Source organism: Streptomyces prunicolor, from assembly GCF_045162825.1.
Lineage (GTDB): Bacteria > Actinomycetota > Actinomycetes > Streptomycetales > Streptomycetaceae > Streptomyces > Streptomyces prunicolor.
In genome coordinates, this window is the sequence record NZ_CP108676.1 from 170,443 (window position 1) to 228,113 (window position 57,671).

The 57,671-nt window shown below is 71.3% G+C and carries 49 protein-coding genes (1 of these 49 running past the window's edge); 24 read left to right on the forward strand and 25 right to left on the reverse strand.

From position 1 onward, the window contains the following. Positions 1–96, reverse strand: the 5' portion of a protein-coding gene (locus tag OG588_RS00745) for a helix-turn-helix domain-containing protein (RefSeq protein ID WP_405945551.1). Its footprint begins 858 nt before the window's first position; the window shows 96 of its 954 coding nt (coding positions 1–96); the start codon lies at positions 94–96; the stop codon falls past the left edge of the window. A 240-nt stretch (positions 97–336) separates the two neighbouring features. Here OG588_RS00745 and OG588_RS00750 point away from each other — a divergent pair, with 240 nt between their 5' ends. Beyond that, on the forward strand, positions 337–1,056 hold the full coding sequence (locus OG588_RS00750; protein WP_405945552.1) for a hypothetical protein: 720 nt from the start codon (positions 337–339) through the stop codon (positions 1,054–1,056). 28 nt (positions 1,057–1,084) lie between these two features. Then, the gene (locus OG588_RS00755) at positions 1,085–1,471 is read left to right on the forward strand and encodes a hypothetical protein (protein ID WP_405945553.1); all 387 of its coding nucleotides are present in this window, start codon (positions 1,085–1,087) and stop codon (positions 1,469–1,471) included. A 97-nt stretch (positions 1,472–1,568) separates the two neighbouring features. On the opposite strand, the gene OG588_RS00760 is transcribed toward OG588_RS00755, so the two are convergent. From OG588_RS00760 to OG588_RS00780, 5 genes are all read right to left on the reverse strand, one after another. Further along, the gene (locus tag OG588_RS00760) at positions 1,569–2,285 is read right to left on the reverse strand and encodes a hypothetical protein (protein WP_405945554.1); all 717 of its coding nucleotides are present in this window, start codon (positions 2,283–2,285) and stop codon (positions 1,569–1,571) included. A gap of 10 nt (positions 2,286–2,295) precedes the next feature. Beyond that, complete coding sequence (locus OG588_RS00765) at positions 2,296–2,673, reverse strand: CATRA system-associated protein (protein WP_405945555.1); 378 nt, start codon at positions 2,671–2,673, stop codon at positions 2,296–2,298. A 32-nt stretch (positions 2,674–2,705) separates the two neighbouring features. Continuing rightward, positions 2,706–6,482, reverse strand: coding sequence for a CHAT domain-containing protein (locus OG588_RS00770; RefSeq protein ID WP_405945556.1), 3,777 nt, complete (start codon positions 6,480–6,482; stop codon positions 2,706–2,708). 153 nt (positions 6,483–6,635) lie between these two features. After that, entirely contained in the window at positions 6,636–9,026 is a 2,391-nt protein-coding gene (locus tag OG588_RS00775) for an ATP-binding cassette domain-containing protein (RefSeq protein WP_405945557.1), read from the reverse strand. Positions 9,027–9,147: 121 nt separating this feature from the next. After that, positions 9,148–9,300: a hypothetical protein gene (locus tag OG588_RS00780; protein ID WP_405945558.1), complete on the reverse strand. Its 153-nt coding sequence runs from the start codon at positions 9,298–9,300 to the stop codon at positions 9,148–9,150. Between OG588_RS00780 and OG588_RS00785 the strand changes: the two genes are divergently transcribed. After that, positions 9,301–10,554: a glutamine synthetase family protein gene (locus tag OG588_RS00785; RefSeq protein WP_405945559.1), complete on the forward strand. Its 1,254-nt coding sequence runs from the start codon at positions 9,301–9,303 to the stop codon at positions 10,552–10,554. Continuing rightward, positions 10,544–11,554 carry a PDR/VanB family oxidoreductase gene (locus tag OG588_RS00790; protein ID WP_405945560.1) on the forward strand — a complete coding sequence of 337 codons (1,011 nt, stop codon included), beginning with the start codon at positions 10,544–10,546 and terminating at the stop codon, positions 11,552–11,554. Before OG588_RS00785 ends, OG588_RS00790 begins: the two co-directional genes overlap by 11 nt. On the opposite strand, the gene OG588_RS00795 is transcribed toward OG588_RS00790, so the two are convergent. After that, the gene (locus OG588_RS00795; protein WP_405945561.1) at positions 11,551–12,027 is read right to left on the reverse strand and encodes an Lrp/AsnC family transcriptional regulator; all 477 of its coding nucleotides are present in this window, start codon (positions 12,025–12,027) and stop codon (positions 11,551–11,553) included. The two genes, OG588_RS00790 and OG588_RS00795, sit on opposite strands and share 4 nt — an antisense overlap. Before the next feature lie 139 nt (positions 12,028–12,166). On the opposite strand from OG588_RS00795, the gene OG588_RS00800 reads away from it, so the two are divergent. Beyond that, on the forward strand, positions 12,167–13,459 hold the full coding sequence (locus OG588_RS00800) for a CynX/NimT family MFS transporter (RefSeq protein ID WP_405945562.1): 1,293 nt from the start codon (positions 12,167–12,169) through the stop codon (positions 13,457–13,459). Here OG588_RS00800 and OG588_RS00805 read toward each other — a convergent pair. Next, entirely contained in the window at positions 13,371–16,241 is a 2,871-nt protein-coding gene (locus tag OG588_RS00805) for a BTAD domain-containing putative transcriptional regulator (RefSeq protein WP_405945563.1), read from the reverse strand. The genes OG588_RS00800 and OG588_RS00805 overlap by 89 nt on opposite strands. A 199-nt stretch (positions 16,242–16,440) precedes the next feature. On the opposite strand from OG588_RS00805, the gene OG588_RS00810 reads away from it, so the two are divergent. Together OG588_RS00810 and pepN are read left to right on the forward strand one after the other, a co-directional pair. Then, entirely contained in the window at positions 16,441–17,190 is a 750-nt protein-coding gene (locus OG588_RS00810) for an IclR family transcriptional regulator (RefSeq protein WP_405945564.1), read from the forward strand. Between the two features lie 278 nt (positions 17,191–17,468). Further along, the gene (gene pepN / locus OG588_RS00815; protein ID WP_405945565.1) at positions 17,469–19,904 is read left to right on the forward strand and encodes an aminopeptidase N; all 2,436 of its coding nucleotides are present in this window, start codon (positions 17,469–17,471) and stop codon (positions 19,902–19,904) included. A gap of 41 nt (positions 19,905–19,945) precedes the next feature. Here the strand turns inward: pepN and OG588_RS00820 are convergent, their stop codons facing one another. Continuing rightward, positions 19,946–22,048, reverse strand: a complete 2,103-nt coding sequence (locus OG588_RS00820) for an MMPL family transporter (RefSeq protein WP_405945566.1) — start codon at positions 22,046–22,048, stop codon at positions 19,946–19,948. Positions 22,049–22,296: 248 nt separating this feature from the next. Here OG588_RS00820 and OG588_RS00825 point away from each other — a divergent pair, with 248 nt between their 5' ends. From OG588_RS00825 to OG588_RS00870, 10 genes are all read left to right on the forward strand, one after another. After that, positions 22,297–22,788: a hypothetical protein gene (locus tag OG588_RS00825; protein WP_405945567.1), complete on the forward strand. Its 492-nt coding sequence runs from the start codon at positions 22,297–22,299 to the stop codon at positions 22,786–22,788. 145 nt (positions 22,789–22,933) lie between these two features. Then, positions 22,934–23,239 (forward strand): MSMEG_0570 family nitrogen starvation response protein, encoded by a 306-nt coding sequence (locus tag OG588_RS00830; protein ID WP_405945568.1) that lies wholly within the window; start codon positions 22,934–22,936, stop codon positions 23,237–23,239. Further along, the gene (locus tag OG588_RS00835) at positions 23,236–24,552 is read left to right on the forward strand and encodes an MSMEG_0569 family flavin-dependent oxidoreductase (protein ID WP_405945569.1); all 1,317 of its coding nucleotides are present in this window, start codon (positions 23,236–23,238) and stop codon (positions 24,550–24,552) included. The genes OG588_RS00830 and OG588_RS00835 overlap by 4 nt, the downstream gene beginning before the upstream one ends. Positions 24,553–24,567: 15 nt before the next feature. After that, on the forward strand, positions 24,568–25,383 hold the full coding sequence (locus OG588_RS00840; protein ID WP_405945570.1) for an amidohydrolase family protein: 816 nt from the start codon (positions 24,568–24,570) through the stop codon (positions 25,381–25,383). Between the two features lie 48 nt (positions 25,384–25,431). Next, positions 25,432–25,953, forward strand: a complete 522-nt coding sequence (locus tag OG588_RS00845) for an MSMEG_0572/Sll0783 family nitrogen starvation response protein (protein ID WP_033279770.1) — start codon at positions 25,432–25,434, stop codon at positions 25,951–25,953. Between the two features lie 10 nt (positions 25,954–25,963). Next, positions 25,964–27,055 carry an MSMEG_0568 family radical SAM protein gene (locus tag OG588_RS00850; RefSeq protein WP_405945571.1) on the forward strand — a complete coding sequence of 364 codons (1,092 nt, stop codon included), beginning with the start codon at positions 25,964–25,966 and terminating at the stop codon, positions 27,053–27,055. Continuing rightward, entirely contained in the window at positions 27,025–28,491 is a 1,467-nt protein-coding gene (locus OG588_RS00855; protein ID WP_405945572.1) for an MSMEG_0567/sll0787 family protein, read from the forward strand. Before OG588_RS00850 ends, OG588_RS00855 begins: the two co-directional genes overlap by 31 nt. Continuing rightward, a complete protein-coding gene (locus tag OG588_RS00860; protein WP_405945573.1) occupies positions 28,488–29,342 on the forward strand; it encodes a carbon-nitrogen hydrolase family protein in 855 nt (284 codons plus the stop codon). The genes OG588_RS00855 and OG588_RS00860 overlap by 4 nt, the downstream gene beginning before the upstream one ends. Next, positions 29,339–30,175 (forward strand): carbon-nitrogen hydrolase family protein, encoded by an 837-nt coding sequence (locus OG588_RS00865; RefSeq protein ID WP_266879008.1) that lies wholly within the window; start codon positions 29,339–29,341, stop codon positions 30,173–30,175. The genes OG588_RS00860 and OG588_RS00865 overlap by 4 nt, the downstream gene beginning before the upstream one ends. Further along, positions 30,172–31,257 (forward strand): MSMEG_0565 family glycosyltransferase, encoded by a 1,086-nt coding sequence (locus tag OG588_RS00870; RefSeq protein WP_405945574.1) that lies wholly within the window; start codon positions 30,172–30,174, stop codon positions 31,255–31,257. Before OG588_RS00865 ends, OG588_RS00870 begins: the two co-directional genes overlap by 4 nt. Here OG588_RS00870 and OG588_RS00875 read toward each other — a convergent pair. Continuing rightward, on the reverse strand, positions 31,250–31,786 hold the full coding sequence (locus OG588_RS00875) for an AAA family ATPase (RefSeq protein WP_405945575.1): 537 nt from the start codon (positions 31,784–31,786) through the stop codon (positions 31,250–31,252). The two genes, OG588_RS00870 and OG588_RS00875, sit on opposite strands and share 8 nt — an antisense overlap. A 56-nt stretch (positions 31,787–31,842) precedes the next feature. Between OG588_RS00875 and OG588_RS00880 the strand changes: the two genes are divergently transcribed. Continuing rightward, positions 31,843–32,769 carry an ADP-ribosylglycohydrolase family protein gene (locus OG588_RS00880; RefSeq protein WP_405945576.1) on the forward strand — a complete coding sequence of 309 codons (927 nt, stop codon included), beginning with the start codon at positions 31,843–31,845 and terminating at the stop codon, positions 32,767–32,769. Here the strand turns inward: OG588_RS00880 and OG588_RS00885 are convergent. The 8 genes from OG588_RS00885 to OG588_RS00920 all read right to left on the reverse strand — a co-directional run bounded on the left by OG588_RS00885 (position 32,753) and on the right by OG588_RS00920 (position 40,046). After that, on the reverse strand, positions 32,753–32,965 hold the full coding sequence (locus tag OG588_RS00885) for a hypothetical protein (RefSeq protein WP_405953032.1): 213 nt from the start codon (positions 32,963–32,965) through the stop codon (positions 32,753–32,755). The genes OG588_RS00880 and OG588_RS00885 overlap by 17 nt on opposite strands. Positions 32,966–33,018: 53 nt before the next feature. Beyond that, entirely contained in the window at positions 33,019–33,711 is a 693-nt protein-coding gene (locus OG588_RS00890) for a DJ-1/PfpI family protein (protein WP_405945577.1), read from the reverse strand. Positions 33,712–33,835: 124 nt separating this feature from the next. Next, positions 33,836–34,456, reverse strand: a complete 621-nt coding sequence (locus OG588_RS00895) for a hypothetical protein (protein ID WP_405945578.1) — start codon at positions 34,454–34,456, stop codon at positions 33,836–33,838. A gap of 4 nt (positions 34,457–34,460) precedes the next feature. Beyond that, positions 34,461–35,369 carry a carbohydrate ABC transporter permease gene (locus OG588_RS00900; protein ID WP_405945579.1) on the reverse strand — a complete coding sequence of 303 codons (909 nt, stop codon included), beginning with the start codon at positions 35,367–35,369 and terminating at the stop codon, positions 34,461–34,463. Beyond that, on the reverse strand, positions 35,369–36,322 hold the full coding sequence (locus tag OG588_RS00905) for a carbohydrate ABC transporter permease (RefSeq protein WP_405945580.1): 954 nt from the start codon (positions 36,320–36,322) through the stop codon (positions 35,369–35,371). Before OG588_RS00905 ends, OG588_RS00900 begins: the two co-directional genes overlap by 1 nt. Further along, entirely contained in the window at positions 36,319–37,638 is a 1,320-nt protein-coding gene (locus OG588_RS00910) for an ABC transporter substrate-binding protein (protein WP_405945581.1), read from the reverse strand. Before OG588_RS00910 ends, OG588_RS00905 begins: the two co-directional genes overlap by 4 nt. A gap of 322 nt (positions 37,639–37,960) precedes the next feature. Continuing rightward, entirely contained in the window at positions 37,961–39,358 is a 1,398-nt protein-coding gene (locus OG588_RS00915) for a condensation domain-containing protein (protein WP_405945582.1), read from the reverse strand. 157 nt (positions 39,359–39,515) lie between these two features. Further along, complete coding sequence (locus tag OG588_RS00920) at positions 39,516–40,046, reverse strand: FABP family protein (protein ID WP_405945583.1); 531 nt, start codon at positions 40,044–40,046, stop codon at positions 39,516–39,518. 378 nt (positions 40,047–40,424) lie between these two features. Here OG588_RS00920 and OG588_RS00925 point away from each other — a divergent pair, with 378 nt between their 5' ends. Next, entirely contained in the window at positions 40,425–41,420 is a 996-nt protein-coding gene (locus OG588_RS00925; protein WP_405945584.1) for a phospholipase D-like domain-containing protein, read from the forward strand. Here OG588_RS00925 and OG588_RS00930 read toward each other — a convergent pair. The 3 genes from OG588_RS00930 to OG588_RS00940 form a co-directional block, all read right to left on the reverse strand. After that, positions 41,417–42,631: a PucR family transcriptional regulator gene (locus tag OG588_RS00930; protein WP_405945585.1), complete on the reverse strand. Its 1,215-nt coding sequence runs from the start codon at positions 42,629–42,631 to the stop codon at positions 41,417–41,419. The genes OG588_RS00925 and OG588_RS00930 overlap by 4 nt on opposite strands. Positions 42,632–42,666: 35 nt before the next feature. Further along, positions 42,667–45,480 carry an AAA family ATPase gene (locus OG588_RS00935; RefSeq protein WP_405945586.1) on the reverse strand — a complete coding sequence of 938 codons (2,814 nt, stop codon included), beginning with the start codon at positions 45,478–45,480 and terminating at the stop codon, positions 42,667–42,669. 327 nt (positions 45,481–45,807) lie between these two features. Next, positions 45,808–46,272: a hypothetical protein gene (locus tag OG588_RS00940; protein WP_405945587.1), complete on the reverse strand. Its 465-nt coding sequence runs from the start codon at positions 46,270–46,272 to the stop codon at positions 45,808–45,810. Between the two features lie 259 nt (positions 46,273–46,531). Between OG588_RS00940 and OG588_RS00945 the strand changes: the two genes are divergently transcribed. Then, the gene (locus OG588_RS00945; RefSeq protein ID WP_405953033.1) at positions 46,532–46,999 is read left to right on the forward strand and encodes a DUF1003 domain-containing protein; all 468 of its coding nucleotides are present in this window, start codon (positions 46,532–46,534) and stop codon (positions 46,997–46,999) included. A gap of 68 nt (positions 47,000–47,067) precedes the next feature. Beyond that, positions 47,068–47,358 carry a WhiB family transcriptional regulator gene (locus OG588_RS00950; protein ID WP_033279753.1) on the forward strand — a complete coding sequence of 97 codons (291 nt, stop codon included), beginning with the start codon at positions 47,068–47,070 and terminating at the stop codon, positions 47,356–47,358. 36 nt (positions 47,359–47,394) lie between these two features. Here the strand turns inward: OG588_RS00950 and OG588_RS00955 are convergent, their stop codons facing one another. Further along, positions 47,395–50,088 carry an AAA family ATPase gene (locus OG588_RS00955; protein WP_405945588.1) on the reverse strand — a complete coding sequence of 898 codons (2,694 nt, stop codon included), beginning with the start codon at positions 50,086–50,088 and terminating at the stop codon, positions 47,395–47,397. A gap of 154 nt (positions 50,089–50,242) precedes the next feature. After that, the gene (locus OG588_RS00960) at positions 50,243–52,735 is read right to left on the reverse strand and encodes a YbhN family protein (protein ID WP_405945589.1); all 2,493 of its coding nucleotides are present in this window, start codon (positions 52,733–52,735) and stop codon (positions 50,243–50,245) included. A gap of 234 nt (positions 52,736–52,969) precedes the next feature. Between OG588_RS00960 and OG588_RS00965 the strand changes: the two genes are divergently transcribed. The 3 genes from OG588_RS00965 to OG588_RS00975 all read left to right on the forward strand — a co-directional run bounded on the left by OG588_RS00965 (position 52,970) and on the right by OG588_RS00975 (position 56,237). Then, complete coding sequence (locus tag OG588_RS00965; RefSeq protein WP_405945590.1) at positions 52,970–53,521, forward strand: HdeD family acid-resistance protein; 552 nt, start codon at positions 52,970–52,972, stop codon at positions 53,519–53,521. Between the two features lie 211 nt (positions 53,522–53,732). Further along, the gene (locus OG588_RS00970) at positions 53,733–54,611 is read left to right on the forward strand and encodes an LLM class F420-dependent oxidoreductase (RefSeq protein WP_405945591.1); all 879 of its coding nucleotides are present in this window, start codon (positions 53,733–53,735) and stop codon (positions 54,609–54,611) included. Positions 54,612–54,695: 84 nt separating this feature from the next. Further along, the gene (locus tag OG588_RS00975) at positions 54,696–56,237 is read left to right on the forward strand and encodes a GMC family oxidoreductase (RefSeq protein WP_405945592.1); all 1,542 of its coding nucleotides are present in this window, start codon (positions 54,696–54,698) and stop codon (positions 56,235–56,237) included. 93 nt (positions 56,238–56,330) lie between these two features. Here the strand turns inward: OG588_RS00975 and OG588_RS00980 are convergent, their stop codons facing one another. After that, the gene (locus OG588_RS00980; RefSeq protein ID WP_033279748.1) at positions 56,331–56,786 is read right to left on the reverse strand and encodes a MarR family winged helix-turn-helix transcriptional regulator; all 456 of its coding nucleotides are present in this window, start codon (positions 56,784–56,786) and stop codon (positions 56,331–56,333) included. 82 nt (positions 56,787–56,868) lie between these two features. Further along, complete coding sequence (locus OG588_RS00985) at positions 56,869–57,660, reverse strand: acetoacetate decarboxylase family protein (protein ID WP_405945593.1); 792 nt, start codon at positions 57,658–57,660, stop codon at positions 56,869–56,871. Positions 57,661–57,671 lie beyond the last annotated feature (11 nt).

The window sequence follows — 57,671 nt, forward strand, 5'->3', positions numbered from 1 at the left end:
GGTGAGGCCGGCCGATCCGCGCAGGTCACGGAGCCAGTGGGCGAAGAGCCGGGCCGGTGACCCGTCCAGCACGATCTCCTTCTGCGGACGCCCCATCGTGTGCAACCCCCCTGCTGCGCAACGCCGTTGCCGCCGCCGACGCGGCCGAGTCTGACACACGGCCGGACCCGTCGTCCCGGTCCTGCGGGGCCGCCCGTCGGCCGTCCCGGTTTTCCGGAGATCGTCCGGTTCGCCGGAGAACCGTTGAGTGCGAACTACCGCCCTTGTTACACAGGTTGCGCCCGGATCCGGTGCGCCCGCATCGGCCGGTTCCCGCTCTTGTGCCAGGAGAGGACCATGGCTTTGTTCCCCAGGACACCCCGCGCCACACGGCTGCCGGGCGACGTGGTGTCACGGATGGAGCGGTTCGGCCGCTTCGAGTTCGACCCCGTCGGTACCGACATCGACGCCTCGGACGTGTGGGCCGAACTCCAGGCGCCCTACCTGCCGTTCGCGCAGTCCGACCCGCAGGGCTTCGCCCGCGCCCTGGCCGACGCGGTGCTGCCGGCCGGCGGCTTCGCCCTCTTCGGCGCCGCGCGCACGGTGTGGAACCTGGTCGGCTCCGACTTCACCAGCCCGGCCTACGACGCCGTACGGATGGCCGCGTTGGAGTTCTTCCGGGCGAACGGGGTGCCGAGCAACCGGCTGTCCGCCGCCGACTGGCAGTTCTGGCAGGAGAACAGCTGCGAGCCCTGGCTCGTGGGCCGGCCCCGGCCGACACCCGAGGAGGTGCGCATCCCGGCCCTCGCGCCGGGGGAACTGCGCCAACTCGCGCGGATCACCGAGGCCTCGGACTCGAACGTCGTCTACGTCACCGCCGCGCCCGAGGGTCGTTTCGTGACGGTCGTGGACGCGCCGACCAGCGACACCGATCCCACCCGGGCCCGCTTCGAGTGGACGTCGGCGGACACCCTGCACGACCTCTACACCCGGATCGGCGAGGTGTTCCAGACACCCGTGCACTGGGTCGCCGACGAACTGCGTCCCTTCATCCCGCTGCCACCGTCCCGGCTGTGAGCCGAACGACTCCCGAGGAGAGAACCACATGGCCAGGACACCGGTCGAGATAACGACCCAGCTGTCGATGGCGGAGGCGGCCGACGTCTTCCGCCACGCGATGCGGGTGAGCTGGTGGAGCGAGCACATCACCGGCGCGGGCACCACCTTCGAGGAGCCCAGGGGCTCGGTCTTCGACACCGTGGCCCAGGACCGGCCCGACTTCACCGTGATGGCGCTGCTCGGCGGCCGGGGAGCGGAGATACAGAAGTCCGCGGTGCACATGCACATGTGGGACCGGGGCGCCCACCGCGAGATCGTGCTGGGCGTCGGCCGCAACCTCGGCGCCTTCGGCATCAAGGCGAACCGCAAGATCCGCCGCTACGTCGACACGCTGACGGAACTCGATCCGTCCATGAAGTACACGGGCATCTGACCGGGCCCAGCAGCCCTCGGTCCCTACGGCCCGACGAGCACCCGGCGCAGGGGACCGGGTGCTCGTGGCCATGAACGCGCCCGCGCGGTGCGGGTGTTCAGCCGACGGTGGCGAACGCCTCCGCGGACACGTCCCGTTCGAGCACCGACCGGTGGAAGGAGTAGACGCCGATGTCGGAGACCTTCACCAGCAGGCAGTACCGGTCCACCGACGCCACCGCCCGCACCACCTGCGCGTACTCGCGTCGCAGGAAGTGGACGGCCGCCTGGTTCGCCACCGAGCTCTGCCCGCACACCAGCACCACCGGCCGGCTCGACTCCGGTGGCGTGAACTTGGCGACCACCGCGTACTCCTGGCGCCCGCGGTCGAAGAAGTAGCGCTCCCCGCCGACCGCGATCGCCACCGAGTCGCGGCGTTCGCTGAACGGAGTGATCGTCACCCCGGGCAGATGGGCCGTCAGATGTCCGCCGGTGCGCGGATTGGACCCGCCGATCGGCCCGCCGACACAGAACTCGGTCCGGTCGCCGTTGGTGCCGCGCAGCTCGCCGGACTCCACACTCACCCGGCAGCCCAACTCGCTGAGCAGTACGGTCAGTTCGACGACCGCCCGCAGGTCGCGCTGCTGGGTGGTGCCCGGCTGTCCGTGTTTGGTGCCGACGACGATCACACAGTTCTCGCCCGGCCGGGTGCCGAAGAAGGCGGCCCTGCGGTACAGCGCCCGGCTCCGCCGTCCGCGTTCCCACAGGGTGCCCAGACCGAGGCCGACGAGGCTGGTCAGCAGACCGATCGCGACATTGGCGAGTACCGACAGCATCGCCCGGCCGTCAGCTCCGCCGGGCGGGCGCGGAGCGCGGTCCGCCGGGCGGGGAGTCGGGGTCGAGCGCGTGCACGAGGGCGACGACGCGCTCACGCTTGTCCTCGGGCAGCGGCACCCGCTCGTCGTCGCCCGACGCCGTCCCGCCCCCGGTGCCCGTGATCCGGGAGACCCTGCTGCCCGACAGCACCTCCAGCTCGCCGGTCAGCGCGTTCACCTCCGCCGCGTCCCCCCGGGCGACGGCCGTCGCCAACTCCTCCAGCAGCGCTGCGATCTCCACCCAGATCTGGGGCGGGAGCCGCCACTCCTTCAGCATCAGCCGCAGCGCCAGACTCGTCGCGCCGGCCGTCTCCCGGTCGATCGCGGACGCCCCCTCGGATGTACTCACGCCGTCGTCCTTCCCTCGCTCGTCGTCATGCGTCAACGCCCCGTGTGGACGTACGGCGCCCATACCTGCGGCGACCGGGCGTACCGCTCCCGCAACCCCCGTACGATCCCGTGCACGACCCGCGCGGTGTCGGTGACGTCGAGGCCGTCGCCGTAGGTCCGCAGGTCGCGGTAGAGACGGTCGGTCAGCCGTACCGACACCAGGTCGGTCGCCTCCCACAGCGCGCCCACCACCTGCGGATATCCGGCCGTCTGGAACGCCGACGTCAGGTGCACCGCCTCGTCGGGGAGGCGGTCGGTGCGGGTGGTGTGGCAGGCCAGCAGTACGGCGAGCTGGGCGTGCGGCAGATGTCCGCGGGCCACGTCCCGCACCGCGAGGTGTCCGTCGGCCAGATCCAGGTAACTCCGGGACGGGTCCTCGGCGTTGCTCATGCCGTGGCACGCGAAGTGCACGACGGCCGTGTAGGACAGCTCAGTGCGCACCCGCTCGACGGTGGCGTCGGCGCCCTGGACGATCCGCAGTCCGCGCAGGGTTCGGGCCATCGCCTGCACCTCCGCCACGGACGCGCCGTCCTTGCCGTCGGCGCCGGTGGGCTGCCGTACCGCCAGGAAGGGCCCGCGGCCCCCGCGCGTCGCCGGGGCCTGCCGGGCGTGCCGCAGCGCCCTGATGCTCGGCGTGTACGAGGAGGCGGCCCGGTCCAACACCGAGCGTCCGTCGCCGAGTTCGGCCGCCCGATGATGGCCGGCCGCGTGCAGCGGAAGGTGGGCCAGCGGTCCGGACGCCGACCACCACAGCCTCGGCACGGCCGCGCGCGGGGCGTCCTCGGGGATCGGCCGGGTCAGGCCCGCCGCGTTCAGCACCGGTTCGGCGATGGTGTCCCAGAGCCATTCGAGGGTGTCGAACACGGTCTCGGCGGCTTCCTTGCGCCGGGCACTGGAGTCGCGGACGTCCACGGAGACCGCCGCGAGGAACTGCCGTGCCTTGAGCGCGAGTTGCCCTTCGGTGACCTTCGGCAGCTCCACGAGCTCGATGCCCTCGGTCGTGACGACGAGGGCGTCCGAGCGCAGCCGGTCGATGTTGATCAGAACGATCGGCCCCTCCTTCGCCTCGCGTCGCATCTGCTCGACGCTCGGCGGCAGCAGGAAGTGCTCGAACCCGTCGAGTCCCCGGATCCGGGCCAGCAGCCGCTGCCACTCCTGGGTCACCGCGTGCTGGTCCCGGATCCGCGCGGCTTCGCCGGGACCGCCCGCCGAACTGCCATGCCCCGGCCGCCCGCCCGGCTCACCGGCGCCCTCCGTCTCCCGCAGTCGGCGGGCGAGAGCGGTGAACTCCCGGGCCACCTGCGGATGAGCCGCGGCCAGGTCGGAGTCGTCGCTGCGGGCCTGGAGATCCTGCCCCATCAGGACCGCCCGCCCCTGTTCCAGCAGGGCAGCCGCCTGTTCGGTGCGGCCCGCGGCGAGCGCCACCGCGCACGCGGTGCGGGCCAGGCTCGTCCCGGCGAGCCGGTCCGGGAGGTCGACGGTGCGGACGGTGCCGCCCGGGCCGGGATAGCGGCGGCCGAGCAGCGCGGTACGCAGGACGGCCTGGCGGTCGTCGCGGTGCAAGGCCTGGGACACCACCAGCGGCAGTGCTTCCAGCGCGGCCTCGGCGGCGTCGGTCGCCCGGACCCAATTACGGCTGTTCATCGCCGAGTTGAGCGCGACCCGCGCGTTCTCGAACCGCATCCGCGGTGGCAGCGCCCGTTCGGTGGCCGGGTCCCAGGAGCTGGGCTCGGGGTCGCCGTAGCGGTACCCGGTGACATCGTCGTGAGCGGTGCGGACCAGCTCGGTGACGGTCGCCAGGAGGGGCCGGAGCTGCTCGCGCAGCGCGGCCAGCTCGGGCGAGTACTCGGGCCGGCCCGGCAGGGCTTCGAGGCACTGCGCCGCCAACTCGACGAGCCGCACCGCCTCCTGGGTGCCGGACACGTCCCGGCGCATCGCGGAGACGCAGCCGAGGGCCTGTGCGTAGGCGATGGCGCAGCCGAGCCAGCTCGCCGACCCCTCGGGCAGTCGGCCGACCGCCCAGGCCAGCCCGTCGCACGCCCGGGCGACGGTCGGCTCGTCCTGGTGCAGCATTCCGTAGTCGGTCCGGCGCATTTCCACCGCGCACAGCAACTCGATGTACCGGGGACTCGTGGGCGGCAGCATGGCCAACTGCTCGTCCCCGCACCGCACGGCCTGCTCCAGGTCCTCCAGCTTGTCGCTGAAGGTGATCTGCGCGACGAGGAATTCCACGAGGGTGGCGGCGAGGAAACCCCGCTGCCCGTCCGGCAGCGGCCCGGCCAGCACGGCCTTCAACTGGTCGACGGCGAGGGCGAGTCGGCGCGGATCGCTGGCACCGGCACCCAGCAGGGCACCCCGCACGGCCGCCACGTCCGGCGGCAGCGCGCCGAGGTCCGCCATGTCCGGCGGCTCCGCGGGCCCGGCGTCCGCCGGTGGTCCGGGTGGCCAGACGAAGCCGCCGGATCGCGTGCGACCCGGTCCGGCGTCCGGCGAGGCGGCCCGAGGTCCACCGGTGAAGGGCTCGAAGACTTCCGGGCCGGGGCCGGGTGAGCGCACTCCGGGGCGGCCCGGCGGGACGTACATCCGGATGGGCGGCAGTTGCACCCCGCTCAGCAAGGGTCCCAGCATCGGGCCCGCGAGCCTGAGCAGGTGGGCTCCCTTGATCGGTGACCGCTTGAGCATCTTCCCCAACTTGGCGGACGCGGCGCGCTTGTCGGCGATGTGCGGCACCAGGGGGTGGTCCGGCGGGAGGTCCCGCTGGAGCGCGGCCCACATCTCGTCCGCGCGCCGGAGGTCGGCGTCCGACCCGGTGAAGATGGCCCGCGCGGCCAGCAGCGTCGGCATGTTCCCGGCGTAGATCCCGTTGTCGTCGGGCGGCGCGCCGGCCCGGAACGCCTCCAGTTGGGCGATGGCCTCGTCGACCACCTCCTCCTCGGGATGGAACGGCAGGGACATGGTGAGGGCGTGGGAGAACGCGAGATGGGCCGAGGCCGCCTCGGCGTCGAGCGGGGCGGTGCCGTGGCGTCGGGCGTGCTCGACCGCTCGCAGCGCCGACCGGCCGCCCCGCAGCGCGAGTTGGACGGGCCGGCTGTCGCTCGGCTTGTCCCGGAGGCGGGCCAGCGCCGCGTGCACGACGGTGGCGCTGACGAGGCCGGCCTCCAGGTGGTCGACGGTGATGCCGGTGAACGCCGCATCGGCCCACCGTCCGGCGTCCCGCAGCGCGTCCGTCTCACCCGACTCGAAGCGGAAGAACGCGGACTGCGCGAGCTGGGCCAGCAGCCAGGGCCGGACCAGATCGTCCGCCGGGAGCCCTTCGGCCAGCCGTACGGCGTGCGGGTGCGAGGGCCGGGGCGGCTCGAAGTGGCGGGGCGGGGCCTCCTCCGGGTACGTCGCCGCGACCGCCACCGGATCGTCCGCCGGGCGGCTCTGGGTCTGGGCGGCGAGCTGGTGGCGGACCTCGTCCGACAGCCGGTGGTCCTCGAAGCGCTGCGACAGCGTGCGCTCGGCCAGCCACAGGTGCAGCACCCAGCGGGGCCGCCGCGCATCCCGCTTGTCCCCCACGTCGAGCGCGTACTCCAGGACTGCCACCGCGGCCACCGCGCAGTCCCGGCCGCCCTCGGTCCAGGAGGCGCGCAGGAGTGCGGCCGCCGCGGGCAGCCAACTGGCCGGATCCTTCCCGGCGTTGGCGACATGCCGCTCGGCATCCGGTGTCCACCCCGCCTCACAGCGCGCCAGCAGGCGGTCCACAGCTGCTCGTATCTCTGACACACCGCCAGTCTCCCCGGCCGCGGCCCACTTTGGTCATCTTCCGGAAATCTCCGACAAACAACCACCGGTGTGCTTAGGGCAGTTCACGGCAGCGGGCGGAACGGCGGTCGCCACGCCTCGCCGACGGCGGCCGCCGCCGGGCCACCGTCTCGCTCAGGCCCCGACGTACGCCGCCAGGTGCTCCCCCGTCAGCGTCGACCGCGCGTCGACCAGGTCGGCCGGTGTCCCCTCGAAGACGACCTTGCCGCCGTCGTGGCCGGCGCCGGGGCCGAGGTCGATGATCCAGTCGGCGTGGGCCATGACCGCCTGGTGGTGTTCCACGACGATGACCGACTTGCCGGAGTCGACCAACCGGTCGAGCAGGCCGAGGAGTTGCTCGACGTCGGCGAGGTGGAGGCCGGCGGTGGGCTCGTCGAGGACGTAGACGCCGCCCTTGTCGGACATGTGGGTGGCCAGCTTGAGGCGTTGGCGTTCGCCGCCGGAGAGGGTGGTGAGCGGCTGGCCGAGGCTGAGGTAGCCGAGGCCGACGTCGGCGAGCCGGGTCAGGATCCGGTGCGCGGCCGGGGTGGCCGCCTCGCCCGCGCCGAAGAACTCCTCGGCCTCGGTCACCGACATGGCGAGCACCTCGCTGATGTCCCGGCCGCCGAAGTGGTACTCCAGCACGGACGCGTCGAACCGTTTCCCCTCGCAGTCCTCGCAGGTGGTGGCCACGCCGGCCATCATCGCCAGGTCGGTGAAGATGACGCCGGCGCCGTTGCAAGTGGGGCAGGCGCCCTCGGAGTTGGCGCTGAACAGGGCCGGCTTCACGCCGTTGGCCTTGGCGAAGGCCTTGCGGATCGGTTCGAGAAGTCCGGTGTACGTCGCCGGGTTGCTCCGGCGCGATCCGCGGATGGCGCCCTGATCGACCGACACCACGTTCTCGCCGGCCGGGATCGACCCGTGCACGAGCGAGCTCTTGCCGGAGCCGGCGACGCCGGTGATGACGGCGAGGACGCCGAGCGGAATGTCGACGTCCACGTCATGGAGGTTGTTGGTCGCGGCGCCGCGGATCTCCAGCGCGCCGGTGGGCTTCCGCGTCGACTCCTTGAGGGACGCCCGGTCGTCGAAGTGCCGGCCGGTGATGGTGCCGCCGGTGCGCAGTCCCTCGACGGTGCCCTCGAAGCAGACGGTGCCGCCCGCCGTACCGGCGCCGGGGCCGAGGTCGACGATGTGGTCGGCGATCGCGATGGTCTCCGGCTTGTGCTCGACGACGAGCACGGTGTTGCCCTTGTCGCGCAGGCGCAGCAGCAGGTCGTTCATGCGCTGGATGTCGTGCGGGTGCAGCCCGATGGTCGGCTCGTCGAAGACATACGTGACGTCGGTGAGCGAGGAGCCGAGGTGGCGGATCATCTTGACGCGCTGTGCCTCGCCGCCCGACAGCGTGCCGGCGGGTCGGTTGAGCGAGAGGTAGCCGAGGCCGATCTCGACGAACGAGTCGAGGGCCTGTTGCAGCGCGGTGAGCAGCGGCGCCACGGACGGCTCGTCGAGGCCGCGCACCCAGTCCGCCAGGTCGCTGATCTGCATCGCGCAGGCGTCGGCGATGCTGATGCCCTTGATCTTCGACGAGCGGGCACCCTCGTTCAGGCGGGTGCCGTCGCAGTCGGGGCAGGTGGTGAAGGTGACCGCGCGGTCCACGAACTCCCGGATGTGCGGCTGCATGCCCTCCCGGTCCTTGGCGAGCATCGACTTCTGGATACGCGGGATCAGACCTTCGTAGGTCATGTTGATGCCCGCGATCTTCATCCGGGTCGGCTCACGGTGGAGGAAGTCCTGCAACTCCTTCTTCGTGAACTTGCTGATCGGCTTGTCCGGGTCGAAGAAGCCGGACTCGCTGTAGAGCCGGGAGTTCCAGCCGCCTCCGGTGTAGCCGGGGACGGTGATGGCGCCCTCCGCAAGGGACTTGGAGTCGTCGTAGAGCTGGGTGAGGTCGAGGTCGGTGACCGAGCCGCGGCCCTCGCAGCGCGGGCACATGCCGCCGGTGATGCTGAAGCTGCGGCGCTCCTTGACCTTCTGTCCGCCGCGTTCCATGGTGACCGCGCCCGCGCCGCTGATCGAGGCGACGTTGAAGGAGAACGCCTTGGGCGAGCCGAGGTGGGGCTTTCCGAGCCGGCTGAAGAGGATGCGCAGCATCGCGTTGGCGTCGGTGGCGGTGCCGACCGTGGAGCGCGGGTCGGCGCCGAGCCGCTGCTGGTCGACGATGATCGCGGTGGTCAGTCCGTCGAGGACGTCGACCTCTGGGCGTGCCAGCGTCGGCATGAAGCCCTGCACGAAGGCGCTGTAGGTCTCGTTGATCAGCCGTTGCGACTCGGCGGCGATCGTGTCGAACACGAGCGAGCTCTTGCCCGAGCCGGAGACACCGGTGAACACCGTCAGCCGGCGCTTCGGGATCTCGATGCTGACGTCCTTGAGGTTGTTCTCGCGCGCCCCGTGCACGCGGATCAGGTCATGGGTGTCGGCAGCCTGCGGCTCGGCCGACCGCGGGTCCGTCCTCGTGGCCTTGCTCATCGTGTCTTCCCTCCGTGTCCACCGGGCCGGCCCGTCGTCGGGTCCGCCGGCTGCCCCCACGCTAGAGGTGAGGTGCGGGTCCGCGCTTCTCGAATCCTGACCGAAGGGACATCTGTCCCGCCTACTGATCGCCGCGCAGATACCGGGTGACCATGTCGACCAGCTCCTGCTCGAACGTCTCGACCGGGACGGTCCGCGGGTCGGCCATGAGCTTGTGGGTGTTGATCTCCACGGTGAACACGATCAGCTCGGCCGCGGTGTCGAGGTGCCGCACATGGACATCGCCTCGTCCCTGCTGGCCAAGGACACCTCGGGGCGGACCGTGTTCCCGCTCTTCACCAACGAGACGCCGCTGGGGCTGCCCGAACCGCGCGGCGCCGCCGACATGGTGATGGTGCCCGACCCGACGACCTTCCGGATGCTGCCGTGGTCACCGGGCACCGGCTGGCTGCTGTGCGACCTGCGCTTCACCACCGGCGCTCCGGTCCCGCTGTGCACGCGTGGGCTGCTGCGCTCGGTCCTCGACCAGGCGGAAGGGCTGACGTACCGCACGGGGCTGGAGGTGGAGTTCCATCTGTTCCGGCTGGACGACCCGCGTCTGGGTCCCGGTGATCAGGGTCAGCCGGGTGCCGCGCCCGAGGTCGGGATGCTCAACCACGGCTACCAGTACCTCAGCGAGCTGCGCTACGACGAGCTCGACCCCATCCTCGACGTCCTGCGCTCGAACATCGAGGGACTGGGCCTGCCGTTGCGCAGCCTGGAGGTGGAATTCGGCCCGAGCCAGGTCGAGTTGACGCTCCAGCCCGCCGACGGTCTCGGTACGGCCGACGCGATGGTGCTGCTGCGCAGCGCGGTCAAGCAGGTCGCCGCCCGCCACGGCCATCACGCCACCTTCATGTGCCGACCCCATCTGCCGGGCGTCTTCTCCAGCGGCTGGCATCTGCACCAGAGCATGCTGCGCGACGGCGTGGGCATCTTCGCACCGGAGACCGGCGAACTCACCGCGTCCGGACCGCCGTTGTCGCCGTACGGAACCGCCTTTCTTGGTGGGCTGCTGCGGCACGCGCGGGCCACGAGTGCGTTCTCGACGCCAACTCTCAATGGTTTCAAACGCTTTCGCTCACTTTCCTTGGCACCGGACCGTGCGGTGTGGGGGCGCGACAACCGTGGGGCGATGGTGCGAGTACTGGGTGACGGACCGTCATCCACCCGGCTGGAGAACCGGATCGGCGAGCCGGCCGCCAACCCCTACCTCTACCTCGCCTCCCAACTCGCCGCCGGACTGGAGGGCGTGGCGGGTGGCCTGGAACCCGGACCGGCCGCCGACGAGCCCTACGCGGCACGCGCCGAACCGCTCCCCCGCTCACTGGGCGAGGCCCTGGACGCGCTGGAGTCCGACCGCATGCTCACGGACCGGCTCGGCAAGGACTTCGTGGCGTACTACACGAGCATCAAGCGGGCCGAGATCACCCGCTTCAGCCAAGAGGTGACCGACTGGGAACAGCGGGAGTACTTCCGTGTCTTCTGACCTCGACCACCCCGGGTCTTCCGACCTGGACCACCTCGGCGGGACCACCCGACGTCTCCTGGTCCGACAGGCCCGCTGGGTCGCCCATGACGTGCTGGAACTCCGTCTGACCCGGCCCACCGGCGGCACCCTGCCGCCCTGGGAGCCGGGCGCACACGTGGAGTTGACCCTGCCCTCGGGACTCCGGCGGCACTACTCGCTGTGCGGGGAGCCGGCGGACAGCGAGGCGTGGACGCTCGCCGTGCACCGCGTGCCCGAGGGGCGTGGCGGCTCCCGGGAGATCCACGAAACCGCCCTGGTGGGCCAGGAGTTGGAGGCGCGCGGGCCGATCAACAGGTTCCCGCTCGTGCCCGCGTCGGGCTACCTCCTGCTGGCCGGCGGTATCGGCGTCACCCCGCTGCTGCCGATGGCCCGCGAACTCACCGCCCGCGGCCTGCCCTGGCGACTCGTCCTGGGCGCCCGCGACCGCTCCCGGCTCGTGTACGCCGAGGAGTTGGCGGCGTTGGGCGGGGACCGGGTGCTGCTCGCACCGCAGGACGAGGTAGGACTGCCGGACCTGGCCGCCGAACTCGCCGCCACCCCGCCCTCGTACGCCGTCTACGCCTGTGGCCCGCGACCGATGCTCGACGCGGTGACGGCCCTGTGCCGGACGGCGGACCCGGTGCGGTCGCCGCACGTCGAACGGTTCACCGCGGCCGACGAGACCGAGCCCGTGCAACTCGACGCGCCGAGCGGGGAGTTCGAGGTGGTGCTGGCCCGTTCGGGTCTGCGGCTGACCGTGCCCGCCGACCGTTCCGTGCTGGACGTCGTACGGGAGAAACTCCCGGATGTGCCCTTCTCCTGCGAGGAGGGCTACTGCGGCACCTGCGAGACGCCGGTGACGGCCGGGCTCCCTGACCACCGCGACACGGTGATCGAACCGTCCGAACGCCCCACCGCCACCACGATGATGATCTGCGTGAGCCGCTGCGACTCCCCGGTGCTGGAGCTGGATCTCTAAGCGCGGCCTTTCGCCAGGCGATGCAGCAGAGCCCGGGGACGGTACGGGATGACCTCGGCCAGGGAGATGGCGGTGCTGGTCCGGTCGACTCCGTCGATGGCGAGGATCGCTTTGGTGATGCGGTGCAGGTCCGAGGTGTCCTTGGCGACGACCTGCGCGAGGAGGTCGGCGTCGCCGGTGGTGTAGTGCACCTCGATGACCTCGGGGAGGTCGAGCAGGCCCTCGTGGACGCTCTCGGGCTCGGCCTGGCTCACGGCGAGCGACATGAACGCGACCAGGCCGTACCCGAGGGCGGCGGGGTCGACGCGTCGGCTGACGGGCTTGAGCACGCCGTCGGCGGCCATCCTCCGCAGCCGGGCGTGCACGGTGTTCCGGGCCACGCCCAGGGTCTGCGCCAGGGCGAGGATCGTCGCGCCCGGGTCGTCGTCGAGGGCCAGGATGATGCGGGCGTCCAAGGGGTCCATCAGCGTCATGATGCGCATTCTGCCATCATGAATCCTTGGCATTGAGCATCTGTCGCACTGACTAGAGCCTGTATTGCGCGGATGCCCTGCGATGTGGTCAAGGTGGTGAGCCGTTCCACGCCTCCGCCCTGATGAAGGACCGCCCGCCATGGCCTTGAGCTCGCACCCCACCGGTACCGGTCGCTCCTGGGTCGTCATCGTCGCCGCCGGAGTCGCCGCCGGGCTACAGGTGTGGAAGGTGCCGCCCGCGGTGCCGTTCCTGCGGCACGATCTGTCGCTGAGTCTGGTCCAGGCCGGGACTCTGCTGGGGGTCGTCCAGCTGGCCGGGATGCTCGGGGGACTTGCCGTCTCGCTCCTGGTCGAGCTGATCGGTGAGCGGCGCTGTCTGAGCGCGGGGCTGGTTCTGCTGTTCGTCGGTTCGGCGGGCGGGGGCTTCGCCTGGTCGGCGGCGCCGCTACTGGCCTCGCGGGCGGTCGAGGGGGCCGGTTTCATCCTGGTGGCGGTGACCGGGCCGGGGCTGATCCGGCGTACCGCACCGCCCGGTCGTTTCACCACGGCCATGGGCTTCTGGGGCGCCTACCAGGGCATCTCCACCTTCGCCGGACTCGTCGTCGGCGCGCTGGTCCTCCAGGTGATGCCGTGGCGGGTGTGGTGGTGGGGCATGGCCGTGGTCGCGCTGCTGCCGTTGCCGTGGGTCCTGGCCCGGGTGCCCCGTGACGACGCGGGTGGTGCGCGGGGCGCGGCGAACGCCCTCGCCCGGATCGGCCGTACCGTCCGGGCGCCCAGCCCGTGGACGGCCGGGCTCGTCTTCGCCTGCTACACCCTGCCGTGGATGGCCGTGGTCGGGTTTCTGCCCACCATCTATCGCGACGGCGGGATGACGGGCAGTTGGCCGGGTGTGCTGAGTGCCCTGGTCGGGGCGGCGAACGCGGTGGGCTCGATCGCCACGGCGGCGCTCATGCGACGCGGCCTGCCCACTCGCGTCCTCCTCGTCCCCGCGTTCGTCGTCATGGCCGTCGCGTCCGTGCTGGCCTTCGCCGTCGACTGGCACCGCCTCCCGGCAGGTACCGCCGCGCAGTTCGCGTGTGTGGCGGTCTTCTCGCTGACCGGAGGTGCGATACCGGCGACCTTGCTGCGCATGATCGGTGAGCTGACGCCGGCCGGGGGCTCCGCTCCCGCGACCATGGGTCTGATCCAGCAACTGTTCAACGCCGGCAGTTTCATCGGCCCGACGCTCGCCGCGTGGCTGGCGACCCGCACCGGCGACTGGTACTCCACCTGGTGGATCACCTGTGCCTGCGCGGCCGTCGGTGTTGTCCTCGGGCTGCGCCTCGGTGACCGATCCGGAACCGCTACGGCACCTTCCCTCCCCCAACCCTCTGTTGGAGTCCGGTGCGGAGGGGATCGTCGTCGGGCAGGCCGAGTTCGGCGGTCAGGGTGAGTGCGCGGGTCCAGACCTCGTGGGCCGCGTCGGACTGGCCGGCGCTGTGATGGCTGTCCCCGAGGCAGATCAGGCAGGCCGCCTCGCTGTGGCGCTCCCCCGTGGCCTGGAACAGCTGGGCCGCTTGCCGGTATCGGTCAACTGCCTGTTGATAGCGGCCCAGTTGATGGTGGATGTAACCCAGGCTGTCGGAGATGTGGGCCTGCCCGTCCACGTCCCCGGCCGCCCGCGCCAGTTCGAGGGCCTGTTCGCAGTGTCCGAGTGCGCGGAGATGGTCGCCCAGGTGCGCCTGCCGCCAGCCGATGTGGTTCAGCACCGCGGCCTGTCCCGCCCGGTCGCCCGCGGCCCGGTAGTGCTCCAGGCTCCGGTAGGCGTGTTCCAGGGCGAGTTCGGCGTCGCCCTGTCCCCCCGACATCCGTGAGAGGTGTTGATGGGTGCGGGCCTGGCCCGCCTCGCTGCCGGCCGCGGCGAAGAGTTCGAGGGCCCGCAGATAGTGTTCCCGGGCCGGTTCCGGGCACTTCAACCGGTCCAGGGCCAGGCCCAGTCCGCGGTGGGCGCCCGCCCGTCCGCCCAGGTCGCCCTCCCGCTCGGCCGCCGCCAGCGCGCGGTGCCCGGCGGTCAGCAGCGCCTGCCAGTAACCGTGCCGGTCCAGGAAGGTGGTCAGTACGGTGACCAGCCGCCACACGTGGGCGTCGAAGCCGGGCTGTGGCTGCCGCACGATCGCCAGCAGCACCGGGTGTTCGTCGAGCAGCCAGGCCTGCGCCCGGCCGTAGTCCTCGAACTCCAGCGGGTTCGCGCCGGATTTGGGTGCGGGCACGTCCACCGGATTGGGCTGCGGGGTCACCAGTACGTCGGCCGCCCGCGCGGAGTGCAGATAGTGGTCCATCATCCGGCGCAGCGCGGACCGCCGTTCCCACTCGTCGTCGTACGCGGTCACGAGTTCCCCGGCGTAGACGCGCAGCAGGTCGTGGAAGGTGTACCGGCCGGGCGCGTGCTCGACCAGCAGGTGGCCGCCGGTCAGTTCGGCCAGCAGCGCGCGGACGCGTTCGGGGGGTGCCCCGGACAGTGCGGCGGCCGCACGTCGGTCGAGATCGGGTCCCGGGTGCAGGGCCAGCAGGCGGAACAGTCGGGCGGCGGCGGGGCTGAGCGCACTGTAGGACCAGGAGAACACCGCCCGTACCTGACTGGACTCCTCGCCGCCGTCCAGCGCGTCCAACCGGCCGCCCGCTTCCCGGAGTTCGTCCGCGAGGGCGCCCAGCGGGCGGCGTGGCTGCGCGGCGGCGCGTGCCGAGACCACGGCCAGCGCGAGGGGCAGTCCCGCGCACCAGGTGACGACGTCCGCGACCGCCGCCGGTTCGGCCGCGACCCGGCCCGCACCGAGCCGTTTCGCCAGTACGTCCCGTGCGCCGGCCGGTGTCAGCGGGTCCACGGCGAGCAGATGGGCGCCCTCGGTCGCGGCCAGCCCGGTCAGCCGGTTGCGGCTGGTCACCAGCGCCATGCAGCCGACCGAGCCCGGCAGCAGCGGGCGGACCTGTTCCTCGTCGCGGGCGTTGTCGAGGACGACCATCATCCGGCGCCCCGTCAACAGGCTTCGGTACAGGCCGACTTGGGCCTCAAGTCCCGGCGGTATCCGCTCCGCCCGGACCCCGAGCGCGTCGAGGAATCCGCGTACCGCCTCGGTCGGCGGCACCACGGACCCCTGCGGGTCGAACCCCCGCAGGTTCACATAGAGCTGCCCGTCGGGGAACGCGCTCTCCACCCGGCGCGCCCAGTGCACGGCGAGCGCGGTCTTCCCCACGCCCGCCATGCCCGACACCGCCGAGATGACCACGGCGGCGGACTCTCCCTCGGCCGAGGCGAGGATCGCGGCGAGCCGGGCCAGTTCTCCGTCCCGGCCGGTGAATCCTCGTACCGCCATGGGGAGTTGGGCGGGAAGCTCGGTCTGTCGTATCGCCGTCGACGGCTCGGTCTGTCGTATGACCGCAGACGGCTCGGGGCGCCGGGGCGACGCGGGGCGGTGGCCGCGCAGGATCGACTGGTGGAGCTGGCGCAGGGCCGGTCCGGTGTCCGTGCCCAGTTCCTCCGCGAGCCGTTTGCGGACGGCCGCGTAGCAGTCCAGGGCCTCCGCGCTGCGGCCGGTCTCGTGCAGGGCCCGCATCAACGCTTCGGCCAGGGGTTCCGCGAGCGGGTACTCGCCGAGCAGGCCGGTCAACGGGCCGATGACGGGGGCGGGATCGCCGTGGCGCAGTTCGGCGCGGGCCCAGCCGACGGCGGCGTCCTGGTGCTGGCGCCGCCAGGCCTCACGCATCCGGGCCGCCCACTCACCGTTCAGACCGGACAGCGGCTCCCCGCGCCACAGGTCGAGTGCCTCGCGCAGCAGCCCCGCCCGCGCGGGGTCGTCAGGGGCCGCCGACCGTGCCTGGTCGACCAGTTGGCGGAAGCGGTACACGTCCACCTGGTCCGGGCGGGCCTCCAGGAGGTATCCGCCGGAACGGCGGACCAGTAATAAGGGTTCCCGCGCGGTCTCGGCGGCCTGCTCGCACATCCGCCGTATCCGGGCGACATGGGCGTGCACCGCACCGCGCGCGCCGTCCGGCGCGTGCGGGCCCCAGACCCGCTCGATGACCGCGTCGACGGCGACGGGCCGGCCGACGTCCACGGCCAACGCGGCCATCACGGTACGGCGTTGGGGCGGGCCCACCTCGACCGCGTGCCCCTCCGCCGACAGTTCCACCGGCCCGAGCAACTGCACGTCCACCATGGTGTGCGCCTCCCCCTGCACAAAGCCTCCTCCTTTTCTTCACGGACGCGTGTGCGGCGCGACAAGACTTCGACAAGGTTTCCCGTCACACACCGGTGCGAATCTGCTGGGGTACGGGCGGGGCGCCGACCGCGTCCCCTCGACGTACGACGGCAGGGCCGTCGCCTGGCGGCTGCGCAACAGGCAAACGGGGGCGAGACGTGTGATCACACGGGGAGTGATGGCACCTGAGACACGGGTGCCGGTACGGCGGCCGGAGACCTTACCGGCGGCCACCGAGAACGCCGGCGGAAGGAGTGTGCTGGAAGGGGCCTTCGCCCTGCTGGAGGCGGTGGAGCGGGCCTTGGAGGCGGGGCCGACGAGACTGGCGTCCGAGTGCGGACTGCCCAAGACGACCGCGTACCGCCTGCTGGAACAACTGGCGGATCTGGGCGCGGTCGAGCGGTGCGGCGGGAGTTACCGGGTGGGCCCGCGGATGTTCCGCCTGGGGCGCGCGTGGCAGCCCCATCCCCGGCTGCGCGCCGCGGCACGGGAACCGATGCGGCGGCTGGCGCAGCTCACGGGTACCACGGTGGGCATCGCCGTCCTGTGGAAGGGCGAGACGCTGATGGTCGAGTGGTGTCCCGAGGACGCCCGCCGACCGGACCCGCTGGAGACCCGGATGACCTGGCCGTGGTTCACCGCGGCGGGCAAGGTCCTGGTGGCCACGGCCGCTCCGGCACCTCTGCTGGGGCCACTGCCCGCGTCCTGGGCGCGGGACGCCGAGGCGATACGGGAGCGCGGTACCGCGTTCGACCGGGAGGAAGTGGTAACCGGCGTGTGCTGCGCGGCAGTTCCCCTGATCGGCGTGCGCGGCACTCCGGTGGCAGCCCTGTGCGTCCTCACCGATCCGGCCCACCACCTGGAACGGCTCGCGGAGACCGCGCGCCGGACGGGGCGGGTGATCAGCGCGGGGTTGCGGAGGCGCTGAGGGACGGTCGGGGGCACTGATACGACGGGGACGGCGACGCGCGGTCCGGCGATCGGGCGGGGACGGCCACCGGGCCGCACCGCCGGCCCCGTCTTCGAACACGCCGGGCGCTCGGTCAGGGGCCGAGCGCCCGGCGTGCTGTTCCACGTGACCAAGCCGCGTCCCGCACGAGACATCGGTTGATCGACCGTTGCCGAGGTCAACACCCCTGAAAACCCCTGCAGTTCCCACCGATCCCCGTCGTACGCTGACGGCCGCTGTCTGCCGAGGGAGGACGCATGGGGATTCGAAGCCTGACCCGCACCGAAGCCGAACGCCGGGCCGCGCTGATCGCGGTCGAGCGGTACGACGTGGACGTCGATCTGACCGCGCTGCCCGACGGGCCGGACGTCCGCTCCGTCTCCACCGTGGCGTTCACCTGTCGTGAACCGGGCGCCGAGACCTTCGTGGACTGTGCGGCACGGGTCCTGAGCGCGACGCTGAACGGCGTGGAGCTCGCCCCCGGCGAGGACGGCCGGATCCCGCTCCACGGTCTCGCCGCGCACAACGTGTTGCGCGTGGAGAGCGTCCAGGCCGACACCACGTCCGGCGAGGGCGTGCACAAGGCGACGGACCCCGCCGACGGCGAGGTGTACATGTGGATGAGCTTCGAACCGGACGAGGCCCACTTCGTGTGGGCGTGCTTCGACCAGCCCGACCTCAAGGCCCCGCACGCCTTCACTGTCACGGCCCCGGCCACGTGGACCGTCACCGGCAACTCCGGCGACGCACGCGTCGAGGAGCTGGACGGAGCCCGCCGCTGGACCTTTCCGGACACCCCGCCCCTGTCGACGTACAACACGGTCGTCAACGCGGGCCCCTTCCACGAGGTGCGCCGCGAGGCCGACGGCCACAACTTGGGCCTGTACGCCCGCCGTTCGCTCGCCGAGGTCCTCGAACGCGACGCCGACGAGATCTTCACCCTCACCCGCCAGGGCCTCGCCTTCTACGGCGAGGCCTTCGCCATGCCGTTCCCGCAGCGCCGCTACGACCAGGTGTTCGTGCCCGAGTTCGGCGGGGCGATGGAGAACTACGGCTGTGTCACCTGGTCGGACACGTTCCTTCAGCGGGCCGCGCCGACCCCGGCCGAACACGCCCTGCTGGCAAAGGTGTTGCTGCATGAGATGGCGCACATGTGGTTCGGCAACATCGTCACCATGCGCTGGTGGGACGACCTCTGGCTGAACGAGGCGTTCGCGGAGTTCGCCTGCCACTGGGCGGCCGAGCGCGCCACCCGGCACACGGACGCGTGGGCGAGCCATCTGATGATCGGCAAGATCCGCGCGTATCTGGCCGATCAGGGCCCCGCCACACACCCGATCCACCAGCCCATCCATGATGTGGCCCAGGCCGCGTCGATCTTCGACAGCATCACCTACCCCAAGGGCGCCTCCGTCCTCCAGCAGCTCAAGACATACGTCGGCGAAGAGCAGTTCCGGGCCGGCATGGCCGGCTACTTCGCCCGGCACGCGTGGGGCAACACCGCGCTCCAGGACCTGATCGACTCCCTGTCCGAGGCCAGTGGCCGCGACCTGGACACCTGGCGCACCGCCTGGCTGGAGACGGCGGGCACCGACCGCTTCACGCTGGAGCGCGACGGCGACTCGGTCACGCTGGTGGCCGCCGCCAGCCCGCGTCCGCAGGTACTGGCGGTGGGCGCATACGCGAGGAACGGCGACGTACTGGAGCGCCGGGCGCTGGTGCGGGTCGAGGTGACGGAGCCGCGTACCGCGATCACCGGTCTCCCGCCCGCCGCCGACGTCCTGCTGATCAACGACGACGACCTGACCTTCGCGACGACCCGCCCGGATCCCACGACCAGGGACGCCCTCTTCCGTACGGCGGCGCAGTTGCCCACGGCCATCTCCCGGGGTGTGGCGGCGGCCACCGTGTGGGACATGCTGACCACCGGCGAGGCCACGGCGGCGGAGGCGGGGCGGTGCCTCACCTCGGTGCTGACGGCCGAGACGTCCGACGCGGTGATCGAGCCGTATCTGACCCTCGCCGCGAACATCGCCGAACTGTGGGCGCCGCCCGCCGACCGCGTCGCGTTGTCGGCGGAGGTCGCGGCGGCCTGTCGAAACCTCGCCGCGGACCCCGGCCGCCGTCAGGTCGCGCTGCGCGGCCTGGCGCGTACCGCGACGACCGCGGACGATCTCGGCTGGCTCCGCCAACAGGCCGGTGACGACGTGGACCTGCACTGGCGCGCGCTCATCCGCGAGGCGGAACTGGGCGGCGACATCGCAGCGGAGTCCGACCTGCTCCTCACCCGGGACCCGGACCCCGACGCCTGGCTCCGCGCCCTCACCGTGCGGGCCGCGCTGCCCGACGCGGCGAGGAAGGCGGAGGTCTGGCAGCAGCTGGTCGGGACCCGCACGATCCCCATCAACTCGGTGGGTCTGGTGGCGGCGGCCTTCTGGCGCCCCGGCCAGGACGAGCTGCTGGCGCCCTATGCCGAGCGCTATCTGGAGGCGGTCCCGAAGCTGCACCAGGGCGGAATGATCCTGGCGATGAGCTACACGCAGCGTCTCTTCCCGTTGCACGCCATCGACGCCACGTACATCGAGCGGGCCCGGCAGGCCTCCCAGGAGGCGGTCCCGGTGGTCCGTACGACCCTCCTGGAGCGCTCGGACGAGGTCAGCCGGATGCTCCGCGCCCGGGGCGGATCGGTCTGACCTGCTCGGAGCTCCGGACGAGGCAATCGCAGGGCGGCCCGTCAGTCCGCCGGTGGGGTCGGCCCGGGCGCGGACCGTTCCGGGTGCGGATGGGACGGCTGTACCCGCAGCGGCCGGGCCGCCCAGCCGGGCAGGTGCCAGTTCCAGCCTCCGAACAGGGAGACGAGGGAGGGAACGAGCAGCATCCGCACGATGGTCGCGTCCAGCAGGATGCCGATGCCGAGGCCGGTCGCCAGCGTCTTGAGATCGGTGCCCGGTCCCGAGGCGAGTGCGGCGAAGGCGAGGAAGAGGATGAGTGCGGCGCTGGTGACGAGTCGGCCGGTGCGGCCGATGCCCTCGATGACCGCGTCGTCGGTCGAGTGGCCTGCGTCGTACTCCTCCCGGATACGGGAAAGGATGAACACCTCGTAGTCCATGGACAGTCCGAACAGAAACGCGAAGATCATGATCGGGATCCAGAACGTGACGGCGCCGGTCGCGGCGATGCCGAAGAGCGTGTTGGAGCCATGGCCGTCCTGCCAGAACAGCACCATCAGGCCCAGCGTCGCCGCCAGCGAGATCAGGTTGAGCAGCACCGCCTTCAGCGGCAGCAGCAGGGAGCGGAAGGCGCGCACGAGCAGGATGTACGTCAGCAGCGCGATGATCGTGAGCATCAGCGGGAAGTTGCCGTAGACGGCGTGCAGGAAGTCGATCTGTGCCGCGCCGACGCCGGCGACACCGACGACCCCGGGCAGGTGCTCGGTGGCGGTCTTGACCCGCCTGACCACGTCGACGCTCTTCGAGTTCACGGTCTCGGTGTCCGGAATGACGACCACGATGCTCTGTCCGCCCTGGTTGCCGACGGGCCCGGTCGGCACGAGCACGCTGGTCACGCCGTCGACCTTGGTCAACTCGGCGGCGACGGGTTTCGCCTGGTCGGTGCTGACCAGGACCTCCATCGGGGTCAGCGCGCCGGTCGGGACGCCGCCGCGCTCCAGGGTCTGCAGGGTGTCGTAGGCCGGGCCGTTCTTGGCCAGCGATTCCGAGGAGGCGAGGCCGATCTTGATGCCGAAAAAGACGCCGACTAGGGCCGCGAGCGCGGCCAGTGCGGCGGCGGCCGCGATCCAGCGGCGCCGTACGACCGCGGCGGTCCAGCGGCTCCAGAACCGGCTCGCCCGGTTCTCGTGCCGGATCTTCGGCCAGTCGACCTTCGGTCCGATGCCGCCGAGGATCGCGGGAGTGAGGGTGAGGGTGGTCAGCACGCTCGCGAGCGGGATGAGCGCGCCGCCGTAACTCATGCTGCGCAGGAACGGGACCGGCAGGACCACCAGCGAGAGCAGGCCGATGGCCACCGTGACGCCGCTGAACACGATCGCGTGCCCGGCGTGCTGCATAGCTACCACGACCGCCTCGTGGTTCTCCCGGCCGCGGTCGCGCTCCTCGCGCCAGCGGGTGACGAACAGCAGCGAGTAGTCGATCGCCACGCCCAGGCCGATCAGGGCGACCAGGAACTGCACGATGAACGACATGTCGGTCAGGTAGGTGAGCGGCAGGAGCATCACGAAGGTCGCGAGGATCGACACCGCGGCGACGAGCAGCGGCAGCAGGGCGAGGAAGGAGGCGAACACGAAGGCGAGGACGGCGAGTGCGCCGACGGCGCCGAGGAGCGTCTCGCCGAGCACACCGGGCCCGCCCCCGTCGTCGCCGCCGGAGGCCAGCGCGTCCTCGCCCGTCACTCCGATCACCGCACCCGCCGGCATGGCCTTCTCCGCCGCCGCCCGGATCGGGTCGGTCAGCAGTTTCTGGCTGGGTGACGGGTTGAACCGGTAGAACACCAGCGCGTAGGCGGTGCGGTCGTCCTTCGTGCGGAAGGCCTTGTCACCGGTGTTCGCCTCATCGATCAGCCGCACACCCGGTACCGCCGTGCCGACGGCCGTGAAGACCCGCCCGACATCCGCCTCGTGACCGGTGATCGTCTGCCCTGCCGGAAGGGTGACCGCCACCAGGTAGGGGTTGGTGTCGCCGCCGCTGCCGAAGGCGTCCTCGATCTGGTGCGCGGTCACGGTGCCGGGCTGTCCCGGCAGGGAGAAGTCGATCGTCAGCCGGTCCGTGGTGCGACCGGCCAGCAGGATGCCGGCGACCAGCACCAGACCCCAGAACGCCACGACCCCTTTGCGATGCCGCAGAACGAATTCGGCCCACCGTCGCATACCGGACCTTCCCCGGATCGTTGGTTGCGCGAGTTTAGCCCGCCGCCCACTTTCTCCGCTATCGGAGCGATCCATCCGTTTTGACGGGATCCGGAAGCATGGAATCCGCACCCACCGCCTCGGGAAGAAACGGCGCCGAAGGGGGCGTTGCCTTGTGAGTAGTGCTGGATCACCACCGGACGTCTGAGAACGGAGCAGTCGAGGTGAGCGACGCGATAGACGCCAACACCCTCAACAGGGCGGAGGCGGCTGCTCCGACGCCCGACGTATTGGAGCGGGTACGGCGCAACCGGCGGCACACCCTGGAGCTGCTCACCGTCTGTGCCGTGGGACTCGTCCCGTGGACGGTCCTGCTGGCGATGACGCTGCCGTCCGGGTACGAGGTCCATCAGTGGCGCCTGACATGGGTCGGTTTCGACATCCTGCTCGTGGTCGCGATGGCGTCCACCGCGCTGCTCGGCTGGCGGCGGAACCGTGCCGTCATATTGGCGGCGCTCACGACGTCGGTACTGCTGATCTGCGACGCGTGGTTCGATGTGTCGCTCGCCTTCGGCACGTCGGAGGTCTGGTGGTCGGCGGCGTTGGCGCTGTTCGTCGAACTGCCGCTGGCCTTCTACCTGATACGCCGGGTGATGGGGATGATCTCGCTCGCCCGGTGGCCGTCCATGGAAGCGGACACCCGGCTCACCGAATAACCCGCTTTGCCTCTGTGGCAACGGTGAGGTTTTCGCAACTCCCCTTTGTTCCCGATGACTTCGTTCGGAAATCCCCGGGGCTGAAGTTGGTCGCCATGGAGAGCGGCGAGGTGGCAAGACCTCGGCGCGCGGCATGGAGGATGTCATGCCCGAGATGTATTTCGATGTGCGCTGGCCCGACGGTCTGGCCCAGCGCTGCTATTCACCCTCCACGATAGTCGAGGACTACTTCACCCCGGGCGCCGCATACGAGCTCGCCGAATTCGTCGAGCGCAGCCGTACGGCTCTCGGTATCGCCGGTGAGCGAGTACGGGAGAAGTTCGGCTTCTTCTGCACCGGCGCCTCCGACCAACTCGCCCGGATAGAACGGACGGCCGCGGCTTACGGCGACATCGCCGGGGCCAAGGTCACGGTTGAATCGCTCACCGGCGCCGACGGGAGCCCGCGATGAGCCCCGCGACACGACTGACCGGCACGCACTGCTCGGTGGCCGTGGTGGGCGGTGGCCAGGCGGGCCTCTCCGTCAGCCACGAACTGCGCGAACGCGGCATTGACCACGTGATCGTCGAGGCCCACCGGGTCGGACACGAGTGGCGCGAGCGCCGCTGGGACTCCTTCTGCCTGGTGACCCCCAACTGGCAGTGCAGGCTGCCCGGTTACCCCTACCAGGGTGACGATCCCGACGGCTTCATGGTCCGCGACGACATCGTGCGGTACCTGGAGGGCTACGTCGCCCACTTCCGCCCGCCACTGGTCGAAGGCGTGACGGTCACGAGGCTGCGCCGATCCCCGAACGGAGTCTTCGAACTCACCACCACCGAGGGCGACTTCACCGCCGACCAGGTGGTGATAGCGACCGGCCCCTACCACGCCCCCTCCCTCCCCCCGATGGCCCAACGCCTCCCCGACTCCCTCACCCAGGTCCACTCCTCGCGCTACCGCAACTCCGCCCAACTCCCCCCGGGCGCCGTCCTGGTGGTCGGCACCGGCCAGTCCGGCTGTCAGATCGCCGAGGACCTGCACCTCGCCGGACGCCAGGTCCACCTGGCCGTCGGCAGCGCCCCGCGCGTGGCCCGCTTCTATCGCGGCCGGGACTGTGTGGCATGGCTCGACGAGATAGGCCACTACGCGAAGAGCATCGACGACTTCGACGACGCCGGCGCGGTCCGGATGCGCGTCAACCACTACGTCACCGGACGCGACGGAGGCCGCGACATCGACCTGCGCGTCTTCGCCCGCGACGGTATGCGGCTGTACGGGCGCCTCACCGAAGTCAGCGGTACGGCACTGGAGTTCGCCGACGACCTCAAGGTGAACCTCGACCACGCGGACGCCGTCGCCGAGGGCATCAAGGACGCCATCGACGCCCACATCACCGCCCAGGGCATCACCGCACCGGACGAGCCCCGCTACGTACCCGTGTGGGAGCCGGACGAGCAGCCGCGCGAACTCGACCTGGACCAGGCCGACATCACGTCCGTCGTCTGGTCGACGGGGTTCCGCCGCGACCACCGCTGGATAGAAGCACCGGTCTTCGACGGCCGCGGCTACCCGATGCACTGGCGTGGCGCGACCAGCGTCCCCGGCCTGTACTTCCTGGGTCTGCCCTGGCAGCACTCATGGGGTTCGGGACGCTTCGAAGCGGTGGGCAGGGACGCGGAGTTCCTCGCGAACCACATCGAGGCGTCACGCCGCCTGGCCGACGTCTGCGGCACCCTCACCGGCGCCCCCACCGACCTCGCCTCCGCCCTTCCGATCGGCTGAGGAACGGGACTAGCCATGGTCTACGACGCACACCGCCACATCGGTGTCCTGCCCGCCTACCCCTTCTACGGCGGCCCGCCGGTCAACCCCGACACCACCGCCCGCGCCACGGTCAAGCAACTCATCGCCGACCTGGACGCGGAGGGCACCGAACGTGCCCTGGTCATCCCGAACTACGGCGTCCCGGACCCCGCGATCGCCTTCTCCTTCAACGAGTTGGCGATCGAGGCGGCCCAGACCGACGACCGCATCCGAGCGGGGCTCTGGGTGTCCCCGCGTCCCGAGGACGAGCAACGCACTGCCCAGGCACTGGAGTTGGCGGGCGAGCGGGGCGTGAAGGCCCTCAAGCTCAGCTTCCTGCTCGGCGGCCGCCCGACCGATCCGGCCTGCCGCCCCCACCTGGACCGTATCTTCGCCGAGGCGGCCCGACACGGGCTGGTGGTGCACGTCCACACCTCCCCCGGCGCCGCCTCCGACATCGACGAGGTCGGCCACCTGGTCGACTGGTACGCCGACCAAGTCCCCGTCCATCTCGTGCACTTCGGCGGCGGGATGAGCGGTCACATCAAGCTCGCCGGTTCCCGGTTCTTCGACTGGATCACCGCCGGCAAGCACGTCTACACCGACCTCTCCTGGGCCATCGGTTTCACTCCCCGCTGGCTGGCCCAGGAGATCGAGCGCCGCGGCACTGGCCACGACCGGGTGCTCTTCGCCAGCGACCAACCGTGGGGCGACTTCACGGGCGAGTACGCCCGCCTCGCCGAAGCGACCGGTGGCGGTGAACTCGGCGACCTGGTCTTCCGGGACACGTTCGCCGCGCTCTACGACTGACCGACTCCCCTCTCAAGTCTCAAGTCCGGCACGCACAAGGAGACAGCCATGTCCGAAACCGTCGAACTCAGCGAGATCGAGCAGCAGTCCCTCAACGAGATCCCCCACCCGTCCCTCCCCGACGGCACCAGCATCTACGGCGCCACAAAGGTGTTCCCCGACTACAAGGCCGAGGACGGCGAGACGTACTTCACGCTCGTCCACGGCATCGCCCACGAGTCCTCGGTGTCGTTCGTCGCGGTCCTCCAGGCGACCCGCGCCCTGCGCAAGGGCTTCGAGACGGCCATCTACTTCTACGGCCCCGGCTCCCTCAACTGCCTTGCCACGCGCGGCTTCCCGACCACCGGCAACTCGGCCTTCCCCGGCGAGCACAACATCAACAACCAGCTCAAGACCTTCATCGCCGAGGGCGGCAAGGTCTTCTGCTGCCGCTTCGGCCTGTCCCTGCACGGGGCTCGCGAGGAGGACCTCATCGAGGGTGTCATCCCGACCCACCCGCTGGACGTCCAGGACGCGCTGATCCACTACGCGCGCAAGGGCGCCATCATCAACTCCACCTACCAGCTGTAAGGGGGCCGCTGTGAGCGTTGGCACCGAATCGACGAGTACGGCGGTGGATGTACGCATCATGACCCGCGCGGAACTCGCCCTGCACGGCGTCGCGTTGGACGCCCCCGTACGGCGGCCCGACGGCGCGGGTCCGAGCGGCGACGGCCACGTCCTCGTCGACGGTGCCAACGCCGCACTGCCCACCAACCCGGCCAGCCCCTACCGCGTACGCGACGGCAGCGTATGGCTGGGCGACCAGGACACCGGCCTCGCCCTGACCGCCGTGAACCGCCCCAAGTTCTACGACCTCACCACCGCCGACGGCACCCCCTACGAGCACATCGCCCGCCTCCACGGCGCCGACGTCCTCGCCACCACCGTCGTCCAGACCTGCATCCGCTACGCCGAGTCCGACCGCTGCCGCTTCTGCACCATCGAGGAGTCCCTGCGCTCGGGCGCCGCGGTCGCCGCCAAGACCCCGGCGCAGCTCGCCGAAGTCGCCGAAGCGGCAGTCCGGTTGGACGCGGTCAAGCAGATGGTCATGACCACGGGCACGACGACCGGCCCCGACCGGGGCGCGCGCAATCTCGTCCGCTCCGTGCGCGCCGTCCTCGAAGCGGTCCCCGGCCTGCCCATCCAGGTGCAGTGCGAACCACCCGGCGACCTCACCTGGATCCGCGCACTGCACGACGCCGGGGCCACCACGATCGGCATCCACGTCGAATCCCTCGACGAGAAGGTCCGGCGACGCTGGATGCCGGGCAAGTCGACCGTCCCGATGACCGAGTACGAGGCCGCCTGGGACGAGGCCGTGCGGGTCTTCGGACCGAACCGCGTCTCCACCTATCTGCTCGTCGGACTCGGCGAGGACCCGGACGAACTCATCGCGGGTGCGGGCGAGTTGATCGACCGGGGCGTGTATCCGTTCGTCGTCCCGTTCCGCCCGATGGCCGGCACGCTCGCCTCCCGCGACGGCATCCCGGCACCGACCGCCGAACTCCTGACCTACGTCACCGAGCGCGTCGCGGCGAAACTCCGCGCCGCCGGGATGAACGGCGCCGACCAGAAGGCGGGCTGCGCGGCCTGCGGCGCGTGCAGTGTCCTGCAGTCGGCGGGCGGGTGATGACCGTGTACCTCGACGGCTCCACGGCCCCCCTCGCGACGGACGGACCGGTCGACATCCTGGCTCTGCTGGGCGACCGGAGCACACTCGACCGCCGTCCCGCGTTCCACATCGAACAGGCCGCCGACAAAGCCGAGTTGGCCGCCTACCGACGGCTGCGCACGGAGACCTTCGTCCACGAACAGGGGCTCTTCACCGGCGACGACCTCGACGACCGTGACGCCGACGCGCGTACCGTCGTGCTGGTCGCCCGGGCCGCGGACGGCACGGTGATCGGCGGTGTGCGGCTGGGCCCGGTCGACGACGGTCCGGACCTCGGCTGGTGGCAGGGCGGCCGACTGGTCGTCGCCCCGCAGGCACGCGGCCCGCGCGGAATCGGCGCGGCACTGGTCCGGGCGGCCTGCGCACGCGCCGAGGCGGAGGGTGTCCTGCGGTTCGACGCGACCGTGCAGGCCCGCAACGAGGTGCTCTTCAGACGGCTCGGCTGGCAGTCGGTACGAGCCACGGAAGTCGCCGGCACTCCGCACGTCCTGATGCGCTGGCCCATCACACGGATCGCGGCCCAAGTCGCTGCCACGAAAGCCGCGTTGGGCCCGCTGCTCGCCGAGCTCCCCGCACCGCCCGGTTTCGTCGGTGACGACGGCGCACCCGTCCCCGGCACCGATGTGATCGCCGCGTGCGACGCGATCGTGCCGTCGATGGTCGAGCGGGACCCGGAGTGGGCGGGTTGGTGCGCGGTGCTGGTGAACGTCAACGACCTTGCGGCGATGGGCGCTTCACCGGTCGGCCTCCTGGACGCGGTGGGCGCACGCGATACCGCGCACGCCGCGCTGATCCTCGCCGGACTGACCAAGGCCGCACGGGCCTACGGCGTCCCGGTGCTCGGCGGACACACCCAACTCGGCGTCCCCGCCGCCCTGTCGGTGACCGCGCTCGGCCGCACCGACCGACCTGTGCCCGGCGGCGGTGGACGCCCCGGACACGCCGTACGACTCACGGCCGACCTCGGCGGCGACTGGCGCGCGGGCTACCGGGGCCGTCAATGGGACTCGACCACCCGCCGCCGTACGGACGAACTCCTCACCATGACAAGGGCGGTGGCCGCCGCGCGACCCGCCGCCGCGAAGGACGTGTCGATGGCCGGGATCGTCGGGACGCTGGGGATGCTGGCCGAGGCGAGCGGCTGCGGGGCGGTGCTCGAGGTGGCCGAAGTGCCGCGTCCCGCGAACGCCTCGATGGGCGACTGGCTGACCTGCTTCCCCGGGTTCGCGATGCTCACCGCCGAAGAACCGCACGCACCCCCGCTGGCCGCCGGGCCCGCAACAGGCGCTGTGTGCGGGGAGTTGACCGCCGGGCAAGGGGTCGGGCTGCGCTGGCCCGACGGAGAGATCACCGAGGCGGTCACCTCCACGGTGACCGGAATGGGGACGGCATGAGCACGCTGCGGATGGCGGCTGTTTCCGCCGAGTTCGGCCGCGACCTGGAAGAGGACTTCGCGATCACCGAACGGCTCATCAAGGAGGCCGGCGAACAGGGCGTACGGCTCCTCGCGCTGCCGGAGGCGTGCCTGGGCGGCTATCTGCTCAGCCTCGACGACGACAGCGAGCTCGACGAGGGGCCACCCGCGCTCGCCCTCGACGGCCCGGAGATCCGCCGACTGGCCTCCCTGGCCGGGGAGTTGACGGTCGTAGCGGGATATTGCGAAGCCGCAGGGGACGGGCGCCAGTACAACAGCGTCGTCTGCGTGACAGGCGACGGCGTCCTCGGCAATCACCGAAAGGTCCACCAACCGCTGAGCGAGGACGCCAGCTACGCCTCGGGCGACCGCTTCCACGCCTTCGACACACCGGTCGGTCGGCTCGGGATGATGATCTGCTACGACAAGGCGTTCCCGGAGTCGGCGCGGGCCCTGGCGCTGGACGGCGCCGAGATCGGGGTGTGCGTGTCGGCGTGGCCGGGTGCTCGCACGAAGGCGAGCGTCGATCTCGAACAGGACCGCTGGAAGCGGCGTTTCGACCTGTTCGACCGGGCGCGGGCGCTGGAGAACCAGATCGTGTGGCTGTCCGCGAACCAGGCCGGCACGTTCGGGTCGCTACGCTTCGTCGGGAGTGCCAAGGTCGTCGACCCGGGCGGCGAGATCCTCGCCGACACGGGCGTGACGTCCGGCATCGCCGTCGCCGAACTCGATGTCGCACAGGCCCTGGAGACCGCCCGCCGGTCGATGGGGCACCTGCGCGACCGGCGGCCCGAGACCTACGGACCAGCCCCGGGAGCAGTCACCGCATGAGCACCATCCGGATCGCGGCCGCGGCCGCCCACTTCGGCCGCGACCTGGAGTTCGACCTGGCCCGCGTCGCCAAACTCATCGACGACGCCCGCGGCAACGGCGCCGGACTGCTGGTCCTGCCGGACGCCACCCTCGGCGGCTACCTCGCCGACCTGCGCCACCCCGACCCCCAGACACTCCCCCCGGCCCTCAAGCCGGACGACCCGCTGATCCTCCAAGTCGCCCGCCTGGCAGCCGAGATGGTGGTGTGTGTCGGCTACTGCGAGGACGGCGGGACCGAACGCTACAACGCCGCCGTGTGCGTCAGCGGCGACGGCGTCCTCGGCCGGCACCGCAAGGTCCACCTCCCGGCCGGCGAGGTCGCCGCGTACACGGCAGGGGACCGCTTCGACGCCTTCGACACCCCCGTCGGCCGCCTCGGCATGCTGATCGACTACGACAAGACGTTCCCCGAGTCGGCCCGTTCGCTGGCCCTGGACGGCGCCGAGATCCTCGCCTGCCTCTCCGCCTGGCCCACCAGCATCACCAACCGCGCCCCGCGCATGGCCCAGGACCGCCAGGCCCGCCTCTTCGACCTCTACGACCAGTCCCGCGCCGCCGAGAACCAGGTCGTCCTGGCCTCCTCCAACCAGACCGGAGCCATGGGCGGAATGCGCTTCCTCGGCCAGGCCAAGGTGGTCGGCCCGGGCGGCGACATCCTCGCCCGCACCTGGTCCAAGGCCGGTCTCGCCGTTGCCGAGATCGACGTCGCCGCCGAGACCGACCGGGCCCGCCGCGTCCTGCGCCACCTCGACGAACGCCGCCCCGACGCCTACCGGGAGTCCCGTACGTGAAGATCGCCCTGCTCAGCTACTCCACCAAGCCGCGCGGCGGGGTCGTCCACACCCTCGCCCTCGCGGAGGCCCTGGCGGCACTGGGCGAGGACGTCACGGTGTGGACCCTGGGCCGGGGCGGCGACGCGGGCTTCTTCCGCCCGGTGAACCCGGCGGTGCGCCTCCAGATCGTCCCGTTCCCCGACGGCCCGCCCACAGAGACCGTCGGCGAACGCATCCTGCGCTCCATCGCCACCCTCCGAACCGCCTTCGACCCCACGCCCTACGACGTCGTCCACGCCCAGGACTGCATCAGCGCCAACGCGGCCGGCCGCTGCGTCCGCACGGTCCACCACCTCGACCACTTCACCACCCCCGAACTGGCCGCCTGCCACGAACGCGCGATCGTCGAGCCGTACGCGCACGTCTGTGTGTCGGAGGCGGTCGCGCGGGAACTGGCCGAGGGCTGGGGCATCGACGCGCGGGTGATTCCCAATGGTGTCGCCTACGACCGTTTCGCGGCCACCGACCCTGCCGCGCGGGCGAGTTGGCGCTCCCGCCTCGGCCCGTACATCCTCACCGTCGGCGGCATCGAACCCCGCAAGGGCTCACTGGACCTCCTGGAGGCCTATGCCCTCCTGCGCGCCGCCCGTCCCGACGTCCGCTTGGTGATCGCGGGCGGCGAGACGCTCTTCGACTACCGCGACTACCGGGCGAGCTGGGAGGCGCGGGCCGCCGAACTCGCCGTAGAACCGGTGGTGTTGGGGCAGGTCGGAGAGGACGAGCTGCCGTCGCTGGTGGCTGCAGCGGACGTGTTCGGGTTCCCGTCTCTCAAGGAGGGCTTCGGTCTCGCGGCTATGGAGGCGTTGGCGGCGGGCGTTCCGTTGGTCGTGCGGGATCTGCCCGTGCTGCGTGAGGTGTTCGGCGGCGCCGCTCAATTCGCCGCGACTCCCCAGGACTTGGCCACCGAACTCGGCCGCGCGCTCGAAGCGGAGAACGCCGCCCGCGCGACCGCCGGACGCGCCCTCGCCGCCCGCCACACCTGGGACGCGGCAGCCCGCAGTCACCTCGACTTTTACGGCTCGCTCGGCCGTCTTACGTAGGCAGCAGGGGCACCAAGGTCGCCAGCCAGGCCACCGTGTCGTCGGGGCGGGCGAACCGGTGGGTGGTAAGCGGAGCGAAGCGGGGATCGCGGGTCCGGTGATCGATCTCGCGGCGTCGGCTCGTGTGCTGGGACCAGGCCCACCAGACCGGGTGTTCCCGGCTCAACCAGCCCGCCCAAGTCTCCCTGTTGCCGCCGAAGATGCTCTCGCGGGTGACCGTGCGCCTCAGGGAGCGGCGCAGGACGCGCGGCATGATCACGCGTCTCGGGTAGTCCAGCCAGAGCACCGTGTCGGCCTTCTCCCAGAGAAGATCGCGGACTTCGGGCGAGCCGATCGAGTCGATGATCCAGCGAGGTTCGGAGGCGATGCGCAGGACGTCGTCGGTCAGGGCTTCGTTGACGGTCCAGTCGGGGCCGGTGAAGTAGAGGGCGTCCATCTCGTGGTAGGGCACGCCGAGTCGCTCGCCCACGGCCCGTGCGAGCGTCGACTTGCCCGCACCTGTCACCCCGACCACCAAGATCCGCTCCATCCACGCACCCTAACTACGATGTGCGGTGCCCGCCGATCATTAACAGGAGCCCCGCCATGAGCAGTCCGCACCACGCCCACGCCTCCCTCGACGGACTGGTGATGGGGGACGCCTTCGGCGACGGCTGGTTCACGCGGTCCGACGAGCCCGCCGAGGAGTTGCTGGCCGCGCGGGAACTGCGCCCTACGCCGTGGTTGTGGACGGACGACTCGGCCATGGCGTTCGTCCTGTTCGCCCACCTGGTGGCCCATGGCGAGGTCCAACCGGACGTGCTGGCACGGGAGTTCGCCGCCGAGTACGAGCGGGACCCGAGTCGGGGGTACGGCCCGTCCATGCACAGCATCCTGCGCCGCATCGGCGCCGGCGAGAACTGGCAGGCGGTCACCACCGGGCAGTTCGGCGGACAGGGGTCCTACGGCAACGGTGCCGCGATGCGGGTCGCGCCGCTGGGTGCCTGGTTCCGGGACGATCTGGTGGCCGCCACCGAGCAGGCCCGGCTGTCCGCGCTGGCCACTCACGCTCACCCGGAGGCCGTGGCGGGGGCGGTGGCCGTGGCGGTCGCCGCCGCGCTGGCCGCCGCCGGTGCGGGTCAACAGGCCGCCCCGCGTGCCGAGTTCCTGCGGGAGGTCGCCTCGCATGTGCCGGAGAGCGATGTCCGCTCCGGTCTGCTGGTCGCCGCGAACTTCTCCGGGCGGACCTCGGTACGGCACGCGGCGTCCGTGCTGGGCTCGGGGATTCAGATCTCCGCTCCGGACACCGTGCCGTTCGCCCTGTGGTCCGCGGCGGGTCAACTGGACGATCTCCCCGAGGCGTTGTGGCAGACCGTCGCCGGGTGGGGCGACCGGGACACGACCTGCGCGATCGTGGGCGGCGTCGTCGCGGCCCGCACCGGCACGGGCGGTATCCCGTCCGCGTGGTGGGAGGCGCGCGAGGCGATTCCCGACTGGAGCGGCTGGGCCGAGCAGGTCAGTCCGTCCCGGTGACCCGGCGTCGGCCGGTGACCTTGGAGGCCGGGAGGCGACCGGCTTTCGAGGTACCGGTGAGGGCGACGCCGTCGACGGCGACGTCACGCAGAGGCACCTCTTCGCCCACGCCGTGCGCGACTCCGGTGAACTCGTCGCCCTCCCGGCTCAGTTCGACGACGGGCTTGATGCAGCCGACGGGTGTGGCGATGGTCAGGTCTCAGACGCCTTCGATGGACATGAGTGGTTCCCTCTCCTGGTGGGCGGCAATTACAGGGCGGCAGGCATCGGACCCTGGGCCCGCCAGACGGTGCCCCGGCGTTCGTACGCGAACAGTTCCTCTACGGCGTGGGCGACCAGCGGACCGATCTCGCGCTCCAGCAGATACAGGCCCAGATCGAGGCCGGAGGTGACACCGGCGCCGGTGACCAGGTCGCCGTCGTCGACGACGCGGGCGTGGACGGCGTGAACGCCGGTGGCTTCGAGCATGTCCAGGCCCAGGTGGTGGGTGGTGGCGTTGCGTCCCTCGATGAGTCCGGCCATGGCCAGGACCAGCGAGCCGCCGCACACCGCGGCCATGGTGATCCGCGGGTTGTCCATGGCGGCCTTCAGCAGGCCGGGCAGTTCGGTGGTCAGGGTGCGTCCGAGCAGGACGGGGATGAACTCGTCCTGCTGCCACGCCGGTTCACCGCCGGCGTCGATGTCGGGCACCTCGCCCGGCTCCCCGACCCGACCGGAGGCCCCCGGCACGAGTACGAGGCCGGAGCGGGCCGGGTCGAGGGTGCCGGTGGCCCGCAGCATCAGACCACCGGTGCCGCTGATGACGTCCCGTGGGCCTTCGGCCGAGACCAGTTCCACGGTGACGGCGCCGTCCGAGGCGCTGCCGCCGGCGTACAGGACCTCATAGGGGGCGACGACATCGAGTGGGTCGAAGCCGTCGAAGAGAACGATCTGGACATGCATGGGGCGTCTTCCGCAGGAGGGCGAAACCGGCGATCACCGGCCTCGCCTTCGACGGTAGAAGGGGGTACGGGAGGCAACCAGAGGGCACGGTGACAGGGGCCGACGAGATCCCGCCACCGCCCGTCTACCTTCCTGGATCCGGGTCGGCCGGAGGCTCGCTACGCAGTTCTACCGCCGTGATCGCGAAGGCCAGTGGACCGGGCAGCAGCAGGGCGAGCAGCGGCAGCATCCACACGAACGCGACGCACAGCCCGACCGCCGTCACGATCAGCGCGCAGCCCACCGGATCCGTGGCCGATCGTGCCATGGACCTGCTCAGAGCCGGGCGCCAACCGCACGCCACCTCCGGATCGGCAGCCGCGCGCAGGGCGACGACGAGTCCGGCCACCGCGACAGCGATCAACGCCCATGACATCGGACGGGCGCCGGGGAGACCCGCCCCCGCGAGCGCGAGGTCGAGGACGACCAAGGTCACCGCCGCGAACACCGCCACGCCCGCGAGCAGCACACGGCGCAGTCCATGAGCCCGGAACTCACCGACGTACTCCCCCGTGCTCACCGACCGGTCCTCGCGGATCGACCGTCGCAGGACGGCGCAGGCCGCGGCGAACGCCGTAGGAGCCGTGATCAGGGGGAGGGAGGCGACCGCCGCCGCCACGCCGACGGCGAGCATGTCGGCGAAGAGGGTGAAGCGGGGGCCGAACAGCTCGCCGGGTTCCCGGCGTTGGGGTGCGAGGGAACTCATCGGCTCAGCCCTTCAGTCCGGAGGTCGCCATGCCCTCCACCAGGTAGCGCTGGAAGGCGAAGAAGAACAGCACGATGGGCACGATCGAGATCACCGACATCGCGAACATCGGGCCGTAGGCGGACGTGCTGGACTGGTCGACGAAGTTGCGCAGGGCCAGGGTGATCGTGAACTTCTCCGGGTCGAAGAGGTAGATCAACTGAGTGAAGAAGTCGTTCCAGCTCCAGATGAAGGTGAAGATCGCGGTGGTGATCAGCGCCGGGCGGGTCAGCGGGAGGACGACCGACCAGAAGATGCGGAACGGTCCGCAGCCGTCGATGCGGGCGGCCTCGTCCAGTTCGCGGGGCAGGCCGCGCATGAACTGGACGATGAGGAAGACGAAAAAGGCCTCCGTGGCAAGGAACTTGGGCAGGATCAGCGGCCAATAGGTGTCCACCATGCCGAGTTTGTTGAAGATGATGTACTGCGGGATCAGCACGGCGTGGTGCGGCAGCATCATCGTGGCGATCATGAAGCCGAACATCGGGCCCCGCATCCGGAACCGCAGCCGGGCGAAGGCGTAGGCGGCGAGGGAGCAGGACACGACGTTGCCGATGACCGAACCGACGCTGATCAGCAGGGAGTTGAGGAGGAGGCGGGAGATCGAGACGCCGCTGATTCCGTCGAGGGCGGTGGTGTAGTTCGACCACTCGATGTGGCTGGGCAGCAGCTTGAGGCTGGTGAGGACCTCGTTCGCCGGCTTGAGCGAGGTGGCGAGCAGCCAGACCAGCGGGTAGAGCAGGACGAGGAGTACGGCCACCAGGCCGAGGTGTTTCGCGATCGCCGCGGTGCGTGTGCGGCCGGAGTCGTTCTTGAGTCCGGAGCTGTTCTTGAGGCCGGCGGCACTCTTCACGTCGGGCACGGTCGTGGCCATCAGGCCCCCTCGTTGGCGTAGAAGACCCAGGAGCGTGAGGTCCTGAAGAGGACGAGCGTGACCGCGCCGATGGCCAGGAGCAGGACCCAGGCCATGGCGGAGGCGTAGCCCATGTGCGAGGCGGTGAAGCCTCGTTCGTAGAGGTAGAGCGTGTAGAACTCGGTCGAGTCGGCCGGTCCGCCGTTGCCGCCGCTGATCGCGAAGGCGGGGGTGAAGACCTGGAAGGACTGGATGGTCTCCAGGACGAGGTTGAAGAAGACCACCGGGGACAGCATGGGCAGCGTCACGGACACGAACCGCCGCCACCGTCCCGCGCCGTCGAGCGCGGCGGCCTCGTACAGGTCGGCCGGGATCTGCTGCAACCCGGCGAGGAAGATGACCATCGGGGCGCCGAACTGCCAGGCGGAGAGCAGCGCGACGACGAACACCGCGAGGTGCGGGTCGGAGACCCAGCCGCCGGTGTGGATGCCGATGGAGGACAGGAGTTCGTCGACGGTGCCGCCGTCGTTGTAGAGGGCGCGCCAGACCAGCGCGACCGCCATGCTCGCGCCGAGCAGTGAGGGGGCGTAGAAGGCCGAGCGGTAGAAGCCCTTGGCCTTGCGGGTGTTGCTGAGCAGCAGCGCTACGCCGAGTGCCAGGGCAAGTTTGAGGGGGACGGCGACCACGACGTAGAGGAGGGTGGTGCCCACCGAGCGCCAGTACCTCGGGTCCGCGGTGAACATGTCGCTGTAGTTGCGCAGTCCGACCCACTTGGGTGGGTCGAAGAGGTTGTAGTCGGTGAACGACAGATACAGCGATACGGCCATGGGTGCGAGCGTCAGGAGGACGACTCCGAGGATCCACGGCGTGAGGAAGATGTAGGCGGGGCCGCTGCGTTGGCCTCGCTTGCGGTGTTCCGGTGGGGTCGCGGTGGCGGGTGCGGTACGGGGCGGTGGGGTTGCCGTGGTGGTCATCGCAACTCCCGCTTCGCCTCGGCGACATACTCCTCGGCGGCGCCTCGTGGGCTCTCCATGCCGTAGGAGACGCGCTGGTAGTCGCGGGTGAAGGAGACCTGGAGGACGATGTCGCCGCGGGGCGGTGCGATCGGCGGGGCCGACGTGCCGTGGGCGGCGATCGTGCGGCCGTAGTCGTAGACCTCTTTCTCCGGGCCGGTGAGGCCCTTGCCTATCTCCTCGGCGATCTTCTCGTTGGGGGGTGTGGAGCGGGTGACACCGAGGATCTTGCCCGCGGCGGGGTCGTTGAGCAGGAAGTCGATCAACTCGGCCGCCTCCTTGGGGTGTTGGGTTCCCGCGCCCGCGCCGATGAGCATGGTCGGCTTGAAGTACTGGCCCACCTTGCCGTCGGTCGTGGGGACGGGCGCGAAGTGGACCTGGTCGCCGAGCAGGGGCGGGTAGCCGAGGAAGGGGGCGTCCCAGTTGAAGTCGGTCGCCGCGATGCCGCGCCCCATCGGGGTGTCCTCGACCGCGCCGCCGACCTGGGCGGTGTCCCTGGCCTGCGAGACGATGCCCGCGCGGCGCAGCTTGTCGGTGAAGGTCCAGAAGTCGGTCAAGTCGTCGGCGGTGAAGCCGAGTCGGCGCTCCGAGGCGTAGAGCTCCTTGCCCCTGCTGCGCAGCCAGGTCTCGAAGGCGTCCTCGTTCACACCGAGGTCGGAGAGGCCGGTGTAGGCGTGCCCGTTGGGGCCCTTCATGCCGAGCGCGCTGATCCTCTTGCCCGCCTCGGCCCAGTCGTCCCAGGTCCAACCGGGTCGGGGCGTGGCGACTCCGGCCTTCTTGAAGACGGTGGCGTCGTAGACGACGCCGGTCGTGCCCTTGCCCATGGGGAGGGCGTACTGCTTGCCGTCGTAAACACCCGTGCGGGTCAGGGACTTGTCGAAGTCGGCGGTCTGGAGCGTGCCGTTCTTGAGATAGGGGCCGAGGTCCAGAAGGGTGCCGCTGCCCGCGTACTGGGATATCTGCCGGTAGTCGAGCTGGGCCACGTCGGGCAGGTCACCGCCGGCCGCCTGGGTGGCGAGCTTCTGCACATACGCCGGGTAGCCCGCGTAGGAGGTGCGCACCGAGATGTTCGGGTGGCGCTTCTCGAAGAGGGCCACGGCGGCGTTGGTGCGTTGCGCGCGGTCGTCGTTGCCCCACCAGGCGAAGGTGAGTGTCACTTTCCCGCCTGCCGCCGTGCTCGCTCCGCCGCCGTCGGAACAGCCGGCGAGAAGGGGGGCGAACAGGGCGCCCGCGGCGGCGCCGAGGACAGCTCGTCTCCGGAAACTGGGTGGCGTCATGGCGATGCCTCCTGAGTGGGGCGTGGACATCGTTGTCTGAGGTCAGGAGTTGTTGCCCGGTCCGGCAGAGCGTGGGGGGAACGGACGGATGACACGGCACGAGAGCGCGACCCGTCGGGCCGTGCTGGATGAACGGCGGGGGTATGGCAAGCGCTTTCGCCTTGCGAAGAACGTAGATCCCGTCCGTCCGGTCGGTCAACGGTGCTGCACTACATGTTTGTTCGGACATGGGGCACGCGCGCACAGGTCGGCACACGTGCCCCAGGCCGGATTCGGCCCCGCCTGCCGTACGGGGAGGGCCCGAAAGCCGTACAGGGAGGAGTTAGAGACGCACGGCCGACGCCTGCCGGGCCACCTCGACGAACCGCTCCCGGACCAGCTCCATGCACAGCCGCATGTTCTTGTCCGCGATGACGTTGTCCGGGATGCGGCACGCGAACTGCAGGCCCTCGTGGACCCGGGTCACCCACGCGCACACCTGGTCGCCGTACGACACCCGGATCAGTCCGTACGCCTTCAGCTCCTGCCAGCGCTCCGAACCGGGCAGGGCGCGCGAGTCGACGTAGGAGACGATCGAGTACAGGTCGGGGGACGTGGGCCGGAAGTCGGCGCCCAGCAGGCGCAGTACGCGAGCGATGGGCATACGGGCCAGCGGGCGGTTCTCGCGGAGGGTGGCGCGGACCATGCGCAAGGCGTGGTCGAAGTCCGTGGCGTGCTCGACGGGGATCTCGATCGGCGCGCCGCCCACGTACCAGCCGACCGAGTCGGCCCAGCGGGACTTGGCGCGGGTGTGGAAGGGGACGACGGTGCGGTACACGTCGAGGCCGCTGATCTCGCGGGCGGCCAGCGCTACGGCCGCGAGGATGCCGACCAGGCTTCCGCCGTACGGGCGGCAGTACGCCTCGAAGGCCGCCGCGTCCGTCTCGTCGACGAGCATCTCCTGGAGGAACTTCTGCGTGGGCAGCGGTCCTTCGGGGTCGAGGCCGAGGTCGACGGGGAAGTTCGGCAGCTTGCCGTCGCAGCGGGCGATGAACTCGCGCCAGCGGGAGACGACGGTGTGCGTGTCGTCGATCTGGTCGGCGTCCGTGCGCTCGCCCGCGCAGAAGTCGATGTAACTGGCGACGGGCGCCGACTCGACGGCCCTCCCGGCGAGGCCGGCCTCGTACAGCTCGTGGACCTCGCCCGCGATGCGATGCAGCGAGTAGGCGTCGACGTTGCTGTGGTCGAACGCCAGGTAGACGCTCGTGCCGTCGTCCCGGACGACCGCCGCGAAAAGGAAGTTGGGCCAGGTGAGCGCGTCCGCCGCCACATCGAAACGGTCCTGCATGTACCGGGTCAGCGTCACCGCGTCCGCGAACTCCCCCACGTCCTCGCGGTGCAGGACCACGGCGTCGGCGTCCAGGGTGAAGCGGCGCATCTCGTCACCGGCCCACCGGAAGCCGCTGCGCAGCGTCTCGTGCCGGAGCATCCAGGACCGCAACGCGCCCTGGAGCACGTCGAGTTCGATCCGCCCCGGCATGTCGAAGGCGGTACCGAGCCAGGTCGGCACGAACAGCCCGTCCTCGCGCACCGAGCGCGCCGTACGGATGTGGGACTCCTGCACGTACGCCGGTGGCCGCGCGTCGTCCGGAAGGGCCCGCGCCGCTCCTACGGCCGTCGGGTGCAGCGTCCACTCGACGAGTCGTCCGGGTCGGATCTCGCACCGCTGAAGGTCACTCATGCGCACAGGGCTCTCCGTTCGCCTGCCCACGGGAGGCCGCCGGGCACCACTGTCGATCCACGCCTCCATGCCGCTCGGGCACCGCTCACTGCATGGGAGATCAACGATCGGATATTCGGAAAGCAACGCTGTGAACAGGCTTGCTGATCAGTTCATTTCAGCCGGTGCGGTGGAGCTGCGCCGCGAGATGGTGTCGCAGCGGTTGTCCTACGGCTTCCAGGTCGTGGGCGAAGGTGAGCGTGGTGGCGTCGGTCAGGGTGTAGCGGCGGCGGGTGGCGGTGACCTTCTTGGCGGTGGGGGTGAGGGCGATCTCGTGGGTGGCGAGGTCGACCGTGTCGCCGGTGGCGGTTCCGACGAGGATCTCCGCGATACCGGTGGGCTGGGTGATCAGTGCCTCGATCCGGCCGTCTGGTTGCAGGCGCCACCAGCCACTCTCGCGGGCTGCGGGGCGTACCGGTGCGTTGTCGGCGTCGAGGATCCAGGCTCGGGCCTCGTAGTGCAGGAAGGGGCGGCCGTCGTGGGTGAAGGTGACGTCCTGGGCGTAGGTGAAGTCGCCGTCCAGCGTGGGGTATTCGCCCTTGCCCTGGCCGTGCCAGTGGCCCAGGAGGGCGAGGACGGGGGTGAGCAGGGGGTGGGGGGCGGGTTTCTCGTCCGGGTGGTGGGCGTCGGGGTATGGGAGGTCGGACACGGGGTGCGCTCCTGGTGTTGATGCGTGGGTCGGTGCGCAGCCTAGGCGCTCCGCTCGTAGTGCCCCGATATGCCGTCGTTCCCGTGCCGCATCGTCGTGGCTGGTCGCGCCCACGCGGCGGAGCCGCAAATCGACACAGCCCCGCGCCCCTTTGGAGCGCTGTAGTTGACCCGTGATTTGCCGGCTACGAAGTTTTTGCTAACTCGCGGGGACCCCATGAACCGGCCCCCACCTGCACGGAGTCCTCTTTGTCCACCCGAACGCGCGGCCGGTAATGGTGAGTTCACCTTGCTCCCCTTCCACCTCGTTCTACGCGCGTGGTGTCATGCACCTGCCCGCCACCCCCCACGTGGGCATCAACTCGACTAGGAGTCACGCATGTTGAGGACGTTCCTCGGCCGCGCGGGTGTCGCGCTGGCAGCCGGCGCCACCCTCTTCGTCACGGCAGTCCCCGCCAACGCCGCGACGTACACCGCCTTCGCCTTCTCCCAGGCCGGTACCACCCAGCCGACCATCTACGACTTCATCAACTCGGCCACCTCCTCGCTCGACATGACGATGTACGAGCTGGAGGACACCACCGCCGTCAACGACCTGATCGCACTGAAGAACAAGGGCGTCACCGTGCGGGTGGTCCTGGACCGCGCGCACCAGTCCGCCAACAGCTCGGCGTACACGGCGCTGACGAACGCGGGCGTGGGCGTGGTGTGGTCGCCGTCCAGCTTCGTCTACACCCACCAGAAGACCATCACCGTGGACGCCACCAAGTCGCTTGTCCTGACCGGCAATCTGACCTCCCAGTACTACTCGACCGGCCGCGACTACGGCGTCTTCACCGACGACACCCGTGACGTCGCCGCGATCGAGAAGGTGTTCAACGCGGACTACGCCGGTACCTCGATCACCCCGACCGACGGCGACCACCTGCTCTGGTCCCCCACCGACTCGCGCAGCCGTCTCCTCACCGTGATCAACGCGGCCACCACGACGCTCGACGTCGAGGAACTGGAGTTCAGCGACAGCACGGTGGTCAACGCGATCGTCGCCAGAGCGAAGGCGGGCGTGACCGTACGGGTGGTGCTGGAGACCCCGGCCGACTACTCCAGCGAGGTCTCCGCGATCAAGGCGGCCGGCGGCACGGTCGTCGGCTACTCCGACCCCGACGGCTTCTACATCCACGCCAAGGCCATGGTCGCCGACTACGGCCTGTCCACCCAGGAGGTGGAGGCGGGTTCGATGAACATCAGCAGCAACTCCCTCTCCAACAACCGGGAGTTGGGCATCATCCTCACCGGCACGGGAGTGGCCCAGTCCGTCGCCACCACCATCGAGACCACGTTCAAGAGCGACTACGCGGGCGGTACCGCCGCCTAGGGCTTCCGTGTGTCGTCGGTCGGCTCCGGGGTCGGGGGCCTCGGAGTCTGGCGTACGGCACGCAGGGCGAGGGCGAGTTCGGTGATGCCGCGGGGATCGGTCAGGGAACGGCCGGTGCGTTCGGTGATGCGGCGCAGGCGGGTGCGGACGGTGTTGGGGTGGACGTAGAGCTGTTTGGCGGCCTCCTCGGCGGAGCCGCCGCAGTCGAACCAGACGTCCAACGTGTCCAGCAGCAGGGCGCGTTCGTCGGCGGGCAGGGCCTCGATGGGGCCGAGGACCCGGGTGGCGACGCGGGCCATGACGTCGGGTGCGCCTGCCGTGGCGACCGCGAGCGGTGAGTCGTCGAAGACGGTCACGGCGCTGGTCTCCGCGTCGCCGCCGCGCATCGCGACCTTGGCGAAGCGCAGGGCGTCGCCGGTGCGGTTGAGGTCGTCGTAGGAGGGGCTCACGCCCACGCGTCGTTCCGCGTGGTCGCGCAACACCTCGACCAGGTCGGGCAGATCCCGCGGGGTGCGCAGGTGCACGATGCCGAGCTGGAGGTCGGGGCGCAGGCGCCAGGCGGAGCGGATGCCGCGCCGGGTCAGGAGGTCCGCGATGTCCGGCAGGGCCTGTCGGCCGATCCGCGGCACCTCGGCGGCGACCACGGTGAACGGACCGCCGCGCGGCACCCGCAGGACCTCCGCGGCGGACCACACGGCGTCGGCGTCCATGCTCCTGCCCTCCAGGAGGGCCTCCACCAGCGCCGAGCGTTCCTGCTCGCCCGCGAGGAGCCGCTGGGCCACGGCGTCGTGGTATCCGGTGACCATGGCCTCGGTGATGCCGTCCTGGATCTCCCACATGGCGGTGGCGGCCGCGACCAGAACGTCGTTGCCCACCAGGGCGGTTGTGGTGGCCTCGGCGACGACCGACTCCCAGAAGTACTTCACGCCGACGCGGTAGGCCGTCATCACGGTGGGCAGCGGCACGTTCTGCCGGGCGCGGCGGCGGCCTATGTCGGCCGCGGCCTCCGTGTCCAGGGGTACCTGCCCGGTGAGTGCCTGGAGCGCGTTGCTCACGTGGGTCCGGCAGGCCTCCTCCAGGTCCTCCTCGGGCACCGCGTCGTAGTGGTACTCCCGTGAGCCGGCGCGGATCCGCGCCGCCATCTCCTTCGCCAGTTCCCCGACGCGTTCGAGCAGCACGGTCGCCAGGGCTCTGATCTCCTTGTCGACCAATGTCTTCTCCGGCTCACTGATCAGACGGGTTCGTTCTACGGTACCGCCGGACCCGCGGCCCGCGCCGTGGCTCCGGGTGACATGGCCTCCAGGGCGGCGCGGAGCGCGGCGCGCGAGGTGATGCCGAGTTTGGGGTACAGCCGGTGCAGATGGGAGCCGACCGTGCGGTGGGAGAGGAACAGCCGCTCGCCGATCTGCCGGTTGGTGAGGCCCACGGCCGCCAGTTCGGCGATCTGCCGTTCCTGCACGGTCAGGGCGGCGGCCGGTGCGGCGGGCCCGCTGGGGGTGACGACGCCGGTGGCGCGCAGTTCGTTGCGGGCCCGCTGGGCCATGGCCTTCGCGCCGATCCGGTCGAAGGTCTCGAGGGCGGCGCTCAGATGGCGGCGGGCGTGGTGGTCGCGGGTGCGGCGCAGCCACTGTCCGTAGGCGAGCTGGATGCGCGCGTGCTCCCACGGCCACCGGGCCGCGTGGGGCAGGGCGAGGGCGGCCTCGAACAGGGGCCCGGCGTCGTCCTCGTCGGCGGCCACGGCCTCGGCTCCGGCGCAGAGCAGCGCGGTGCGCGAGGAGATCCGGTGGATGCCCGCCGTCCGCGCGGCGGCGGCATGATCGCGGGCCTCGTCCGTACGGCCGGTGCGTACGGCCGCCTCGACCAGGTTCAGGAGCAGCCACCGGCCCGGGATGCCGGTGCTCGGTGCGCCGGAGGGATCGATCCGGCCCGCTTGGAGGTGGGCCTCCTCGTAGTCGCCCTGGCCCATGGCCGCGAGGTTGCGGGCCGAGTGGGCGTAGGCCTCCGTCACCTCGATGCCGCGGGGTGCGGCCCAGGTCGTGGTCTCCTCGCTGCGGGTCCGGGCGAGGTCCCCGTCCCCGCGCGCCGCCGCGCCGGGCGCGAGCAGGGCCCGGATCTGCCGCTCCCAGAAGCGGTAGCCGTGGGCCGCCGCCAGGTCGAGCCCCTCCTGAGCCAGGCTCTCGGCCTCGTCCCACCGGCCGTGGACGTAGGAGTCGTGGCAGAGCAGCATCAGCGCGGGGACGGCCATGGCGATCGCACCGCCGTCGCGTTCGCGTTCGATCATGCGGGAGACCAGGTACCGGTGGTCCGACAGGGCGTCCATCGCGACCGCCGCGAAGGCCAGGGGGATCAGTTCCCAGGGTGCCGCGTCGGCGGGCAGCGCCGCGAAGGCGTCGGCGAGGCCCTTGCGCAACGCGTCGGAGGCGGTGGTGGGGTGGACGTACGCCTCGTAGCAGAGGCGGATCGCGGTCATCGCGGTCGGTTCGAACCGGTCCAGCGCGGTCTTGAGGAGCCGCCACGGCTCGGGGCGGTGGGTGTGGACGCTGACGAGGAGCAGCGCGTACAGGATTCCGCAGTGGTCCCAGTCGTCGTCCGTGGCGCCGGCGGCGTTGTCGTCGAGCGCGCGGGCCAGGAGGCGGTGGGCGGCATCGATGTCACCCTCGTCGTGCGTGAGGAGCTGGGCGGTGGCCGCGAAGGCGAGTCCGCCCGGCGGGTCGGCGGCCCGTCCGGCATCCGCCAACAGCCTTGGTACGTCGTCGAGTTGGCCGGTGAACGTCGCGAGGTAGGCGGCCTCGGCCAATCGGCGGGAGCGGTCGTCGGGGTGCGGGCTGAGTTCACCGGCCCGCACGAGAGCTGCGACGGCGGCGGACGCGGCGCCGCGGCGCCGGTCGGAGCCGGCCGGCTCACCGTGCCGCCAGGCCGGCAGGGCCGCTTCGTCCAGCGCCCGGGCCAGCGTCTCGTCCGGTCCGGTCGTGGCCTCGGCCAGGTGCCATGCCCGGCGCTCGGGTACGTCGGTCAGGGCCGCGGCCAGGGAGAGGTGGGCGCGACGGCGTTCGCCGGGGCACGCCAGGTGCACGATCGCGGCGCGGGTCAGCCGATGACGAAAGGTGATGCGGCCCGCGCGCGGGTCGACCTGGAGCAGGTCGGCTTCCCGCGCCGGGGCGAGGGCATCGAAGCCGTCGGCCTCCCCCGCGGCCCGCCGGATCACGGACCGGCCGATACCGGGATCAAGTGCCGCCATGAGAAGGGCCGTTCGGGTCGGCGCGGGCAGTCCCTCGACGCTGGAGGCGAAGGCCGCCTCCAGTCGCCCGGACAACGGCAGGAGCGCGGGGAGCGGGAGGTGGCCCGAGCGCTGCCGGCTGCTCAGCTCCTTCGGCAACTCCCGCAGCGCGAGCGGGTTTCCCGCGGCCTCGGCGAGCATCCGCTGCCGTACCGACGGCCCCAGCTCGGGCCACCGGCCGTCCAGTAACTCGACCGCCTCCGGCTCGGCCAACGGCTCGATCTCCCTTACGGGCAGGTCGAGTTGGTTGCAGAAGCTGCCCGCGCCGGTCCGGGCGGCGGCCAGGAACACGATCGGATGGTCGCTGATCCTGCGGACGACGAAACCCAGCGCGGCCGCACTGGCCCGGTCGATCCACGGCACGTCGTCGGCGATCATCAACAAGGGCCGCTCCACGGCGACTTCACCGAGCAGCGCGAGTACCGCGGTCCCGGCTGCCAACGGGTCGGGCGACGGTCCGGGCGCGAGCCCGAAGATCCGGTCGACGACATCACGGTGGTGCCCGGCGAGCCGCTCGGCGTCCCGGCGCAGCGGATAGAGCAGCTGATGCAACGCCGAGTAGGTCATCCCGGCCTCGAACTCCACGGCGGAAGACCGCAGTACCCGCATCCCATCCGCTATGGCCCGTGCCGCGGCGGCGTCCAGCAGCGCGGTCTTCCCCACCCCCGGGCCGCCGCGCAGCAGCAGGCCGGGGCAGCCCCCGTACCGCCCGGCCGACAGCGCGTCCAGCAGCCGCAACTCGGCCGCGCGACCGACCAGGTCCGCTCCAGGCCGTGAGGTCACCGACTTCCCTCCGTCAAGTTGCTTGCCTAAAGAAATATATCCAGTCGGCGCGAGGGAATGCGCGTGCTCTTCCCTCTACAACAAGATCGTCGCTGATCCAGTGACAGGGGTCGATGTTCCCGGTCACAGCATTTCGAGCCGTCGGCAGTGACCGCCCACACGGCCGCTCCGCCGTCGCGTCGGAACCGCCGCGCGACGACGGAGCGGGGGGCGACATCGCGCCGTACCGACCCGCGAAGAACAGCAGGCCGCGGGTGGTGTCCCACGACCCGCTGCCCCGGCCGTCCGGCCGGCGGCCGCACCCGCGGGCGCGTCAGAGTCCGACGGTCACTGCGCGGCCTCGGCCGCTTCGTCCGCCTCGACCCGCGCCAGCACCGCGTCCAGCGTGGCGTACTCCGCCTCCTCCACGGCCGCGATCGCGAACTCGACGGCGTCGGCGGCGTAGTCCTCGGCCTCGTCGGCGGCGTGGCCCAGCCGCTTCGCGTCGCGCTCGGCCTTGCGGTCCTCCAGTTTCGTGCGGACCGAGCCCACGTGGTCCTGCCAGGACGTCTGTACCTGGTTCCAGCTTCCGGTGACGTTCGCCTTGGCCCGCTGACCGCTCGACTGCAGCCGCTGCGCGCCCTGTTCGGCCTTGTCCTTCGCGTCGGCGACCGCGGCGGACAGCTTCTGCCGGTCCTCCGCGACACTCGCGGCCACGGCGCGCTGGGCATCCTGGGCCTTCTGGGACAGCTCGGCGAGGCGGCCGGCGGGGCCGTCCGAGGTGGCGTTCTTCTGCGGCGTCGGGTCCGACATGGTGATCCCTTCCTTGACGGATACGTCCTGCTCGATGACGCGAGGTACCGAGGTACACGCCTCAACTGACCGTCACTCTTCCGTCGCGCCGCCCCGGCCCGCTTGGGTCAATCGACTCAATGGACGGCGTACAGGCCTGCGGTACGGCCGCGCCCGCAGTCGTTTGACCCAAGGAACCCGCCCGGCCCGTCCCTACGCTGACGGGCGTCTCTCGTGAGCAGCGGATCAAGGAGTGCCCGTGCCCCCTGGAACCAATGGGTTGGACATACGACTGCCGAACGAGCAGGTCGTGCTCGCGCGCATGCGTGGAACCCAGGACCGGATCGCCGACGCGATCACCACCTTCGCCGGAACCATGCAGTTCGTGTATCTGCACGCCCTGTGGTTCGCGGTCTGGATCACCTTCAACGAGGGCCTGTTCGGCCCGTCCGCGGTCTGGGACCCCTACCCGTTCGGACTGCTCACGATGATCGTCAGCCTGGAGGCGATCTTCCTGTCGACCTTCGTGATGGTGAGCCAGAACCGCCAGGCGATCCGCGAGAAGGTCCGCGCCGACCTGGACTTCGAGACCAACATCCGCTCCGAGGTGTGGTCGGCCCACATGGGCCATGTCCTCGGGATCAGCGCCGAGCAGGTCGAGCAGGACGTCAAGACACTCCTGGCGCAGAACCGGGCGAAGATGAACGACTCCGAGCCGATACCGACCGCCCATCGGTCAATCGACTGAAGCCATGACCCAGCCCCGGCGACGACGATGATCCGCACCGGATCGACCCGTCACCGGGAGGAAGCGTCATGATCCCTCGCCACCGCCCTTTCGCCGCCTACTGGGACTGGCAGCAGCACGCCCTCTGCCGGGGCATGGACAGTTCCGTCTTCTTCTCCCCGCCCGGCGAACGCGGCACCGCGAAACGGGCGCGGGAGAAGAAGGCCCGGGCCGTCTGCGGGAGTTGCCCCGTGATCGAGGTCTGCGCCCGCATCGCGATGAACGGCCCCGAGTCCTACGGCGTGTGGGGCGGCATGTCGGAAGGAGAACGCAGCGCGCTTCTGCGGCCGCCCCGTGCGCCCAGACGGAGGCGCAAGTAGCCCTGGAATGACTCCGGAACGGCTCCGGGGCCCGCGTCACCCGACCGCCGGACCGTCCTCGCCGGGCGACCTCAACAGCGGGGCCAGCTCGCTGCGCGAGGTGATGCCGAGCTTGGGGAAGGCCCGGTACAGATGCGCGGCGACCGTGCGGTGGGACAGGTACAGCCGTTCCGCGATCTCCCTGTTGGAGAGCCCCTCCGCGGCCAGCCGCACGATCAACACCTCCTGGGGCGACAGGAGTTCGGCGATGGACGGAAGCGGGTTGTCGGCTCCGTGCGCCGCGTTGTGGCCCGCCCAGTCGGAGGCGCCGACGAGGTCGAAGGCGGTCCGCGCCGAGAGCAGCAGCGCGCGGGACCTGGCGGCCTGGCGGTGGCGTCGCAGCCACTGTCCGTACGCGTGCTCCGTCCTTGCCTCGACCAGCGGCCAGCGGGAGAGGTCCTGGTCCAGCGCGGCCAGGTACAGCTCCTCGGCCGCCGCGTCGCATGCCAACACCGCACGGGCGTAGGGCAGTTGGACGTGCAACAGTGGGGCCGGAGTCACCCGCGCGGCTTCCTCCACGGCCGCGAGGACACACGCGGCTTCCTGACGCTTGCCGCCCCGGTCCGCGGCCACGACGAACGGCGTCAGCGCGGCGAAGCCCTGCCGTCGCAGGTCCTCGGGCGGCCGGTCGAGAAGCGGCCGCAACTCGTCGTAGGCCTCGGCGTACCGCCCCTCCCCCAGCCGCGCGATGCCACGCGCCAGCCGTAGCGTCGGGACGAGGTCGGCGCGCTGCCATGCGGCCACCGTGTCGGCCAACTCCTGTGCGCGTAGGGCCTGTCCGCGCAGTGCGGCGGCGATCGCGTCCGTGGCGGCGAGGGCGGCGACCATGGCCGGCTGTCGGGTCCCGGCGGCGATCCGCCGTGCCTCTTCGGTGAGTCGAGTGGCACGCGGCCAGTCCCCGAGCAGCAGCAGGTCGGCGGCTTCGGTGAGGAGGGTCTCCGCGAGCAGGCCGAGTCGGCCCTGTTCGCGGAGGATCGGTGCCGCCCGGCCGAGCAGGTCGACCGCGCGGACCGGATCGCCCATCTCGTGCGCGGCCATGCCGAGCAGCCGTAGTCCGTCGGCGTCGGGGCGGTCCCGGTCTGCCTCGTGCGAGGGCAGCCGGTCGGTCAGCTCCCGGCCGTGGCGCACGGGTTCGGTGAGCGCGAGGGCCGCGAGGTGGCGGGGGTCCTTCGTGGGGGTGATGCGCTCGGCGGCCTCGACGACTCCGGCCCGCGCGGCAGGACCGGCCGCGGTGCGGTGAACGTGGAGTGCCGCGCTCAGCAGCAGGTCGAGGGCGAGGTCGGGGTCGCACGCCGACAACTCGCCAATGTCCGGCGGCACTTGTGCCCGTGCCGGACCGGGCTGCGGCTCGGCGTCCGAGAGGTCCCGCAACCACCAGGCCTTCGCCCGGTCCGCGGCGCCGAGTCGCTGATGTTCGGCCCCCTCGATCAGCGAGTGGGTCAGGCGGATACGCCCGAGGCCGTACGCGTGCTCGGCCGCGGCCAGCAACCGGTGCCCCCGGGTGGCCGAGTCCGTGGTGAGCTGCGCCGAACGCTCAAGGGCCCGGATGGCCGCGACGACTCCGTGCCGCCGGAGCAACGAGGCGTGGACGTCGGCCAGTTCGTCCGCGAGCTCGTCGTCGGGGCCGTTGACGGACCGGGCGCGATGCCAGGTGCGCCTGTCCGAATCCTCGGTCAGCACCTGCGCCAGAGCCGCGTCGGCGGCCTGCCGCCGAGCGTGTGCCTCCGCGCCCAACACCACGAAACGCACCACGGGATGACAGAAACGCACGGTCGTCCTGTCGAGCCGCAGGAGCGAGGCCGCGATCGCGCCGTCGAACACGTCCACCGCGACCGCGCGCCCCGCGAGGACGGAGGTCGCCGCCAGGATCTCCGAGAGGTCTCCGGCCTGGTCGACGGCCGCGACCAGCAGGGCGTCCCGCGTCCGGTCCGGCAGTTCGCCGAGGCCGGCCGCGAACGCCGTCTCCAGCGCGGAGGTCACCGGCAGGTGGGTCCACGATCCCGGCGGCCCCGACGGACGCCACGCCAAGGGCAGTTCGACCAGGGCGAGCGGGTTGCCGAGCGCCTCGCCGAGGATGCGCTCGCGGACGACGGGAGGCAGTGCGGCCGCGTGACGGGCCAGCAGCCGTCGCGCCGAGGACTCGTCCAGGACCGGCACGTCCAGCACGGGCACACCCGGCAGGAGGCGTCCGGCGCGGAGGGCCGCGAGAACGACGATCGGGTTGTCGTCGACCCTGCGGGCCAAGAACGCCAGGACGTCCCGGGTGGGCCCGTCGAGCCGTTGCGCGTCGTCGGCGACCAGCACCACGGGCCGCTCGGCCGCCGACGCCGTGAGCAGGTTGAACGCGGCCAGGGCCACCCGCAGGGTCTCCGGCGACGGTCCGGAACCGCCGTCGAACGCCGAGCGCAGGATGCCGCCCTGTCCCGCCGGCAGGGACTCCGCCGTGCCGAGCACCGGCCGCAGCAACGCGTGCAGACCGCTGAAGGGCGTGTCGTCGGAGCCCCCGGCCACCTCCAGCAGCCGCCATCCCGCCGACCGGGCGCGTTCCGCGACGGCCCGCAGCAACGCGGACTTGCCGGCGCCCGGACCGCCTTCGAGCGCCAAGGCACCTCCGGCGGCGGGCAGCCTGCCCAGCAGGTCGTGCAGGACTCTCACCTGCCGGTCGCGGCCGAGGAGCCCGGCTTCGTACACGCGTCTCCCCAGACTTCCAGGACACTCCATGTCTTCACCAGCGGAATCGTAGGAGAATCCCCACGGCAGGGCTTCGGTCATGTGACCGCGCCCTGAACTGCAAGGCGGCGCCGCCCGGCCCGTCCAGCGTACGACTCCCTGGTACGCCGACTCGTCACACGTAGCCCCGCCGCTGCACGAAGCTCAGGGCCAGGGCACCCAGCGGCACGTTCAGCCAGAACGTCAGCAGCCGGTACACGAGCACCGCCGAAGTGGCCGCCCCCGCCGCCACGCCGAGCGTCGTCAGACCGGCGATGAGCCCGGCCTCCAGCGCTCCCAGCCCGCCCGGCACGGGGGCCGCGTTGGCGATCAGCCGGGCCGCCATGTACGCGGCGCCGACCTGGATGAAGGGCAGACCGCCGCCCAGCGCGTGAAGGCTCATCGCCAGGCCGACGACCTGGATGAGGGGCAGACCCAGCGCGCCGACGACACCCACGACGACCTTGCCCGGTTCGGTGGCGAGCCCGGCGACGGTCGATCCGGCCGCGCGCAGGAACGGCCACACCTTGTCGTGCAGGAAGCGGCGGCCGGGCGGGGTGAAGCCGAGCAGGCCCCCGGCGGCGAGCACCAGGGCGACGGCCCACAGCGCATACCGCCCGGCGGACAGATCCAGGTGGACTCCCGCGTGACGACGCCCCGCCGAGGCGAAGAACACGGCGGCGACAACGGTGTTGGAGAGCGCGCCGGCCAGGCTCTGCAGCCCGACGGAGGCCGTGGCCGCCCCGGTCTCGATCCCCGTCTTCTGCAGATAGCGCAGGTTGAGCGCCATGCCGCCCACATTGCTCGGGGTGATCCGGTTCAGGAACGAACTCGCGAACTGCACCTGGTAGGTCGGGCCGAACGGCAACCGGTCCGGGATGGTGCCCAGTTGGAGACAGGTCGAGAACGCCTGCGAGAGGAAGGTGATGGGCAGCACCGCGAGCACCCACCACCAGTTCGCGTCCCGCAGCGCGTCGAGAGCTGCCGGTGCGTTGGCCAGCTGCGGCAGCACGAGGTGGAGTACGAGGAACGCGCCCGCCAGTCCCAGGACGCTCTTCCACGTGAACCGTGCCAGGTGCGCGAGCGGAACCGGCTTGGCACCACTGGCAGTTGAGACCTCGGCGGCGAGGTCACGCAGCAGACTGGGCCGACCGCCGGCGCGGAGCGTGCGCCGTCCGGCCTTCTCCCTGGCCGCCCGTGCGCGGGCCTGGTCGTAGCGGGCGACGGCGTGCCGCGCCGGTCCCATCAGCGCGAGCGGCTGGAGGTACGGCAGCGCGGTCGCGAGCAGTTCCGGCCCGAGCCCGGCCAGCGCGCACGCGGTGGCGCGTCGGGGGCCGACCCGTACGGCGGTCGTGGCCAGCAGCTCGGCGAGGTCGGCGCCGAGCATGTCGGGCGGCGCGTTGAGCCGGCCGCGCGCGAAAGCGGAGAGCCGGCTCTCACCGCCCGGTTCGACGCGGATGTGCTCGGGGCGCAACTCTCCGTGCCCCAGCCGGTGTTCCTGGAGACGGGCCACGGAGGTCCACGCCCCGACGAGGAGCTGATCGGTCAACTCACCGTCCGGCAGAGCAGACAGCGCACGGGAGTCCTGCTCAACGGTCGCCACCAGCGCGCCGCCCCCGGCCACCGGGTACGCCATCACCGGTTCGTCCACCCGGGCGCCGGTGCGGGCCGCGAAGACGAGCATCAGCAGCTCGTGCTCGGCGGCTCCGAGCGGCAACTGGGCGGTGGCGTCGGCAGGATGGCGCAGCAGTGTGCGCCGGGCGAGCCGGTGGAAGAGGTCACGGTTGTGGTCCTCGGCGGCGAGCACCCGCACCGACAGCCGTGAACCGCCGGTGGTCACGGCGCTGTAGACGGTCCCTTCCCCCAAGCGCTGCTCCTTTGGGGGCAGTTCACGCAGCGTGGTGACCGAAATCCCGGAGTCGGCGAGGGCGTCGGCGACCACCTGTATCGCCGGGCGGTCGGCGGGAGCCCCGGCCAGCAGCAGTACGGCCGACCCTGCCGCGCCACCCACCGCGAGTGCGGCGACGGCGTCCAGCGGAACGATCGCGGCGGCCGCGACACTCAGCGCGCCGCAGCCGACGGCCAGGAACCACAGCGCCCGCCGCGGACGCGCCCCCAGCCACGGCCCCGCCGCGACGACCACCGCCGCGCAGGCCGCCAGATACACGGCCGACGGCCAGCCGGCCCGCACCAGGCCGTCCCGGCCGTCCAGCACCTCCGGCCACGCGTCCGGTCTCCCCCGCGCCAACGCCAGGTGCGTGAGCGCCCACGCGCCCAGCGCAGCCAGCGCCGCCGCGGGCAGGACCCGTAGAACGGGCTCGATCCGTCGCCGTACGCACCACACCACCAGGGCGACGACCGGTGCGAGGAGGGCGACGGCCTGGACCGTTCCCACGAGGGTGTCCCGCAGGGTCGGGGGCAGTGCGGTCGCCGTGGTGAGGAGGCCCTGCTGGGCCGCGCGGACGAAGTCACGCGTGGCGACGGCCAGGAGCACCGTCACGACGAGTACGGCCAGGGACACCAGCAGGCGCCACAGATCGACCGCCCGCCGGACGGTCCGTCGCGGCGGATCCTCGATCACCGGAACCGAGGTCGGCGGGCTGTCACGGCCGTCGGTCCCACTGATCACGTCGGCTCCTTGTCAACAGGCCGTAGGCCGGGAGGCACCGATGCTCGCGCCCCAACTCGCCGCGCACATCGGTCAGATGACCGCACGGGTTTCTGTGCCGACCGTAGAGGAGTAAGGAAGTAGCGGATGCAGTCGTATGACAGATCGCGCCGGGGAGGCGCGACTCTAACCTTCCTGGCGAACCCCGGCCTCGGGCGAAGAACGAGGCGACACCCTCGTATGTGGAAGGTGACCATGTTCACTTCACCCAATGTGCTCCTCTGGCGCGGGCTGCTGGCCGTCGCCCTCGGCGCGGTCTCCGTCGCCTGGCCCGGCATCACCATCAACGCCTTCGTCATCCTCTTCGCCGTGTATGCGTTCCTGACCGCGGCGACGGACAGCGCCCGCGCCTTCGCGAGCGACAGGGTGGGGCCGGTCTTCGGCTGGCTGCTGCTCGCCGGGCTCTCCCTGGCGGGCGGCATCGTCGCGCTGGCGTGGCCCGGGATCACGGCGCTCGCGCTCACGATCTGGATCGCCGCGTGGGCACTGACCACCGGCGCCATGGAAATAGCCCTCGCCTTCCAGCGCGACGAGACAGCGGGAGAGCGCACCCTGTACCTCCTGACCGGCGCGGTGTCGCTCGTCTTCGCGTTCTCCCTGTTCGTCCGCCCGGACATCGGCGCGGTCTCCCTCGCCACCGTCTTCGGCCTGTTCAGCCTCGTCTACGGCGTCTCGGGGGTCTTCGCCTCGTTCGAGGAGCGGCGCCGCCAGCACAAGACCGGCCAGCGTGAACCGGTCCGCGTCTGAAGACTCCGGCGACGGACAGCCGCGTGGCGCCGACCGGCCGGCCCGGTGGAAACGGCGCCACGCGGTACCGGGCGGGAGGGGATCGACCGCCCGGCGGCCCCTCCCCTTCCGCCTCTTTCCTTCTGTCCATTTCCTTGCTTGACAAAGCATATATCGCGCCCGACATACTCGATGGTGATCGATCCAGCAGTTCGCACGACGGAAGGCCCGCATGAACCTCGGCATCGCCATCGCGGATTTCACCCGGCCCGGCGGCTCGGCAGGCATCGCCCGCCACGTGGGCCAACTCGCCCGCGCGGCGGACGAGTTCGGCTTCACCCGCGTCGCCGTCATGGACCACCTCTTCCAGATCGGCATCGTGGGCGCCTCCGAGCAGGAGATGCTGGAGGCGTACACCACGCTGGGCTACCTGGCCGCGTCCACCGAACGCGCCGAACTCCTCGCCCTGGTGACCTCGGTCGGCTACCGCGAACCCGGCCTGCTCGCCAAGATGGTCACCACCCTCGACGTCCTCTCCGAGGGCCGCGCCGCCCTGGGCATCGGCGTCGGCGCCGGCTTCAACCTCGCCGAGGCACGCGGACTCGGCCTGCCCTTCCCGCCGGTCGCGGAGCGGTTCGAGCGACTGGAGGAGACGCTGCGGATCTGCCTGCAGATGTGGAGCGAGGACGAGAAGCCCTTCGAAGGGCGGTACTACCGACTGGAGCGCACCCTCAACTCCCCTGCCTCCGTGCGGCGTCCACGCCCGCCGATCCTCGTCGGCGGCTCCGGCGAGCGGAAGACGCTCCGGCTCGTCGCGGAGTACGCGGACGCCTGCAACCTCTTCCACGGACCCGACCTCCAGCACAAACTCGACGTCCTCCGCAGGCACTGCGACGACGTCGGTCGCGACTACGCCGAGATCGAGAAGACGGTCCTGCTCCCGCTCGACCCCGGCACCCGCGGCGAGAACGTCCACGCCCTGCTCACGGAGTTGCGCCGACTGGAGCACCTCGGCTTCGACCACGTCATCGGACCGGTCCGGGGAGCCGATCAGCTTGCCGCGCTGCGGCTGTTGGGCGAGCGGGTCGTGCCGGAGATCACGGACATCTGAACATCGCACCCACCGCGCGGCAGAGTCACCGCATGTGGCGCATTTTTGTTGCTTGCGAAAGCACATAGATATGAGGAGACGGATATGAGCACCACGAGCGAACACCCCGAGCACGGAGCCGACGACGTCGTGGATGTCGTGATCGTCGGCGGAGGTTCCGCCGGTGCCGTACTCGCCGCGAGGCTCAGTGCGGAGCCGCGGCGCGCGGTGCTGCTGATCGAGGCAGGCCCGGACTACCCCCAAGACCGCCTCCCCAAGGGGCTGTTGACCCCGCACGTCCTGGCCGACCCGGACCACGACTGGGGTTACACCGCACGTGCCACCGACCTCGCCCCGAGCATTCCCGCGCCGCGCGGCCGGACCATGGGTGGCAGTTCGGCGGTGAACGCGGGGGTGGCGATCCGGGCGCGTGCCGCGGACTTCGCTGCCTGGGGCGAGCGGTACGGGATCAAGGGCTGGTCGTACGACGAAGTCCTCCCGACGTTCCGGGAGATGGAGAACACGCCCGCCGGGGACGACAGTTACCACGGCCGCACCGGCCCCTTCCCCGTCCGGCAGTGGACGTACGACCAACTCACCTCCTCGCTGCGGGCGTTCGTGGACAGCGCGGCGGGTCTGGGGTTCCGGCGGAACGACGACTTCAACGGCGCCCGGCAGGACGGCACCGGCGGCTACCCGGTGAACATCGTCGACGGGGTGCGCCAGAACTCCGCGCTGGTGTACCTGACGCCGGAGGTACGCAGCCGCTCCAATCTGACGGTGCTGAGTGATGTCACGGTCGACAGGGTGCTCGTCGAGGGCGGTGTGGCGCGGGGTGTCGTGAGCGCGTCGGGGTCGGTCTTCCGGGCGGGTGAAGTGGTGCTCTCAGCGGGGAGTTACGGCAGCCCTGCCATCCTGCTGCGCTCCGGTGTCGGGCCGGCCGAGGATCTGCGGGCGCTCGGCATCGACGTGGTCGCCGATCTCCCGGTCGGCCGCCGGCTCCAGGATCACCCCTTCTTCCACTCACTGTTCGCCCTCGCGCCCGAGCACCAGACCCTGACGTCGGCCTTCGCGGCGCATCTGTGGCTGGCCTCGCCCGAAGCAGCGGCCGGCGAGCTGGACCTCGGCATTGTCGCGACCCACCTCCCGGACGGCTCCTTCAGCCCGACCGGCGGGGCGATCCTCCTCGCCACCGCCGTGACCCGCCCCGAGTCGCGCGGTTCGGTGCGGCTGGCCAGTCGCGATCCCCACGACGCTCCGGTGATCGACAACAACTATCTCGCGACGGCCAGGGACCGCAGCCGCATGCTGGAGGGCGTGCGGCTCGTGCGCCGGCTGGCGAGCACTGCGCCGTTCGCGGGTACGGTGGCGTTCGAGCTCGTACCGGGTGAAGCGGTGGGCGACGGCGCGGAGTTGGAGGCGGCGATCGCCGCCGGGATCTCGACCTACGGCCACCCGACCTCGACCGCGCCGATGGGCGGGCCCGGGGACGAGTGGGCCGTCGTCGACGAGTCAGGGGCGGTGCACGGGCTGACCGGGTTGCGGGTGGTCGACGCCTCGATCGTGCCCGAGGTCCCGTCGACGGTGACCAACGCGACGACGATCATGATCGCGGAGCACATCGCCCGGCGTGTGTACGGGAGTTGAGGCCACCCGGCGTCGCATCGCACGGAAGGTCCCGGACACGAGGAGTGTGTCCGGGACCTTCCGTGTTCAGTGCGGCGACGCCTGCGCCGGGCCTCAGTCGAACTTGCCGACCACCGTCTCGAACTGCCGCACCATGGCCGACAGCGACCGGCCGTCGAGATGGTCCATCACGCGCTTGCGGGCACTCGCGAGGTGTATCGGATAAGCCGCCTCAAGCCGCTTCAGCCCTTCCGGGGTGAGGGTCGCGACATTCCCGCGCGCGTCGCCCTCGTAGCGCCGCTTCACGACCTGGCCGCGGCTCTGCAGCGCGTCCACGACGCGGGTGATGCGGCTCGCCGACAGCGCGGTGGCCGCCGCGAGATCAGCCATGCGGAGTTCCTGGTTCTCGGCCTCGGACAGGCTCATCAGGACGACGTACTCGGTGAGCGTCAGTCCCGTCGCCCGCAGCAGATCGTCGTCCAGCGAACGCGGCAGTGCGACGATGACCCGCATCAGGGCACGCCAGAAACGCTCTTCCTGCGCGGTCAGGGGATCCTCGGCGGCGGTCATCCGTGCAGATTAGCGTGCTCAAGCAAAGAACCTCAAGCAAGGAACCCCAAGCCATGACATCCCACGGGCGCCGCGCGTCCCGCTACACGCCCAGCCGGCGTACGTCGGTCACGCTGTAGGACATCGAGGCGCGGAAACCGACGCCGGTGCGCACGGGAGCCAGGTCCGCCAGTTCCTCGCCGCGGGCCGCGAACAAGGTGATGTCGCCGGTACCGGTCCACACGTCGGCGAGTCGGCGGTCGTCGAACTCGGCCATCACCAGCTCGTGCACGGCGGGCCTGTCGTACTCGCCGGCGACCAGGCTCGGAAAGTGCCGGAGGTTGACGGTGGGCCGCGCGAACAGCGCGGCCGGTTCGGACGCCGGCTGCTGGAGCGTGACAGTGGCCTCCGCGAGGGTCTGCCCGGCCGCCGACAGGGACGCGCCGAACCGGCCGCCCGCGGCGAGGGTGGGCGACGCGCTGCCGGGCGCCGCGAAGACACGGGTCTGGTGGACCGAGCCCAGCTTCTTCGGGAAGCCCTGCACCCAACCCCGGGCCAGGGCAAGGTCGTTGTCGACGTAGATGTACGGGCACCACGACACGGGCTCGTCCTGCCAGTGGGCGTCCACCAGCACCATGAACTCGCGGTACTGGCTGCGCACCGGGTCGAGGTACTCGTCGTGCCCGGCGGAGAACTGCCAGTCGACGAACAGCGCCACCGCGCGCCCGTCGGAGTCCGGGTCCGGGGTCAGCCCCTCGGGGAGTGTCGCCTCGGCGGCGGCCGGGTCCGTCCAGAACTCCACGCCGACGATGTCGCCGGCATAGTGCCACGGCGGCGCGGAGGCGAGGTTCGCCTCTCCGCGCGGGGACAGCGGGTAGGTGTAGCCCTGGAGCATGGGGGGTGCCT

What these genes read in the sequence shown, in the direction of transcription:
- OG588_RS00750 (WP_405945552.1), top strand. Translation starts at nt 337, where the DNA reads ATGGCTTTGTTCCCCAGGACACCCCGCGCCACACGGCTGCCGGGCGAC.
- OG588_RS00755 (WP_405945553.1), top strand. Translation starts at nt 1,085, where the DNA reads ATGGCCAGGACACCGGTCGAGATAACGACCCAGCTGTCGATGGCGGAG.
- OG588_RS00760 (WP_405945554.1), bottom strand. Translation starts at nt 2,285, where the DNA reads ATGCTGTCGGTACTCGCCAATGTCGCGATCGGTCTGCTGACCAGCCTC.
- OG588_RS00775 (WP_405945557.1), bottom strand. Translation starts at nt 9,026, where the DNA reads ATGAGCAAGGCCACGAGGACGGACCCGCGGTCGGCCGAGCCGCAGGCT.
- OG588_RS00785 (WP_405945559.1), top strand. Translation starts at nt 9,301, where the DNA reads ATGGACATCGCCTCGTCCCTGCTGGCCAAGGACACCTCGGGGCGGACC.
- OG588_RS00795 (WP_405945561.1), bottom strand. Translation starts at nt 12,027, where the DNA reads ATGACGCTGATGGACCCCTTGGACGCCCGCATCATCCTGGCCCTCGAC.
- OG588_RS00800 (WP_405945562.1), top strand. Translation starts at nt 12,167, where the DNA reads ATGGCCTTGAGCTCGCACCCCACCGGTACCGGTCGCTCCTGGGTCGTC.
- OG588_RS00810 (WP_405945564.1), top strand. Translation starts at nt 16,441, where the DNA reads ATGGCACCTGAGACACGGGTGCCGGTACGGCGGCCGGAGACCTTACCG.
- pepN (WP_405945565.1), top strand. Translation starts at nt 17,469, where the DNA reads ATGGGGATTCGAAGCCTGACCCGCACCGAAGCCGAACGCCGGGCCGCG.
- OG588_RS00830 (WP_405945568.1), top strand. Translation starts at nt 22,934, where the DNA reads ATGCCCGAGATGTATTTCGATGTGCGCTGGCCCGACGGTCTGGCCCAG.
- OG588_RS00835 (WP_405945569.1), top strand. Translation starts at nt 23,236, where the DNA reads ATGAGCCCCGCGACACGACTGACCGGCACGCACTGCTCGGTGGCCGTG.
- OG588_RS00840 (WP_405945570.1), top strand. Translation starts at nt 24,568, where the DNA reads ATGGTCTACGACGCACACCGCCACATCGGTGTCCTGCCCGCCTACCCC.
- OG588_RS00845 (WP_033279770.1), top strand. Translation starts at nt 25,432, where the DNA reads ATGTCCGAAACCGTCGAACTCAGCGAGATCGAGCAGCAGTCCCTCAAC.
- OG588_RS00860 (WP_405945573.1), top strand. Translation starts at nt 28,488, where the DNA reads ATGAGCACGCTGCGGATGGCGGCTGTTTCCGCCGAGTTCGGCCGCGAC.
- OG588_RS00865 (WP_266879008.1), top strand. Translation starts at nt 29,339, where the DNA reads ATGAGCACCATCCGGATCGCGGCCGCGGCCGCCCACTTCGGCCGCGAC.
- OG588_RS00875 (WP_405945575.1), bottom strand. Translation starts at nt 31,786, where the DNA reads ATGGAGCGGATCTTGGTGGTCGGGGTGACAGGTGCGGGCAAGTCGACG.
- OG588_RS00880 (WP_405945576.1), top strand. Translation starts at nt 31,843, where the DNA reads ATGAGCAGTCCGCACCACGCCCACGCCTCCCTCGACGGACTGGTGATG.
- OG588_RS00890 (WP_405945577.1), bottom strand. Translation starts at nt 33,711, where the DNA reads ATGCATGTCCAGATCGTTCTCTTCGACGGCTTCGACCCACTCGATGTC.
- OG588_RS00895 (WP_405945578.1), bottom strand. Translation starts at nt 34,456, where the DNA reads ATGAGTTCCCTCGCACCCCAACGCCGGGAACCCGGCGAGCTGTTCGGC.
- OG588_RS00900 (WP_405945579.1), bottom strand. Translation starts at nt 35,369, where the DNA reads ATGGCCACGACCGTGCCCGACGTGAAGAGTGCCGCCGGCCTCAAGAAC.
- OG588_RS00905 (WP_405945580.1), bottom strand. Translation starts at nt 36,322, where the DNA reads ATGACCACCACGGCAACCCCACCGCCCCGTACCGCACCCGCCACCGCG.
- OG588_RS00910 (WP_405945581.1), bottom strand. Translation starts at nt 37,638, where the DNA reads ATGACGCCACCCAGTTTCCGGAGACGAGCTGTCCTCGGCGCCGCCGCG.
- OG588_RS00915 (WP_405945582.1), bottom strand. Translation starts at nt 39,358, where the DNA reads ATGAGTGACCTTCAGCGGTGCGAGATCCGACCCGGACGACTCGTCGAG.
- OG588_RS00925 (WP_405945584.1), top strand. Translation starts at nt 40,425, where the DNA reads ATGTTGAGGACGTTCCTCGGCCGCGCGGGTGTCGCGCTGGCAGCCGGC.
- OG588_RS00940 (WP_405945587.1), bottom strand. Translation starts at nt 46,272, where the DNA reads ATGTCGGACCCGACGCCGCAGAAGAACGCCACCTCGGACGGCCCCGCC.
- OG588_RS00950 (WP_033279753.1), top strand. Translation starts at nt 47,068, where the DNA reads ATGATCCCTCGCCACCGCCCTTTCGCCGCCTACTGGGACTGGCAGCAG.
- OG588_RS00965 (WP_405945590.1), top strand. Translation starts at nt 52,970, where the DNA reads ATGTTCACTTCACCCAATGTGCTCCTCTGGCGCGGGCTGCTGGCCGTC.
- OG588_RS00970 (WP_405945591.1), top strand. Translation starts at nt 53,733, where the DNA reads ATGAACCTCGGCATCGCCATCGCGGATTTCACCCGGCCCGGCGGCTCG.
- OG588_RS00975 (WP_405945592.1), top strand. Translation starts at nt 54,696, where the DNA reads ATGAGCACCACGAGCGAACACCCCGAGCACGGAGCCGACGACGTCGTG.
- OG588_RS00980 (WP_033279748.1), bottom strand. Translation starts at nt 56,786, where the DNA reads ATGACCGCCGCCGAGGATCCCCTGACCGCGCAGGAAGAGCGTTTCTGG.
- OG588_RS00985 (WP_405945593.1), bottom strand. Translation starts at nt 57,660, where the DNA reads ATGCTCCAGGGCTACACCTACCCGCTGTCCCCGCGCGGAGAGGCGAAC.